The organism is Mesorhizobium sp. CNPSo 4684 (genome assembly GCF_057784315.1).
Map to the genome: position 1 here is coordinate 168,319 of NZ_JBWLUX010000001.1, position 53,327 is coordinate 221,645.

Annotated in this window: 61 protein-coding genes (2 of these 61 only partly in view); 28 read left to right on the plus strand and 33 right to left on the minus strand. The window is 63.0% G+C overall.

Features of this window, described 5'->3' with window-relative positions:
- Nucleotides 1–581: the start of a hydantoinase/oxoprolinase N-terminal domain-containing protein gene (locus AC04SG_RS00840; protein WP_488549528.1), read on the minus strand. Its footprint begins 1,441 nt before the window's first position; only the first 581 of its 2,022 coding nucleotides appear in the window; its start codon is at nt 579–581; its stop codon lies off the left edge, out of view.
- Between the two features lie 199 nt (nt 582–780).
- Between AC04SG_RS00840 and AC04SG_RS00845 the strand changes: the two genes are divergently transcribed.
- The 4 genes from AC04SG_RS00845 (at nt 781) to AC04SG_RS00860 (ending at nt 3,321) form a co-directional block, all read left to right on the plus strand.
- Nucleotides 781–1,758, plus strand: coding sequence for a threonine/serine dehydratase family protein (locus AC04SG_RS00845; protein ID WP_488549529.1), 978 nt, complete (start codon nt 781–783; stop codon nt 1,756–1,758).
- Between the two features lie 8 nt (nt 1,759–1,766).
- A complete protein-coding gene (locus tag AC04SG_RS00850; protein WP_488549530.1) occupies nt 1,767–2,147 on the plus strand; it encodes a nuclear transport factor 2 family protein in 381 nt (126 codons plus the stop codon).
- A 128-nt stretch (nt 2,148–2,275) separates the two neighbouring features.
- Entirely contained in the window at nt 2,276–2,701 is a 426-nt protein-coding gene (locus AC04SG_RS00855) for a hypothetical protein (protein WP_488549531.1), read from the plus strand.
- A 5-nt stretch (nt 2,702–2,706) separates the two neighbouring features.
- Complete coding sequence (locus AC04SG_RS00860; RefSeq protein WP_488549532.1) at nt 2,707–3,321, plus strand: DNA-3-methyladenine glycosylase; 615 nt, start codon at nt 2,707–2,709, stop codon at nt 3,319–3,321.
- A gap of 4 nt (nt 3,322–3,325) precedes the next feature.
- On the opposite strand, the gene AC04SG_RS00865 is transcribed toward AC04SG_RS00860, so the two are convergent.
- The 4 genes from AC04SG_RS00865 to AC04SG_RS00880 are packed head-to-tail and all read right to left on the minus strand — an operon-like array spanning nt 3,326 to nt 7,024.
- Nucleotides 3,326–4,462 (minus strand): ABC transporter permease, encoded by a 1,137-nt coding sequence (locus tag AC04SG_RS00865; protein WP_488549533.1) that lies wholly within the window; start codon nt 4,460–4,462, stop codon nt 3,326–3,328.
- Nucleotides 4,459–5,379 carry an ABC transporter ATP-binding protein gene (locus tag AC04SG_RS00870; RefSeq protein WP_488549534.1) on the minus strand — a complete coding sequence of 307 codons (921 nt, stop codon included), beginning with the start codon at nt 5,377–5,379 and terminating at the stop codon, nt 4,459–4,461. Before AC04SG_RS00870 ends, AC04SG_RS00865 begins: the two co-directional genes overlap by 4 nt.
- A complete protein-coding gene (locus AC04SG_RS00875; RefSeq protein ID WP_488549535.1) occupies nt 5,376–6,329 on the minus strand; it encodes an HlyD family secretion protein in 954 nt (317 codons plus the stop codon). Before AC04SG_RS00875 ends, AC04SG_RS00870 begins: the two co-directional genes overlap by 4 nt.
- Complete coding sequence (locus tag AC04SG_RS00880) at nt 6,326–7,024, minus strand: CerR family C-terminal domain-containing protein (protein ID WP_488549536.1); 699 nt, start codon at nt 7,022–7,024, stop codon at nt 6,326–6,328. The genes AC04SG_RS00875 and AC04SG_RS00880 overlap by 4 nt, the downstream gene beginning before the upstream one ends.
- Before the next feature lie 92 nt (nt 7,025–7,116).
- Here AC04SG_RS00880 and AC04SG_RS00885 point away from each other — a divergent pair, with 92 nt between their 5' ends.
- Genes AC04SG_RS00885 through AC04SG_RS00895 form a run of 3 tightly spaced genes read left to right on the plus strand, consistent with a single transcriptional unit; the run spans nt 7,117 to nt 9,397 of the window.
- The gene (locus tag AC04SG_RS00885; RefSeq protein ID WP_488549537.1) at nt 7,117–7,590 is read left to right on the plus strand and encodes a CYTH domain-containing protein; all 474 of its coding nucleotides are present in this window, start codon (nt 7,117–7,119) and stop codon (nt 7,588–7,590) included.
- The gene (locus AC04SG_RS00890; RefSeq protein WP_488549538.1) at nt 7,587–8,522 is read left to right on the plus strand and encodes a CHAD domain-containing protein; all 936 of its coding nucleotides are present in this window, start codon (nt 7,587–7,589) and stop codon (nt 8,520–8,522) included. Before AC04SG_RS00885 ends, AC04SG_RS00890 begins: the two co-directional genes overlap by 4 nt.
- A 47-nt stretch (nt 8,523–8,569) precedes the next feature.
- Nucleotides 8,570–9,397, plus strand: coding sequence for a C40 family peptidase (locus AC04SG_RS00895; RefSeq protein ID WP_352557822.1), 828 nt, complete (start codon nt 8,570–8,572; stop codon nt 9,395–9,397).
- 72 nt (nt 9,398–9,469) lie between these two features.
- Here the strand turns inward: AC04SG_RS00895 and AC04SG_RS00900 are convergent, their stop codons facing one another.
- Together AC04SG_RS00900 and AC04SG_RS00905 are read right to left on the minus strand one after the other, a co-directional pair.
- On the minus strand, nt 9,470–10,846 hold the full coding sequence (locus tag AC04SG_RS00900) for an adenylate/guanylate cyclase domain-containing protein (protein WP_488549539.1): 1,377 nt from the start codon (nt 10,844–10,846) through the stop codon (nt 9,470–9,472).
- A gap of 189 nt (nt 10,847–11,035) precedes the next feature.
- Entirely contained in the window at nt 11,036–11,836 is an 801-nt protein-coding gene (locus AC04SG_RS00905; RefSeq protein WP_488549540.1) for a helix-turn-helix domain-containing protein, read from the minus strand.
- A 113-nt stretch (nt 11,837–11,949) separates the two neighbouring features.
- Between AC04SG_RS00905 and AC04SG_RS00910 the strand changes: the two genes are divergently transcribed.
- Nucleotides 11,950–12,819, plus strand: coding sequence for an SMP-30/gluconolactonase/LRE family protein (locus tag AC04SG_RS00910; protein WP_488549541.1), 870 nt, complete (start codon nt 11,950–11,952; stop codon nt 12,817–12,819).
- Between the two features lie 29 nt (nt 12,820–12,848).
- Here the strand turns inward: AC04SG_RS00910 and AC04SG_RS00915 are convergent, their stop codons facing one another.
- From AC04SG_RS00915 to AC04SG_RS00930, 4 genes are all read right to left on the minus strand, one after another.
- Nucleotides 12,849–14,579 (minus strand): SulP family inorganic anion transporter, encoded by a 1,731-nt coding sequence (locus AC04SG_RS00915; RefSeq protein ID WP_488549542.1) that lies wholly within the window; start codon nt 14,577–14,579, stop codon nt 12,849–12,851.
- Between the two features lie 78 nt (nt 14,580–14,657).
- The gene (locus AC04SG_RS00920) at nt 14,658–14,924 is read right to left on the minus strand and encodes a helix-turn-helix domain-containing protein (protein ID WP_477268473.1); all 267 of its coding nucleotides are present in this window, start codon (nt 14,922–14,924) and stop codon (nt 14,658–14,660) included.
- Nucleotides 14,925–15,213: 289 nt separating this feature from the next.
- On the minus strand, nt 15,214–15,933 hold the full coding sequence (locus AC04SG_RS00925; protein ID WP_488549543.1) for a phosphatase PAP2 family protein: 720 nt from the start codon (nt 15,931–15,933) through the stop codon (nt 15,214–15,216).
- Between the two features lie 4 nt (nt 15,934–15,937).
- A complete protein-coding gene (locus AC04SG_RS00930; RefSeq protein ID WP_112559074.1) occupies nt 15,938–16,279 on the minus strand; it encodes a hypothetical protein in 342 nt (113 codons plus the stop codon).
- Nucleotides 16,280–16,514: 235 nt separating this feature from the next.
- Here AC04SG_RS00930 and AC04SG_RS00935 point away from each other — a divergent pair, with 235 nt between their 5' ends.
- Nucleotides 16,515–16,739 carry a hypothetical protein gene (locus tag AC04SG_RS00935; protein WP_488549544.1) on the plus strand — a complete coding sequence of 75 codons (225 nt, stop codon included), beginning with the start codon at nt 16,515–16,517 and terminating at the stop codon, nt 16,737–16,739.
- A gap of 22 nt (nt 16,740–16,761) precedes the next feature.
- Here the strand turns inward: AC04SG_RS00935 and AC04SG_RS00940 are convergent, their stop codons facing one another.
- From AC04SG_RS00940 to AC04SG_RS00950, 3 genes are all read right to left on the minus strand, one after another.
- Nucleotides 16,762–17,442 carry a GNAT family N-acetyltransferase gene (locus AC04SG_RS00940; protein ID WP_488549545.1) on the minus strand — a complete coding sequence of 227 codons (681 nt, stop codon included), beginning with the start codon at nt 17,440–17,442 and terminating at the stop codon, nt 16,762–16,764.
- Nucleotides 17,439–17,924 (minus strand): MarR family winged helix-turn-helix transcriptional regulator, encoded by a 486-nt coding sequence (locus tag AC04SG_RS00945; protein WP_488549546.1) that lies wholly within the window; start codon nt 17,922–17,924, stop codon nt 17,439–17,441. Before AC04SG_RS00945 ends, AC04SG_RS00940 begins: the two co-directional genes overlap by 4 nt.
- A gap of 313 nt (nt 17,925–18,237) precedes the next feature.
- Nucleotides 18,238–19,440 carry a flavin-containing monooxygenase gene (locus AC04SG_RS00950; RefSeq protein ID WP_488549547.1) on the minus strand — a complete coding sequence of 401 codons (1,203 nt, stop codon included), beginning with the start codon at nt 19,438–19,440 and terminating at the stop codon, nt 18,238–18,240.
- Nucleotides 19,441–19,573: 133 nt separating this feature from the next.
- On the opposite strand from AC04SG_RS00950, the gene AC04SG_RS00955 reads away from it, so the two are divergent.
- Complete coding sequence (locus AC04SG_RS00955) at nt 19,574–20,605, plus strand: phosphatidylglycerol lysyltransferase domain-containing protein (protein WP_488549548.1); 1,032 nt, start codon at nt 19,574–19,576, stop codon at nt 20,603–20,605.
- 23 nt (nt 20,606–20,628) lie between these two features.
- Here the strand turns inward: AC04SG_RS00955 and AC04SG_RS00960 are convergent, their stop codons facing one another.
- Together AC04SG_RS00960 and AC04SG_RS00965 are read right to left on the minus strand one after the other, a co-directional pair.
- Nucleotides 20,629–21,390 carry an ABC transporter permease gene (locus AC04SG_RS00960; RefSeq protein WP_112559080.1) on the minus strand — a complete coding sequence of 254 codons (762 nt, stop codon included), beginning with the start codon at nt 21,388–21,390 and terminating at the stop codon, nt 20,629–20,631.
- Nucleotides 21,387–22,328, minus strand: coding sequence for an ABC transporter ATP-binding protein (locus AC04SG_RS00965; protein WP_488549549.1), 942 nt, complete (start codon nt 22,326–22,328; stop codon nt 21,387–21,389). Before AC04SG_RS00965 ends, AC04SG_RS00960 begins: the two co-directional genes overlap by 4 nt.
- A 250-nt stretch (nt 22,329–22,578) precedes the next feature.
- Here AC04SG_RS00965 and AC04SG_RS00970 point away from each other — a divergent pair, with 250 nt between their 5' ends.
- Nucleotides 22,579–23,940: a cytochrome ubiquinol oxidase subunit I gene (locus AC04SG_RS00970; protein WP_488549550.1), complete on the plus strand. Its 1,362-nt coding sequence runs from the start codon at nt 22,579–22,581 to the stop codon at nt 23,938–23,940.
- Nucleotides 23,941–24,217: 277 nt separating this feature from the next.
- Nucleotides 24,218–25,222 carry a cytochrome d ubiquinol oxidase subunit II gene (locus AC04SG_RS00975; protein ID WP_488549551.1) on the plus strand — a complete coding sequence of 335 codons (1,005 nt, stop codon included), beginning with the start codon at nt 24,218–24,220 and terminating at the stop codon, nt 25,220–25,222.
- Nucleotides 25,223–25,403: 181 nt separating this feature from the next.
- Here the strand turns inward: AC04SG_RS00975 and msrA are convergent, their stop codons facing one another.
- The 3 genes from msrA to AC04SG_RS00990 all read right to left on the minus strand — a co-directional run bounded on the left by msrA (nt 25,404) and on the right by AC04SG_RS00990 (nt 27,294).
- Entirely contained in the window at nt 25,404–26,129 is a 726-nt protein-coding gene (gene msrA / locus AC04SG_RS00980) for a peptide-methionine (S)-S-oxide reductase MsrA (protein WP_488549552.1), read from the minus strand.
- 110 nt (nt 26,130–26,239) lie between these two features.
- The gene (locus tag AC04SG_RS00985) at nt 26,240–26,521 is read right to left on the minus strand and encodes a hypothetical protein (protein ID WP_112559086.1); all 282 of its coding nucleotides are present in this window, start codon (nt 26,519–26,521) and stop codon (nt 26,240–26,242) included.
- 80 nt (nt 26,522–26,601) lie between these two features.
- Nucleotides 26,602–27,294 carry a DUF1223 domain-containing protein gene (locus AC04SG_RS00990; protein WP_488549553.1) on the minus strand — a complete coding sequence of 231 codons (693 nt, stop codon included), beginning with the start codon at nt 27,292–27,294 and terminating at the stop codon, nt 26,602–26,604.
- A 204-nt stretch (nt 27,295–27,498) separates the two neighbouring features.
- Here AC04SG_RS00990 and AC04SG_RS00995 point away from each other — a divergent pair, with 204 nt between their 5' ends.
- Nucleotides 27,499–27,870, plus strand: coding sequence for an endonuclease domain-containing protein (locus AC04SG_RS00995; protein ID WP_488549554.1), 372 nt, complete (start codon nt 27,499–27,501; stop codon nt 27,868–27,870).
- A gap of 147 nt (nt 27,871–28,017) precedes the next feature.
- Nucleotides 28,018–29,823, plus strand: a complete 1,806-nt coding sequence (gene lepA / locus AC04SG_RS01000; RefSeq protein WP_488549555.1) for a translation elongation factor 4 — start codon at nt 28,018–28,020, stop codon at nt 29,821–29,823.
- A gap of 7 nt (nt 29,824–29,830) precedes the next feature.
- Here lepA and AC04SG_RS01005 read toward each other — a convergent pair whose 3' ends face one another.
- The 3 genes from AC04SG_RS01005 to AC04SG_RS01015 all read right to left on the minus strand — a co-directional run bounded on the left by AC04SG_RS01005 (nt 29,831) and on the right by AC04SG_RS01015 (nt 32,491).
- The gene (locus tag AC04SG_RS01005; RefSeq protein WP_488549556.1) at nt 29,831–30,526 is read right to left on the minus strand and encodes a hypothetical protein; all 696 of its coding nucleotides are present in this window, start codon (nt 30,524–30,526) and stop codon (nt 29,831–29,833) included.
- 155 nt (nt 30,527–30,681) lie between these two features.
- Nucleotides 30,682–31,527, minus strand: a complete 846-nt coding sequence (locus AC04SG_RS01010; RefSeq protein WP_488549557.1) for a hypothetical protein — start codon at nt 31,525–31,527, stop codon at nt 30,682–30,684.
- A complete protein-coding gene (locus AC04SG_RS01015; protein ID WP_488549558.1) occupies nt 31,484–32,491 on the minus strand; it encodes a DNA-methyltransferase in 1,008 nt (335 codons plus the stop codon). The genes AC04SG_RS01010 and AC04SG_RS01015 overlap by 44 nt, the downstream gene beginning before the upstream one ends.
- A 247-nt stretch (nt 32,492–32,738) precedes the next feature.
- Between AC04SG_RS01015 and AC04SG_RS01020 the strand changes: the two genes are divergently transcribed.
- The 6 genes from AC04SG_RS01020 to AC04SG_RS01045 all read left to right on the plus strand — a co-directional run bounded on the left by AC04SG_RS01020 (nt 32,739) and on the right by AC04SG_RS01045 (nt 36,423).
- Nucleotides 32,739–33,245 carry a hypothetical protein gene (locus AC04SG_RS01020; protein ID WP_488549559.1) on the plus strand — a complete coding sequence of 169 codons (507 nt, stop codon included), beginning with the start codon at nt 32,739–32,741 and terminating at the stop codon, nt 33,243–33,245.
- A 10-nt stretch (nt 33,246–33,255) separates the two neighbouring features.
- Nucleotides 33,256–33,759 carry a hypothetical protein gene (locus tag AC04SG_RS01025; RefSeq protein WP_488549560.1) on the plus strand — a complete coding sequence of 168 codons (504 nt, stop codon included), beginning with the start codon at nt 33,256–33,258 and terminating at the stop codon, nt 33,757–33,759.
- 240 nt (nt 33,760–33,999) lie between these two features.
- Nucleotides 34,000–34,347: a hypothetical protein gene (locus AC04SG_RS01030; RefSeq protein WP_488549561.1), complete on the plus strand. Its 348-nt coding sequence runs from the start codon at nt 34,000–34,002 to the stop codon at nt 34,345–34,347.
- A 252-nt stretch (nt 34,348–34,599) separates the two neighbouring features.
- The gene (locus tag AC04SG_RS01035; RefSeq protein WP_488549562.1) at nt 34,600–35,229 is read left to right on the plus strand and encodes a CDGSH iron-sulfur domain-containing protein; all 630 of its coding nucleotides are present in this window, start codon (nt 34,600–34,602) and stop codon (nt 35,227–35,229) included.
- Nucleotides 35,230–35,530: 301 nt separating this feature from the next.
- Nucleotides 35,531–35,902 (plus strand): hypothetical protein, encoded by a 372-nt coding sequence (locus AC04SG_RS01040; RefSeq protein WP_488549563.1) that lies wholly within the window; start codon nt 35,531–35,533, stop codon nt 35,900–35,902.
- A 152-nt stretch (nt 35,903–36,054) separates the two neighbouring features.
- Nucleotides 36,055–36,423: an endonuclease domain-containing protein gene (locus tag AC04SG_RS01045; protein ID WP_488549564.1), complete on the plus strand. Its 369-nt coding sequence runs from the start codon at nt 36,055–36,057 to the stop codon at nt 36,421–36,423.
- A 112-nt stretch (nt 36,424–36,535) separates the two neighbouring features.
- On the opposite strand, the gene AC04SG_RS01050 is transcribed toward AC04SG_RS01045, so the two are convergent.
- Entirely contained in the window at nt 36,536–36,856 is a 321-nt protein-coding gene (locus tag AC04SG_RS01050; RefSeq protein WP_112559095.1) for a hypothetical protein, read from the minus strand.
- A 165-nt stretch (nt 36,857–37,021) separates the two neighbouring features.
- Between AC04SG_RS01050 and mbfA the strand changes: the two genes are divergently transcribed.
- Nucleotides 37,022–38,005 (plus strand): iron exporter MbfA, encoded by a 984-nt coding sequence (mbfA, locus tag AC04SG_RS01055; RefSeq protein ID WP_488549565.1) that lies wholly within the window; start codon nt 37,022–37,024, stop codon nt 38,003–38,005.
- Between the two features lie 231 nt (nt 38,006–38,236).
- Here mbfA and AC04SG_RS01060 read toward each other — a convergent pair whose 3' ends face one another.
- The 3 genes from AC04SG_RS01060 to AC04SG_RS01070 all read right to left on the minus strand — a co-directional run bounded on the left by AC04SG_RS01060 (nt 38,237) and on the right by AC04SG_RS01070 (nt 39,224).
- Nucleotides 38,237–38,581: an antibiotic biosynthesis monooxygenase family protein gene (locus tag AC04SG_RS01060; RefSeq protein WP_488549566.1), complete on the minus strand. Its 345-nt coding sequence runs from the start codon at nt 38,579–38,581 to the stop codon at nt 38,237–38,239.
- On the minus strand, nt 38,578–38,934 hold the full coding sequence (locus AC04SG_RS01065; RefSeq protein WP_455860291.1) for an NIPSNAP family protein: 357 nt from the start codon (nt 38,932–38,934) through the stop codon (nt 38,578–38,580). Before AC04SG_RS01065 ends, AC04SG_RS01060 begins: the two co-directional genes overlap by 4 nt.
- 86 nt (nt 38,935–39,020) lie before the next feature.
- Nucleotides 39,021–39,224, minus strand: a complete 204-nt coding sequence (locus tag AC04SG_RS01070) for a DUF1127 domain-containing protein (protein ID WP_488549567.1) — start codon at nt 39,222–39,224, stop codon at nt 39,021–39,023.
- 69 nt (nt 39,225–39,293) lie between these two features.
- On the opposite strand from AC04SG_RS01070, the gene AC04SG_RS01075 reads away from it, so the two are divergent.
- Nucleotides 39,294–39,968 (plus strand): ArsR/SmtB family transcription factor, encoded by a 675-nt coding sequence (locus tag AC04SG_RS01075; protein ID WP_112559099.1) that lies wholly within the window; start codon nt 39,294–39,296, stop codon nt 39,966–39,968.
- Nucleotides 39,969–40,168: 200 nt separating this feature from the next.
- On the opposite strand, the gene ligD is transcribed toward AC04SG_RS01075, so the two are convergent.
- The gene (gene ligD / locus AC04SG_RS01080; RefSeq protein ID WP_488549568.1) at nt 40,169–42,676 is read right to left on the minus strand and encodes a DNA ligase D; all 2,508 of its coding nucleotides are present in this window, start codon (nt 42,674–42,676) and stop codon (nt 40,169–40,171) included.
- A 5-nt stretch (nt 42,677–42,681) separates the two neighbouring features.
- The gene (gene ku, locus AC04SG_RS01085; protein WP_488549569.1) at nt 42,682–43,548 is read right to left on the minus strand and encodes a non-homologous end joining protein Ku; all 867 of its coding nucleotides are present in this window, start codon (nt 43,546–43,548) and stop codon (nt 42,682–42,684) included.
- A gap of 355 nt (nt 43,549–43,903) precedes the next feature.
- Here ku and AC04SG_RS01090 point away from each other — a divergent pair, with 355 nt between their 5' ends.
- The 3 genes from AC04SG_RS01090 to AC04SG_RS01100 all read left to right on the plus strand — a co-directional run bounded on the left by AC04SG_RS01090 (nt 43,904) and on the right by AC04SG_RS01100 (nt 46,382).
- Nucleotides 43,904–44,044 carry a hypothetical protein gene (locus AC04SG_RS01090; protein WP_023672040.1) on the plus strand — a complete coding sequence of 47 codons (141 nt, stop codon included), beginning with the start codon at nt 43,904–43,906 and terminating at the stop codon, nt 44,042–44,044.
- A 179-nt stretch (nt 44,045–44,223) separates the two neighbouring features.
- The gene (locus AC04SG_RS01095; RefSeq protein WP_488549570.1) at nt 44,224–44,649 is read left to right on the plus strand and encodes a thiol-disulfide oxidoreductase DCC family protein; all 426 of its coding nucleotides are present in this window, start codon (nt 44,224–44,226) and stop codon (nt 44,647–44,649) included.
- Between the two features lie 62 nt (nt 44,650–44,711).
- Nucleotides 44,712–46,382: a saccharopine dehydrogenase family protein gene (locus AC04SG_RS01100; RefSeq protein WP_488549571.1), complete on the plus strand. Its 1,671-nt coding sequence runs from the start codon at nt 44,712–44,714 to the stop codon at nt 46,380–46,382.
- 15 nt (nt 46,383–46,397) lie between these two features.
- Here AC04SG_RS01100 and AC04SG_RS01105 read toward each other — a convergent pair whose 3' ends face one another.
- A complete protein-coding gene (locus AC04SG_RS01105) occupies nt 46,398–46,859 on the minus strand; it encodes a RidA family protein (protein WP_488549572.1) in 462 nt (153 codons plus the stop codon).
- 225 nt (nt 46,860–47,084) lie between these two features.
- Here AC04SG_RS01105 and AC04SG_RS01110 point away from each other — a divergent pair, with 225 nt between their 5' ends.
- Both AC04SG_RS01110 and AC04SG_RS01115 read left to right on the plus strand, forming a co-directional pair.
- Nucleotides 47,085–47,453, plus strand: coding sequence for a YciI family protein (locus tag AC04SG_RS01110; RefSeq protein WP_488549573.1), 369 nt, complete (start codon nt 47,085–47,087; stop codon nt 47,451–47,453).
- Nucleotides 47,454–47,460: 7 nt separating this feature from the next.
- Complete coding sequence (locus AC04SG_RS01115; protein ID WP_488549574.1) at nt 47,461–48,705, plus strand: RNA polymerase sigma factor; 1,245 nt, start codon at nt 47,461–47,463, stop codon at nt 48,703–48,705.
- A 7-nt stretch (nt 48,706–48,712) separates the two neighbouring features.
- On the opposite strand, the gene AC04SG_RS01120 is transcribed toward AC04SG_RS01115, so the two are convergent.
- From AC04SG_RS01120 to AC04SG_RS01130, 3 genes are all read right to left on the minus strand, one after another.
- Entirely contained in the window at nt 48,713–49,339 is a 627-nt protein-coding gene (locus AC04SG_RS01120; protein ID WP_488549575.1) for a glutathione S-transferase family protein, read from the minus strand.
- 120 nt (nt 49,340–49,459) lie between these two features.
- Nucleotides 49,460–50,440 carry a cysteine synthase A gene (gene cysK / locus AC04SG_RS01125; protein WP_488549576.1) on the minus strand — a complete coding sequence of 327 codons (981 nt, stop codon included), beginning with the start codon at nt 50,438–50,440 and terminating at the stop codon, nt 49,460–49,462.
- A 191-nt stretch (nt 50,441–50,631) separates the two neighbouring features.
- Nucleotides 50,632–51,249 carry a LysE family translocator gene (locus AC04SG_RS01130; RefSeq protein ID WP_192258682.1) on the minus strand — a complete coding sequence of 206 codons (618 nt, stop codon included), beginning with the start codon at nt 51,247–51,249 and terminating at the stop codon, nt 50,632–50,634.
- Nucleotides 51,250–51,471: 222 nt separating this feature from the next.
- Between AC04SG_RS01130 and AC04SG_RS01135 the strand changes: the two genes are divergently transcribed.
- Nucleotides 51,472–52,404, plus strand: a complete 933-nt coding sequence (locus AC04SG_RS01135; RefSeq protein ID WP_488549577.1) for a hypothetical protein — start codon at nt 51,472–51,474, stop codon at nt 52,402–52,404.
- On the opposite strand, the gene AC04SG_RS01140 is transcribed toward AC04SG_RS01135, so the two are convergent.
- Nucleotides 52,383–53,327, minus strand: the 3' portion of a protein-coding gene (locus AC04SG_RS01140; RefSeq protein ID WP_488549578.1) for a PQQ-dependent sugar dehydrogenase. Its footprint extends 405 nt past the window's final position; 945 of the gene's 1,350 nt are visible here — the last part of the coding sequence; its start codon lies beyond the right edge, outside the window; its stop codon occupies nt 52,383–52,385. The two genes, AC04SG_RS01135 and AC04SG_RS01140, sit on opposite strands and share 22 nt — an antisense overlap.

Genomic DNA, 53,327 nt, shown 5'->3' on the forward strand with positions numbered 1-53,327 from the left:
GGGCCGCCGAGCTTGGCTGACAATTCGTGGCTGGCGGTGACCGGCAGGCCGGTCTTTTCGCGGATCAGGTCGCGCGCGGCAAGCTCATGCGCCGGATTGCGGGTGGCAAAATAAGCGCAGACGGCAAAGCCCGACACCGAGGCGCCGAGTTCGGGCAGCGCCGCCTCGAGGCCTGCGAGGTCGAGCTTGGCCGCATTGCCGTGGACATCATGGCCGCCCGGACAAAATACCACCGGGTCGGTGCCGAGCGCGGTCTTCAACCCGTCGCGGGCAAGGTCGGCTTCGGTAAAGCCGATCATGATCAGCGCCACGCGACCGCCCTGGCCCTCGACCAACGCGTTGGTGGCAAGCGTCGTCGACATCGACACCAGTTTGATCGCGGCCGGGTCGGTGGCGGATTTCTCCAGCACCGCGTCGACGGCGCCGGAAATGCCGACGGCAAGATCGTGCCGCGTGGTCAGCGCCTTGGCCTTGGCCAGCACCTTGCCTTTTGGCCCGCCTTGTTCAGACCACAGCACGGCATCGGTATAGGTGCCGCCGGTGTCGATGCCGAGGAACAGGGGGGTGGGCTTGGTGGTCATTTCTGGCGGTCCGGAATTCTGTTCCCCCGCCCTTAGCCGATACGGCCTCGCGGATAAAGGCGGGAGAGGTGGGCCAGATTGACCCTCCTCCTCGCGAGTTCATGCCCGCCAAACTTTGTAACGGTCACATTTTTTCATTGGTGCGCGGCCTGCCTTTGCGTGCACCATGCGCCGATCTCATCCCTCTCAGGACTTCGTCATGACCACGCTTCCCGGCATTGCCGACATCCACGCCGCCGCCGCGCGACTCTCCGGCCTGATCGTTGAAACCCCGCTGATCGAATCGTCGGAACTCAACAAGCGCTTCGGCGGCCGCATCCTGTTCAAGCCGGAGACGCTGCAGCGCACCGGCTCGTTCAAGTTTCGCGGCGCCTACAACAAATTGTCGACGCTGAGCGAGGAAGAGCGCGGCCGCGGCGTGGTCGCCTTTTCTTCCGGAAACCATGCTCAAGGCGTCGCCGCGTCCGCCGCAATGTTCGGCGTCAAGGCAGTCATTGCCATGCCGGCCGATGCACCGGCAATGAAGATCGCCAACGTTCGCAAGATGGGCGCCGAGGTGGTGCCGTTTGATCGTTTTCGCGACGACCGCATGACCGTGGTGCGCCCCTATATGGACAAGGGCATGGTGCTGGTGCCGCCCTTCGACGATCCGGCCATCATCTCAGGCCAGGGCACGATCGGCCTCGAACTGATGCGCCAGGCCAAGGCGCTCGGCGTCAGCCTCGACGCGGTTCTCATCCCTTGCGGTGGTGGCGGCCTGTCGAGCGGCATTTCGATTGCGGTAAAAGACGCCTCGCCAGATACGGCCGTCTGGGCGGTGGAACCCGAGCATTTCGACGACACCCGCCGCTCGCTGATCGAGGGAAAAAGGGTTTCGAACGAACCCGGCCACAGCTCGATCTGCGACGCCATCCTCACCGCTGAACCTGGCGCCATCACTTTCGAGATCAACCGCAAGAACCTGGCCGGCGCTATCGCCGTCTCCGACAAGGCGGCGGCGCAAGCAATGCGCGACGCCATGGCCCATCTCAAACTGGTGGTCGAGCCTGGCGGCTGCGTCGCGCTGGCAGCGCTCTCGTCAGGCGAGATCGAGCTGTCGGGCAAATGCGTGGCCGTGGTGCTGTCGGGCGGCAATGTCGATTTCAGCACCTATGCCGAGATCATGGCTGCCGCCTGAGAACCGAGATGGCAGACTCTGACATAAGAGCGGCTCTGGATCGCCATTGGGTGGCCTCCGATGCCAATGATTTCGAGGCGGAACATCAGATCTATCGCGACGACGCGGTGCTCGACTATCCGCAGTCGGGCGAGCGCATTCGTGGGCGGCGCAACATCCAGTCGTCGCGTGCCGCGCAGCCCAATCAGAAGCGCTTCGCGGTGCGGCGGATCACCGGTGCCGGCGATCTCTGGATCACCGAATATGTCCTGACCTATGACGGCGTTCCGTCCTATACGGTGAGCATCATGGAGTTCGTCGATGGCAAGGTGGCCCGCGAGACCCAGTATTTCGGCGACCCGTTCCAGCCAGGCCCTTCGCGCGCACAATGGGTGGAGCGGATGCCTTGAAGCCAGGCGGCGATAGGCGTGGCCCGCCGCTCACTCGCTGCCTAGGCAGCTACGCTCGAACACTTAGCTCTGCGTCTTGCAAAGGTGGTCAGTGCGCGTAATTTCGTTGGGGCGAACGTGAGTGCACGATGGCTTTTTCAATCTACCATTATACGAAGCGAAAACTGCTCGGTCATGGCGTGAGGAATACGGACGATGGCAGTCTCACTCTGGCCGACAAAAGGTTATTCCTGCTTTTCGTCAAACTCGAAAGAGCGCAACGGGGCAAATCCTTCGAAGCCGTTCAGGCAGCAGTTCATGCGATTGAGATTTATACAGGCTCTATTGGAAAGCGGCATGTGGCCATTTTCGCCTACATGTATCTAAGGTTTTCTGGTGGAACACCCAAAATGACCCATCTCGACGAGACCCTGGAGGGCGGCGGTGTCAGGAAAACAAAGGACTACAGACGGCCGGTTATCGACGAAGAGATCGTCATCGCCGAATGGGCGAAAGTCAGATTCAACCGATACGAAAATAGCTTCTTTCGCGCATTGCATATCAATCGGCAGTAAGGCTTATGCGCAGCAACAGGGCCGACATCTACCGCCCGCTCGACCGCGCCGAACTCCCGGGTGATACAGCCGCTCTCGCCCGCCACCTCATCGGCAGACTGGTGGTGCGGGAGCTGCCGGAAGGCATTGTCAGCGGCCGCATCGTCGAGACCGAAGCCTATGTCGTCGGCGATGCTGCCGGCCATGGTTATCGCGGCAGGACGCCGCGCAATCGCTCGCTATTTCTCGGACCCGGACACGCCTACGTCTATCTCGCCTATGGCGTCTCCTGGATGCTTAACGTCTCGAGCGAGAAGGCGGGGACCGGCACCGGCGTCCTGATCCGGGCGCTCGAACCGCTCGAAGGCATTCCGCTTATGCAGCAGAACCGAGGTGTCGAGCGCTTGCATGACCTGGCGCGCGGGCCGGGACGGCTTGCCCAGGCCTTACGGATCGACCGTTCGCTCGACGGCCTCGATCTGTGCCGGCAGGGCCCGCTATGGCTGGCCGAAGATGAGCATCAAGCCGGCGACATCGGCCAAGGCATCCGCATCGGAATTACCAAGGATGCAGACCGCCCGCTGCGATTTTACGTCAGGGGGAGCCCTTTCGTCAGCGGTCCAAAATCGCTCAACCCTTGAGAGCCTAGTCGAGTGTCCGCCTGAACCGCACCAATGCGACGCCGGCAAACAAAGCCACGAACGCAACCAGCCAGGTGATCTCGCTCGCCACCGCCGGCAGCTCGGCGCCTTTCAGCATCACCGCGCGGGTGATGCGCAAAAAATGCGTCAGCGGGAAAATCTCGCCAAAGATCTGCGCCCAGCCCGGCATGCCGCGATAGGGGAACATGAAGCCCGACAGCAGGATCGACGGCAGGAAGAAGAAGAAGGTCAGCTGCAGTGCCTGCATCTGCGTGCGGGCAATGGTGGAGATGGTGTAGCCGAGAAGCACCAGCGCCAGCACGAACACCAGCACGGCAGTGAGCAGCAGCGACATCGAACCGGTGAACGGGATGGCGAACAAAAGCTTCGACGCTGCCAGCACCACCACCACCTGCACCGCGCCGACCGCCAGATAGGGCAGCACCTTGCCCAGCATGATCTCGAGCGGGCTGGACGGCATCGCCAGCAGGTTCTCCATCGTGCCGCGCTCGGTCTCACGTGTCAGCGCGATCGAGGTCATCATCACCATGGTCATCTGCAGGATGACGCCAAGCAGCCCGGGAACAATGTTGTATTGCGAGATGCCTTCCGGGTTGTAGCGCCGGTGCACCACCACGTCGAGCTGGCCCCTGGCGTTCTCGGCCGCCGCCTCCTGCATGCCTTGCGCCCGAAGCAGCGCCTGGCTGGCGACGGTGCTTAGAGTCGAGATGGCGCCGCTGGCGGCGGCCGGATCGGTGGCGTCGGCCTCGATCAGGATCTGCGGATTGTCGCCGCGTTCGACCCGACGGCCGAAATCGGCGGGGATGGTGACGACGAAGGAAACGTCGCCGCGCGCCATCAGGAATTCGGCTTGCTCGGCGCTTTGCGCGACATGGTCGAAGCGGTAGTAGCCGGTCGTCTGCAGAGCCGCAACAATGGCGCGAGTGTAGGGGTCGTTGCTGGTCGCCACGAGTGCGGCAGGCAGGCTTTTGGGATCGTTGTTGATGGCATAGCCGAACAGCACCAGCTGTAAAAGCGGCACGCCCAGCATCATGGCGAAGGTGATGCGGTCGCGCCGCATCTGGATGAATTCCTTGATCAGCAGCGCACCGAGCCTGGCGAAGGAGAAGACGCTGTTCATGCCATATTGTCCTTCGAGCCGGACATGAACTGGATGAACACATCCTCGAGGCTGGTCTCGCCGGGTTTTACGGTAACGCCCTTATGCTCCTTCTCGACATCGGCAAGCGCCTTCTCGAGTGCTGCCTTGTCGGAGCCAACGACATGCAGCGTGGCGCCGAACGGCGCGACCTGGTCGACGCCCGGCCGTTCCTTCAGGGCATCGGCGACCTGGTCGAGGTGCGGCCCCTGCAGCACGAAGGTGGTCAGCCCGGCATTCTTCACCACCTCGTCCACCGTGCCGGTGGCCAGCATCTTGCCATAGGAGATGTAGCTGATGCGGTGGCAGCGCTCGGCCTCGTCCATGTAATGGGTGGAGACCAGCACCGTCAGCCCGCCGCTGGCGAGGCGATGGATCTCGTCCCAGAACTCGCGCCGCGCCTTCGGGTCGACGCCGGCAGTAGGCTCATCGAGCAGCAGCAGCTTCGGCTTGTGCATGATGCAGGCGGCCAGCGCCAGGCGCTGCTTCCAGCCGCCCGACAGCGTACCGGCGAGCTGGTTGCGGCGCGTCGTCAGGCCAAGTTCTTCCAGCGTGCGCGCCACATGCTCCTCGACCGGCTTCAGCCGGTAGAGCCGCGCCACGAATTCGAGGTTTTCGCCGATCGTCAGATCCTCGTAGAACGAGAATTTCTGCGTCATGTAGCCGACTTCGCGCTTAATGCGGAGCGACTCGGTGCGGATGTTCAATCCCAGCACCGTGCCTTCGCCCTCGTCGGGCGTCAGCAGGCCGCACATGATGCGAATGGTCGTCGTCTTGCCCGAGCCGTTCGGGCCGAGAAAGCCGACGATCTCGCCTTCGGCCACCGTCATCGTCACATGGTCGACGACGGTCTTGTCGCCGAAGCGCTTGACCAGGCCATGAACGTCGATGGCGTTCATTTTGCTGAGGCCGCCAGTTCGACATCCACGATCTGCCCCGGCTGCAGCGCTTGTGCATCACCCTCCGGCCGCGCCTCGACGAGGTAGACCAGCTTCTGCCGGTTCTCGAGCGAATAGATGACCGGCGGGGTGAATTCCGGATCGGGCGAGACATAGCTGACGCGCGCCTTCACGCCCTCGCCGCAGCCGTCGCAATGGACGGAAAGCAGCGTGCCGACCTTGATCGATGAAAAGGCTCTTTCCGGGATATAGACGCTGAGTTTCACGGCGCCGTCGGGCAGCATCGAGATGACGGGCGCGGTCGGGCCGGCGGTGTCGCCGGGGTTGCGGATGACGTCGTTGACGCGGCCGGGCGAGGGCGCCGCCAGCACCCGCTTCGACAGCCGCCACTCAGCCTGTTCCAGCGCCGACTGCGCCTGCTTGACCTGGTTGTCGGCCGCCTTGATCGTTTCGGGCCGCGCCGGCAGGCCGCCGACGGCGAGATTGGCTTCCGCCTGGCCGACCTGCGCATTGGCCGTCTCCAGCGTTGCGGACGCGGTGTCGTAGTCGGCCTGCGTGCCGGTGCCGCGCTTGAACAGATCGCTGGCGCGGTCATAGCGGCGCCTGGCGTCGGTGGCTTGCGCGCGGGCCATGTCGACCTCGGCCTTCAGCACGGCAATCTCTTCCGGTCTTTTGCCGACCTGCAGATCGGCAAGCTGCGCCTGCGCCTGGGCGAGCGCCGCTTCGGCTTGCGCCACGGCAATCTTGGCGTCGGCGCTTTCCAGCGTCACCACCGGCGCGTTGGGCTCGACACGGTCGCCGCGCTTGACCTTGACGGTCTCGACCTGCGCCACCTCGATCGGCGCCAGCAAGACATACTCGCCCTCGACATAGCCGACGGCCAGGGGTGCCGCCGGCGCGCAGGCGCTGAACAGCTGGGCCGCGAGCGGCAGGGAACAGAGAAAACTCATCGCTTGCCCTCCTTGCGGGCGGCCGGCTTTCGCGCGCCCAGCATGGCCTCGAGGTTGTTGGTGGCGACCGCCACCAGCTTGGCGGCTTCCGCGGCGCCGATCTCGCGCCAGCCCATTCGGCGCAGCACCGCCTCGCGGCCGATGCGGAAATAGATGACCTGGCCGATCAGCGTGAAAACCGTGAGCTTGGTGGCCTCGCTCTCGGCCGGCTCGCCGGTCGCCTGTTCCCAGACCTGGCAGAGCCGCCGATGCGTCGGCTCGAACACGCCGGCATAGATGCGGTCGAGCGCCGCTGTGGGATGCGAGAGTTCTCGAAGTACGAATTGTACGATCTCGCCGGCCTCGGGACTCGCGACGATGAACCCCACCATGCGCTCCAGCGCCGCGAACAGCTGCGCCCTGGCGGCCTCGGGGGTGGAGGGAGCCGACGCCGGCCCGATCGCCTGTCCGGCAATTGCCTGGATGGTCTCGACGATGTGGTCGGCGGCGGCCGCGCGTAACCCTTCCTTGCTGCCGAAATGATAAGCGATGGAGCCGATATTGGCCTTGGCCTCCGCCGCGATCTCGCGCGTCGAGGTGCCGTCGAAGCCCTGCCGTCCGAACAGTTTGAGCGCAGCCAGCACAAGTGCGGCGCGCGTCTGCTCGGCAGGCGATGTCTCCTGGCGGGGCGTTCTACCGGGTGTTGGTTTGATCATGCCAGCCAATTTAATCAATCGATTGATTAAAGTCAAATTGATTCTCTGTGCCGGCTTGCCATGTCGAGCCGCAGACGCTTAAGTGCGCGGCCATGGGCAAGGAAGTCGAACGCAAGTTCCTGGTCTCCAGCGCCGACTGGCGTGATCTGGCCGAGGCGGATATCCGCATTCGCCAGTTCTACCTTGCCGCAGCCCCTGGCCGCACCGTGCGCGTGCGCATCAGCGACGGTAGCTCGGCGAAACTGACGCTCAAATTCGGCAGCCGCGCCCGCGAGCGCGACGAGTTTGAGTATGCGATCCCGCTGGCCGATGCCGAGGAGATGCTGGCCTTCGCCATCGGACATGTCATCGAGAAGACACGCCACCATGTTAGGCATCGCGGCTATCTCTACGAAGTCGATGTTTTCGGCGGAATTCTTGCCGGCCTTGTGGTGGCCGAGCTTGAGACGCCGGAGGATGTACCTGACGAAATGCTGCCTGATTGGCTCGGCCGCGAAGTGACCGGCGAGCAAAGGTTTTACAACGCGTCGCTCGCCTTTGGGGGGATTCCGGAGATCGCCGCATGAGTTTTCGCATCGATCCGCGCCTGCCGCTGACCGGCGAGGTCAGACGCATCCTTGGCGAGGAAATCGGCAAGGCGCTTGCGCATCTGGCCGCGGCGCACGACCGGCCGGAGCCGGCGCTGCACAAATGCCGCAAGCGGCTGAAGAGCGCGCGCGCCTTGCTGCGCCTGGTCCATTCCGGTAACGAAACGTTTTGCCAAACTGAAAACCAGTGCTACCGCCAGGTGGCGGCCCTGCTGGCGGGTCCGCGTGAAGCAACCGCCCTGGTCGACCGGCTGGCGGCCGCCTTTCCGGAGCATGTTGCCGGCGGCGGCCTCGACAGCGTGCGCGATCGGCTTATTGCCCGCCAGCATGAAATGCATGCCGGCGCCGGCCTCGACGCCGCCATAGGCGCTGCGACCGCCGCCTGCGAGGAAGGCCTGGTCCGGATAGAGCGGCTACTGCTCCCGGATTTGCCCGAACACGCCGCCGACGTGCTCGCCGACGGCGCCCGCAAGACCTTGCGCCGCGCCAGGAAGGCGCTGGACAGGGCGGGATCGCGCGGTGAGGCGGAGGATTTCCACGACCTGCGCAAGGCGGCAAAGACCCACTCGATGCATTTGTCGCTGCTCGGCCGGCTGTGGCCAACGCCGATCAAGGTGCGGCGCAAGGCGGTCGACGAACTGGGCGAAAAGCTCGGCGAACTGCACGATGTCTTCGTCATGCGCGCCCTGCTCGAAGCCGACGACGAACCGCTCGGCGATGCCCAGGACACCAAGCTTCTGGGCAAGCTTTTGAAGCGCTCGGAAAAGAGCCTGAAGAAGGCCTGTCTCGCCGGGGCAGCCGACCTGTTCGGCGACAACCCCAAGCGCTCGACAAAGAAACTCGCCCGCAATGCGCGCGACGACCTCGCCGGCCCGGCGCCCCAGGAAGAGGCGGGCGTTCCGGTCGGTTGACGGCGCGCTGGCCCTTGCCGGTCGGCCCGTGCTAGTCACGCTCTACGATGACCGCGCCCGGCGACACGCTTCTCGACCGACTTGGCCGCTGGCTTGCCGGCCGGCTGCAGGAAGAATCCTCGGGCTATGAGCCCTACACGCCGTCCGACGCCGAGACGTTGCGGCGCACGCTCGAGCCCGGCGACATCCTGCTCATCGAGGGCAACCAGAAGATCTCGGCGGCGATCAAATACCTGACACAGTCGACCTGGTCGCACGCCGCCTTCTATGTCGGCGATGCCTTGTCCGAACCGGAGGACGGATCGGAACGGCGTCGGCTGATCGAAGTCACGCTCGGCGAAGGCTGTGTCGCCGTGCCGCTGTCGCGCTACCGCACCTACAACACCCGCATCTGCCGCGCGAGCGGCCTGACCCCGGAAGACCGCGACAAGGTCGTCGCCTTCATGATCGGCAAGCTCGGCTTGAAATACGACCTCAAGAACATCTTCGACATGCTGCGCTATTTCCTGCCGACGCCGCCGGTTCCGGTGCGCTGGCGCCGCCGCATGCTGGCTTTCGGCTCCGGCGATCCGACGCGCGCCATCTGCTCGACGCTGATCGCCGAGGCGTATGGCGAAATCCGCTACCCGATCCTGCCCGAGATCACCCGCGCGCCCGGCCGCGCCTCGGCGCAGTCGACCTATATGCGCAAGGAAATCCTGCACATCCGCCACCACTCGCTCTACACGCCGCGCGACTTCGACCTCTCGCCCTTTTTCCGCATCGTCAAGCCGACGCTCGAATACGGTTTCGACTATCGGGAGATGGTCTGGGAGGACAACGCAGGCACAGACGTCGCAGCCGCGAAGGCTGCCGCAATCGCCTCAGACACGTGATGGCTTTCGGCCCAGGTCAGGACATGTTCCTCTGTCCGGCCGAGGTGCAGGCGTTTCCCAGGGCGGCCTGTATCACGCCGAAACCGCAATAGCGCCCTGGTTTTCGGCTCTGTGTTCGACCCAGACATGGACCGGTTCGTCCCGGCCGCGGATGCTCACCGGACCATGATCGCGCGCATTCAACTGTGTCGTGGGCGATTCCGCCTTCGCGGCCTCAATCAGTCGTGACCCAAAGCAAATATTCGCCTGAAGCTCACGACAGAGCGACTGCAAACGGCTGGCGACGTTGACGGTGTCGCCCACCACCGCGAAGGACAGATTGCGCTCGCTGCCGACCGCGCCGATGACGACAGCGCCATATTGTGCACCGATCCGAACGTCCAGCGGCGGGTATCCCCTGGACACCCGCTGCACATTCCAGTCTTCGAGAGCGGCGATCATCGCTTCAGCGCACTGGATGGCCCGAGTCGCATCGTCATGGCTGGCTTGCGGAACCCCGAATGTCGCCATGATGCAATCGCCGATATAGTTATCGACGGTGCCATGGTGGTCGAAAACGACCTGCTCCATGCGACGGTGGAACTGACGCAGAAGTTCGAACACTGCTTCGGCCGGATGATCCTCGGAATAGTGTGTGAAGCCGACGATGTCGGCGAACAGCACCGCGATGTCCTGCCGGCGGACCGGGCCGAAGGGCTCGTCATCCGTGGCGAGTTGGTCCACGACATTGGGCGAAAAATGCCGGGCGAGATTGGCGCGCGCGCGCTCTGCCTTGACATAGTCTTCCGACAGATGTCGGGAGCGAGAGACGACCAGCGCCATGATTGCGCCGATAATCAGCACGACCAACACGTTGGTCGCCTGCGCGAATGTATCGACGAAATTGGGGTTGAGATAGAGGTTCAGTCGCTCTGTGACCGGCATCGAATAGAGGTTCGTCGCCGGAATGACGGTTCCCGGACGAAGAATCACCCATCCGACGCCGATCGCCCACGTCAAGGCCGCGAGCGCGCCGAGATAGAGCGCCAATCGTGTCGAAAGGGTCAGCGCGCCAAGGCATACGAAAATCAGCAGGAATTTGAAACTGCCCTCGCGCAGTTGCATCGCGGCCGGCGCGACCTCCTGGGAAAACGGGTTGGGTGCCACCAGCAGAACGGTCAACAGAATGATGTCTAGCGTACCGACGAGGTAACCGATCCACCATCGCGCCGTGCGACGGCGCGCAAAGCGAAACTGGATCAGGCCGACGAGTTGGAACAGCAACAGGCCCGCCAGCACGAAGAGAAGCGAGGCATCCCAGCGGCTGATCAATGAAAAGAAGCAGAAGATCACGGCGAGCGATGCCGTACGCGCCCAGAACTGCAATGCAGCACCCTGGCGTTCTGCGCGCGCCCGCAAATTTTTCAGGCGCGAATAGCGGCGAAGTTCAAGTGTTGGCGCGGTCGGCATAGGATCACTTCGATTTCACGGGGACGTGTCACGCATTCGGCAAACCCGACCTCTACAGTCTGGCAAATCAGTGCGCGAACTCTATCATGAATGTGGTTTCATTTTTGAAATGCGGCTGCAAAGAGCAAAAACGTCCAGACAAAAGATCATGTTGAAAACCGACGCAGTACAGGCGGTGGCTTGGCCGTGTCAGGCCGGCAAAGGACGGCGTCCCTTTGCAGGAGCCGCGGGCCGGTCGAACGCTCCGGCATCCCTGGGGTGCGGGCCGATCGGCATGATCGCCGGAAACGGCGTCGCACCGAAAGCAAACGTCCATTTGTAACCAGTGAGCTCGTTTTCGGGCGTCGTGTGCTGGTCGTGATGGGCGAGCAGCTTGGCGCGCTCGGCCAGTTCCTCAGCCTCGCGCCTCACCATCTCGGCCGTCTCAGGCCGCATCCGCCGCGAGAACGAGACAAAGGTCGCTTCCCGCTCCAGATGGGTGATCGCCCAGCCGATGAAATTCTTGTTGGTCATCTCGAACAGCGGCCTGAGCGGCCCTTCGAAATTCCACTGGATCGGCGTGTCGACCAGCAGCCGTGCCGACAGCCCGCTGCCCAGCGCAATCAGCCCGAGCGCTTCGAGATCGCGCAGATAGAGAAACATCGAGGCTTCGCTCAGGCCCTGCGAACGCATGATACCTTCGGGCGTGAATTTCTCCGACAGCATGACGAAGATGAACAGCAGCGCCGGCCGTCCCGCGAGTTTGCGCTCAATCTCCGGTGCGATGCGGTTGACCGGTCCAGGTCCCCTGTTCATCGAGCCGAGCACGTTTTCCAGCTCCACGCCGGCAGCCGCGCAAATCTCCACCAACCGGTCGAGCTTGCAATTGCGCTCGTGAAAAATGCGCTTCACCGTCGGCTCGGAAACGCCCATCCGCTCGGCAAGGTCGCGATAGGTGACGCCCTTGGCCTTCAGCGTCCGCTTCAGCGCCTCGAAGATCAGGCCATTCATGGGATGCACCTCTTTTGTGCGATTTCGTATCGGGTTTCGATACTAGCGCGGATTGGTCTTCCGGAAAAGTATCGAAAACTCTAGCTCTCCGCCTGTCATCAGGAGACCTGGCCATGAAAACCTTCATCACCTCGATTTGTTTCGCCGCCTTCGGCATCGCGCTTGCACCGGTCGCCCAGGCCGGCGAAGTCTGGCGCGCCTCCGGCTTCCAACAGCCGGAATCGGCGCTGTTCGACGCCGCCAACAATCGCATCATCGTCTCCAACATCGTCGGTAATCCCGGCGAGGCCGACGGCAACGGCTATCTCTCGGTGCTGTCTGCGGACGGCAAGGTCGTCGCCCAGCACTGGACCGACGGCATGGATGCGCCGAAGGGCTCGGCGATCTCCGGCGGCAAGCTCTACGTCGCCGATATCACCAAAATGCGCGTCGTCGATCTCGCCAGCGGCAAGCTCGTGTCGACCATCGATGTGCCTGGCGCCGTCTTCCTCAACGACGTGACATCGGACAGGTCGGGCAAAGTCTATGTCACCGATATGCTGGCCGACGCCATCTACCGCCTCGACGGCGATAAGCCCGAACTGTTCGTCAAGGATGCCAGGCTCGCCGCGCCCAATGGTGTCTTCGCCGATGGCGATCGGCTTATCGTGGCGTCTTGGGGTAAGGGCATCAAGCCCGACTTCAGCACCGCCGAGCCCGGCGGCCTGTTGTCGGTGGATATCGCCAGCAAAGCCGTCACGCCATTGCCCGGCGCGCAAAATTTCGCCGACCTCGACGGCGTCGTCGCCATCGGCGACAGCATCTACGCCACCGCCTACATGACCGGCACGCTCTATCGCTACAAGGATGGCGGCGCTCCGCAGGTTGTGGCGCAGTTCAAGCCGGGCAGCGCCGATATCGGCACCGATGGCACGCGAATCTTCGTGCCGCTGATGAACGAAGGCGACATCGCCGCAGTGAGCTTCGATGGAACATCGCAGTGATCGACCGCCGGCCGGTCCCCGGCTGGCGGCTACGCCTTCTCCGCGGCCAGTTGCGCCCGCGCATCGTTGATCGAGGCGGCAAAGGTCACCAGCGGCCGCTTGACGCCGTGGTTGATCAGCATGCGCCGTGTCTGCGGCGAGGCGCCGGCGATGATGAATCGCACCCCGGCGCGCTTCGCCTTGTGCGCCGCGCCCTCGATGACATTGGCTGCGGTGGAATCGAAGAACGGCACCGCCGAGCAATCGAGGATGAAGTTCTTGCGCTGGTCGGCGATGCGGTCCAGCACCGTGCCGACGGTCGAGGCGGCGCCGAAGAAGAAGGCGCCGGAGATGCGATAGACGACGGTGTCGGCGTCGCTCGCCTCGCTGGCATCGTAGGCGCGGCCGCTAATGTCGGCGACGTCGTCCTGCACCAGCGGCAAGTCCGCCTCCACGGCGATCGACTTGGCCATGCGGTCGATGAACAGGATCGAGCCCAGCGCGAAGCCGACGACGATCCCTTCGGTGAGGTCGCGGAAGACGACGATCAGGAAAGTCGCCATCAGCACCAGCGCATCGCCGCGCGAAGCGCGCAGCAGCGTGACGAAGGCCTGCTTCTCGAACATGTTCCAGCACACCACCGCCAGCACGCCGGCAAGGGCCGCAAGCGGGATGTAGCTGGCCAGTGGTGCGGCCACCAGCATGAAGACCAACAGGAACAGCGAATGCAGCATGCCCGAAACCGGGCCATGCGCGCCGGCCCGCACATTGGTGGCGGTGCGGGCGATGGTGCCGGTGGCGCAGATGCCACCGAACAGGGCAGACGCGATGTTGGCAAAGCCTTGCGCGACGAGCTCGCAATTGGAGCGATGCCGCCGCCCGGTCATGCCGTCGGCGACCACGGCCGAGAGCAGCGATTCAATGGCGCCGAGCAGCGCAAAGGCCACGGCGTCCGGCAGCACCGCAATCGCCTTGTCGAAGCTGAGCGCCGGCAGCGCCGGAAACGGCAGGCTGCGCGGAATGCCACCATAGCGGGTGCCGATCGTTTCCGCCGGCAAGGAAAGCAGCGCCACGACAACCGAGGCCAGCCCGACGGCGATCAGCATGCCCGGCCAGCCGGGCCGCCAGCGCTTCACCGCGACGATGGTGGCGATGGTCAGCACCGCCACCAGCGTCGCCGAGATGTTGATCGTGCCGGCCGCCTTGCCGATCGCCATCAGCTTCGGCAGCAGCGGCCCGGGCTCCGGCCCGGCAAGCCTCAGCCCGAACAGTTCGACGATCTGGCCGGAAAAGATGATGATGGCGATACCGGCGGTGAAGCCGACCGTCACCGGATAGGGGATGAATTTGATGTAGGTGCCGAGCCTGAGATAGCCGATGGCGAGCAGGAAGACACCGGCCATCATCGTTGCCAAGAGCAGCCCGTCAATGCCTTCGCGCTGCACCGTCGCCGCCACCAGCACGATGAAGGCGCCGGCCGGGCCGCCGATCTGGAAGCGGCTGCCGCCGAGTGCCGAGATGATGAAGCCGCCGACAATGGCCGTGAACAGGCCGCGCTCAGGCGTCACCCCCGACGCGATCGCAATCGCCATCGACAGCGGCAGTGCCACGATGGCGACGGTCAGCCCGGCCATGAAGTCGGCCTTGAACTGCGGCAGGCGGTAACCCTCGCGCCAGACCGTCACCAGCTTGGGTGTGAACAGCTCGGAAAATGTCGGCTTTGTCGATTTCTGGGCCGACTTCTGGGCCGGTTGATGTACTGCCCGCCGGATCTGATCCATGGACTGCCTTCCGCTTGCGTGAAGGCGGCGGGATCGTCGGCAGGACTGTCGGCGGTCGCCGTCGCGACTAATGCCGGCTCAGCTTTGCGGGTTCGGCGCGACCGGCTTGAGGCGCACGCCTCGGCCGCCGCGCTCGCTGGTCTGATTCTCGCCGATCAGTTCCACTCCGGCCTCGTCGAGTGCCTGGATGACCTTCATCAGCGTGTCGACCACGCCCCTGACCACGCCGTCGCTCGCTTCCATGCGTTGGATGGTCGGAAGCGAAACCCCGGCACGCTCGGCGAGCGTCTTCTGATCGATGCCGGCAAGCGCCCTTGCGGCGCGCATCTGCGCGGCAGTGATCATCGGCTGGAATCCCCGTCTGAGTCTGCGGGGTGGAGGTATAGTATAATCATTGTGATGTTTCAACCATCATGATGCATACATGAAACATGATTCGCCCGTGGAACCGGACGGTGGGAAAACAGGATAAGCATGCTACGCTATCCGCCTTGGTTCTCATTGGCGGGGAGATATCAGTTGAAGATTTTCAAGATCTTGATGACATCGGCAGCCTTGCTGTCGGCGGTTTTTCTGCTGGCAGGCTGCGGGCACGGGCTGATCAACCGGCTGATCTGATTGCCGCTCCGGACCGTTAGTTTTTTTCAAACTCGCTGTCACTATCCGCCACCGCATGCCGCCGCTGCAGCAGCCGCGCTGCCAGCCAGCACAGCATTGCCCAGGCGAAGCCGGCGCACCAGCCGGCGAGCACGTCGGAAGGCCAGTGGACGCCGAGATAGACGCGGCTGACGCCGACCAGCAGCGTCGTCAAAACCGCCAGGCAGAGCACGAAGATCTTGGTCGTACGTCCCGGCAAGAACCGCGCCGCCAGCGAGCCGAGTGTCAGATAGGTCACCGCCGAGACCATCGCGTGGCCACTTGGGAATGACAGCGACGTCTCTGTGGCGAGGTGCGAAACAAGGTCCGGGCGCGGCCGGTCGACGCCGGCTTTCAACAGGCTGGACAGCGCCTGGCCGCCGGCCACCGCCACCAGGATGAACAGCGCCGTTCCTGCCTTGCGGATCAGCAGCAGATAGACAATCACCGCCGCCACGATCAGCACCAGCACCGTGGAGCTGCCGAGGCTGGTGATGTCGCGCATCGCTCCCTGCAGCCAGACCGGGCCGAGCGGAACGTCGGGATGGCCGGCCTGGCGGAAGGCAAGCAGGATCTCGGTATCGAAAGCATGCGGGGTGGTGTCGCGCGCCACTTCCATCAGCTCCTCGAATCCCCAAAGCCCGCCGGCGACGATCAGTCCGGCGAGCAGCACCGGAAATTCGATCCAGTTGGCGAGGGTGCGGAGGGCGGTCTTCATCGGACTATAGCCGCCCCTGCAGATAGGGCCCGAGCGTGATCAGCGCCACCGCGCCGATCGCCAGCACAATGCCGGTTGCCTGCAAGGCGTTGACGCGTTCGCCGAAGAACACCAGCGCCACCGCATTGACCGCCACCAGCTGGATCACCGCCGACAGGCTGAACGACACCGACATGCCAAACTCGCGGACCAGCCGCAGCATCATCAGATTGCCCGCCGTATAGAGCGCCAGCGTCAGCAGGATCTTGCCGAGGCTCGGCGCCAGCCCCCATTGCTTGGCCGCGATTGCCGCCAAAAGGAAAATGACCGTCGAAATGACGAGCTGCGCCAGTCCCCAGAAACTCACTTTGTGCCTCGCTGTCGTTTGTGGCAGTCCTTGTTTCGCAAGCGTGCCGGCACGTCAAGCAGACTGCGGTGGAACAGGCCCGACCCAGAGGACCCGGGTAGGTGGCAGCAAGATCGCAGTCTGATTGCCAACGCTCGGGCCGGAGTCACCCAAATCCAGGCGACTGCTCTACTCAAGCCTCGGGAAAGATTGGACATTTATTCTTGGCACCCTAGGTCTTGCGGAGGAGGCTGCCATGCCGAAGTCTGTTTATGACCGTGGCCTGCTCAGGCCCGACGATATCGCCAAGCTGCAACGTGTGTTCGACGAGGCCTGCCGCAGGCGCGACGTCCATCCCGATTCGGCCGATGCGCGCGAACTCGCGTTAACTGTGCTGGCCCTGCACAATGCCGGCATGGTCGAGGAGGACATGCTGATTGAAGCCGTCGGTTTCCGCCGGCTGGAGCCGAAATCAGCCTGAGGCCGCAAAGACGGCCCTTGGCCTAGCCGGCGCGCTGCACGACGGCCACGTTCATCTTTGACCTCAGCCGGAAGCCGATGGATTCGTACAATCCGATCGCGTTGGCATTGTTGGCATAGGCGTGCAGGTAGGGCACCTCGCCACGCGCCATGATGCGGTTGGACACGAACACCGACAGCAGCCGGCCAAGGCCACCGCCGCGAAAGTCCGGATGCGAGCACACGCCGCTGAGTTCGCTGTAGCCGGGCTGCTTCATGCGCTCGCCGGCCATTGCCGCAAGCCTGCCATTGATCTTTACGCCCCAGAAATCGCCCAGACTCAACGCCTTGAGCGTGAACGGGCCTGGCCTGGTCAGCGACGCCAGAGCGAGCATCTCGGCCGCATCGTCCAGCGTCAGCTGCTGCACACGCTCGTCCGACACGGTCGGCAAGGGCGCCTCGGCAACCATCTGAACGCCGAAGGCCGTCGTGGTTGCGGTCAGTTCCGGCGGCAGGGCAATGGGGTCCGACTGAAGCATGAATACGCTTTCACCTGCGGGAACGAGTCTTCCGAGCGCGTGCAGGCTCTCAGCGTCATCTGCGCCTGAAGCCGCGAACGGGACGATCGACGCGGGATAGCGCCTGGCGAGCTTGTCGCCATAGGCAAAGATTCGATGCCGCGTGTCGAGCGCGCTCCAGACGGGACGGTCGAGGATATGGCTCATGGCGCGACACCCTGCTTTACACGACGATCGAGCGGAGCCACCGCCAAGCCGTCCTCGATGGCCGAGAGTTGTTCGAGAAGCGGCCCTGCAACGCCTCTGCACAGGTCGGCGACGGCATTCTCGATGCGGGGCCACACATCCCGCTTTGCTCTGTCGACCAGACGTTGACCATTCTTGGTCAGCGAGACCATTCGCCGCCGCTGGTCGCCGTCCGACTGGATGACCTCGACCAGCCCCAGCTCGGCCAGCAGCGCCACGCTGCGCGTCACGCCCGGCTGGGTGATGCCGAGCGACTGCGCCAGCTCGCCGACCGGCAGCGGCCCCAGCCGATCGAGCGCGGCCAGCAGCGGGTACTGGCTCGACTGGACCGGCACCTCAAGACCATCGAGCATGCGCTGCGTATCGGCCTGCAGCTGCTCGCCGATGCGCTTCAGCCTGCTGCCGAGGGTGAGGTAGCCAAGAGATCGAATGATATCTTCCATTGTGGTCCGCTCGCTTGTTCATTACATGTTATATAACAAAGCAAGAAACGGAATCAAGACTGCCCTAGTCAGGAGGCCGGAGCCTCTCAGCTTCGTCGTCCCTGGGGGGAGCGGCCGCGCAGCGGCGTCGCGAAGACCCTGGGATCCATGCCGCCGCGACCCTTGGCCGTGGAGTGCACCGGAGCAGAACCTGCACCGCCTTGTAGCTCACAAGTCGCGGAATGGATCCTCGGGTCTGCGCTGCGTCGCTTCGCTCCTTGCTTCGCCCGTGGATGACGAAGGGACGGGGTGCCTCAGCCAATCGCCAGGGCCGCTACGACCCTCTGACGATCTGCCTGGCGATCGCTTTGGCCTGCAGGCCGGCGCTGTGGAAATAGCTGGTCAGGCTGGGCCGCATGCCGATGAACCACAGGCCGGGCTGGCCGCTCGGCGTGCCACCATTGGCTTTCGGCACGCCCTTGGCGTCGAGCACGCCGAGATCGCCCAACATGGCCTCCAAGCCGGTGCGATAGCCGGTCGCTGCGATCACCACATCCGGTTCAATCGCCGTACCGTCGTTCAACCGCACGCCCGGGCCTTCGAAGGCCGTCACCGGCGCCACCACCGAAATCCGTCCGGCCTTCAGCGCGGCGACGGCGCCGTCGTCGACGGCAATCGCAATCTGCTCGACGCCGAGCCGGCTGGCGCCGCCTTTCGGCGCCGGCGGCAGGCCGAAACGGGTGAGGTCGCCAAACACCAGGCGTTGCGTCGCGGCGATCACGGCGTCGGCAATCCACGTCGGCAGCATCGCCATGAAGCCGCCGAAGCGCGCGACGGCAACCTTGCCGATCCGCTTCGGCATCAGCGAAGGACCTTGCCTGGCCGACAGCCACACAGCTTCCGTATCGGCGCGGGCAAGATGATTGAGCACGTCGAAGCCGGAATTTCCGGCCCCGACCACCAGCACTTTTTTGCCGGCATAGTCCTCCGCTGTGCCGAACTCAGCAGCGTGGATCAGTTTGCCCGAAAAGGACGCCTTGCCCGGCCAGTCCGGCGTCCACGGCAAGCGGTCACGGCCGGTGGCAACGAGGACGTGTCGTGCGCTCAGCACTCCTTGGCTGGTATGGACGAGCCAGTGGCCGCCGTTGCGCTCGATCCGTTCGACGGCGGTGCCGAATTCGACCCTAATGCCGCGGATGCGGGCAAAATCATTGAGATAGCCGACGATGACATCCTTGTTCGGAAAGGCGGCGGTGCGCGACGGATAGGCGAGACCGGGCAGGGCCGACAGCGCGCGATGCGTATTGAGTGTCAGCTTCTCGTGTCGTCGCCGCCACGGTTCAGCGATCCGCTGTTCCTTGTCCAGCACAACCGCCGCCATGCCGCGCCGGCCAAGCGCGTCGGCAGCCGCCAAGCCGGCCGCCCCGGCGCCGATGACGATCACCGTCTCGTCAGAGCCTTGCGGCCCCCGGACGATAGGGATCGTTTTACTTGTCGTTGCCGCCATTCGGTCGAGATTCCCTTTTAGCTGCGCCATGGGGACCCGTCCTGTATGGCACGTCCTGTATGGCACATGGGCGATATGATCGATAATGAGGTCGCGTCAATGCGACTGATTCGAGGCCTTGGGGGCAGGCCTCCGTTTATCATCGGCACGCGGAAGCTCGACCATGCCCTCCTTGCGTATCTTTCTCGACAGACTGCTGGAGGGCGCTGCAGCCAAGGTGCCGCGCCAGGATTTGACCCATGTCGAGCGGCTGGCGCTGGTCCGCCGGCACGGCGACTTCTCGCTGGCCTATTCGACCGCCGTGCAGCAAAAACTGTCCTATTTCGGCGACACTGAGGGCTATATCGCCTTCGGCACCAAGATGAAGCACCATTTCGCGCTCGGTGACCCGGTGGCCTATCCGCCCGATCGGCCCGACTACATAAGACGCTTCGTCGAAGCCGCCGACAGCCCGTGGTTCGTACAGATCGGCGAACCGACGGCGCGCGTGCTGTCCGGACTCGGCTACCAGGTCAACCGTCTCGGAATCGACACGCGGCTGGAGCTTCCCGCGCACGACTTTTCCGGCAAGCGCAACGAAACCGTGCGCTATTCAGAACGTTGGCTGTTGAAGAAGGGGTTTTCCTTTGGCGAGGGTGCGGTCTATCTCGATGAGGTCCAGCGCCTGTCGCAGAACTGGCGGGCCGACCGCATCGTCAAGCGCTGGGAGATGGCGTTCCTCAACCGCCCCTTTGCGGATCATCTCGGCATCGATATGCGCCGTTTCGTGCTCTACAGCCCGGAAGGCGAACTCGTCGCCTTGCTCGATTTCGATCCGCTGTTCAGAGACGGCAAGGTGATCGGCTATACCACCTCGTTCAAGCGCAAGCATATCGATGCTTCGCCGCATGCCGAAATCGGCCTGACCAAATTCGCCGTCGACCGCTTTCGCGGCGAGGGCATTTCCGTCGTCACGCTCGGCCTGTCGCCGATGCTCGATGTCGGCGCCAATGAATTTGCCGAATCGAGCTTCTGGCGCAACGCTTTCGAGCGCGCCTATGAATCGCCCTGGGTCAACCGCAGCAAGTTCAACCTGAAGGGTCAGGCGGCGTTCAAGCGCCGCTTCCACGGCGTCGAGGAGCCGACCTACATCGCCTTCCGCAAAGGCACGCTGGTCGAGATGCTGGGCCTGCTGCGCCTGATCAAGGCGGTCTAGCCCTTGGCCGAAGCCACGGTTCGTCAGTTGCGCAGCCGGTAGCCGGTCCGGAATATCCAGGCGACGATGGCGATGCAGATGGCGAGGAACACCACGGTCATGCCGAGGCTGACGCCGACCGAGACGTCGGACTTGCCATAAAAGCTCCAGCGGAAACCGCTGATCAGATAGACGACCGGGTTGAACAGCGTCACCGTGCGCCAGACCTCGGGCAGCATATTGATCGAATAGAAGCTGCCGCCGAGGAAGGTCAGCGGCGTGATGATCAAAAGCGGCACCAGCTGCAGCTGCTCAAAACTTTTCGCCCAGATGCCGATAATGAAGCCGAACAGGCTGAAGGTCACCGCCGTCAGCACCAGGAAGGCCAGCATCCAGAACGGATGCTGGATGTGCAGCGGCACGAACAGCGAGGCCGTCGCCAGGATGATCAGGCCGAGGATGATCGACTTGGTCGCCGCGCCACCGACATAGGCAATGACGATCTCAAGATAGGACACCGGCGCCGACAGCAGTTCGTAGATCGAGCCGACGAATTTCGGGAAGTAGATGGCGAATGAGGCATTGGAGATCGACTGCGTCAACAGCGACAGCATGATCAGGCCGGGCACGATGAAGGCGCCGTAGCTGATGCCGTCGATCTCGGTGATGCGCGAGCCGATGGCCGAGCCGAAGACGACGAAATAGAGCGATGTCGAGATCACCGGCGAGACGATGCTCTGCAGCACGGTGCGGAACGCTCGCGCCATCTCGACCCGGTAGATCGCCCAGACTGCGCGCCAATTCATGGTTCTTGCCTCAGCAGATTGACGAAAATCTCTTCGAGCGAGCTGTTTTGCGTGTCCATGTCGCGGAACTGGATGCCGGCCGCCTCGAGATCGCGCAGCAGCGAGGCGACGCCGGGGCGTTCGCTCTGATTGTCATAGGTGTAGGTCAGCTGTGTGCCATCGGGCGACAGCTCCAGTCTATAGCGCGAGAAAGCATCGGGAACGACGGTCAGCGGCGTGCGCAGCTCCAGCAGCAGCCGCTTGCGTCCAAGCTTGTGCATCAGCTCGGCCTTGCCTTCGACCAGGATGATCTCGCCCTTGTTAATGACGCCGACGCGGTCGGCCATCGCCTCGGCCTCTTCGATGTAATGCGTGGTGAGGATGATGGTGACGCCGTCGTCGCGCAGCCGGCGCACCATCGCCCACATGTCCTGGCGCAGCTCGACGTCGACGCCGGCCGTCGGCTCATCCAGGAACAGCACGCGCGGCTCATGCGACAGCGCCTTTGCGATCATCAGCCTGCGCTTCATGCCGCCAGACAGCGTGATCGCCTTGGCGTCCTTCTTGTCCCACAGCGAGAGGTCGCGCAGCACCTTCTCGACGAAGCCCGCGTTGGGCGCCTTGCCGAACAGGCCGCGGCTGTAATTGACCGTCGTCCACACAGTCTCGAAGGCGTCGATGGTCAGCTCCTGCGGCACAAGCCCGATCAGGCTGCGCGCGGCGCGGTAATCGCGGTTGATGTCATTTCCATCGACCGTCACCGTGCCCGACGAGCGGTTGACGATGCCGCAGACGATCGAGATCAGCGTCGTCTTGCCGGCGCCGTTCGGCCCCAGCAGCGCGAAGATCTCGCCGCGTTCGATGTCGAGGTTGATTTCCTTCAGCGCCTTGAAGCCGGTGGCATAGGTCTTGGTGACCCCGGAAATCGCAATGATGGAGGGCGAGATAGTGGAAGACATGAGGCGGGAAACGACTGCTTGAAAGGGATTATTATTGCGCTGAATGTCGGTGCGCACGGCCGGAAGTCAATGCCGCTGCTGACAATTGTGGACAAATGTTCCCTTATTGCCGTTTCGCCAGGAGGTAGCCAGGGCACTGACGGTTTGGCCTGATCTGCTGCGACAACGCGCCCCGCGTGGCGCCACGCCGCTTTGACCGGGCTGGGCTTCCGCCCTATTCTTCAATCACAAACAGCAGCCGGAGCCCGCCATGGACCCGCTCATCCTGTCGCGTATGCAGTTCGGGGCGAACATTTCGTTCCACATCCTGTTTCCGACGATCACCATCGCGCTTGGCTGGGTGCTGCTGTTCTTCAAACTCCGCTACAACGCCACCAACGATTCCGCCTGGATGCGCGCCTATTTCACCTGGGTGAAGGTGTTTGCGTTGTCCTTCGCCATGGGTGTGGTCTCGGGCGTCACCATGAGCTTCCAGTTCGGCACCAACTGGCCGGGCTATATGGAAACGGTTGGCAACATTGCCGGGCCGCTACTCGCCTACGAGATCCTCACCGCCTTCTTCCTCGAAGCGGCCTTCCTCGGCATCATGCTGTTCGGCTTCCGCCGCGTGTCGAACCGCGTCCACACGCTGGCCACCGTGCTGGTCGCCGGCGGCACCACGCTGTCCGCCTTCTGGATCATCGCGCTCAATTCCTGGATGCAGACGCCGACCGGCTTCGAAATGATCGGCGGCAAGGCGCATCCCGTCGACTGGTGGGCGATCGTCTTCAACCCGTCCATGCCTTACCGCCTCGTGCACATGCTGCTCGCCTCGGGGCTCACCGTCTCGTTCCTGATCGCCGGCCTGTCGGCGCTGCGCTATCTCAGCGGCGACCGTTCGGAATCGATGTGGAAGGCGCTGCGCACCGGCGTCTTCACCGCCGCCATCCTGATCCCGATCCAGATCTTTGCCGGCGACCAGCACGGGCTGAACACGCTGGAGCACCAGCCGCAGAAGATCGCCGCCATGGAGGCCAACTGGAACACCGGCCCCAACGTGCCGCTGGTGCTGTTCGCCTGGCCGGATGAGGCGGCGAAGGAAAACAGGTTCGAGGTCGCCATTCCCGATGGCACCAGTGTTGTGCTGCGGCATTCGACCAACGGCGTTGTGCCGGGGCTCAACGACTATCCCGGCCTCCATCCGCCGGTCCTTCCGTTGTTCTGGGGCTTTCGCATCATGGTCGGCACCGGCATTTTGATGCTCATCGTGTCCTGGTCGGCGACCTTCTTCCTCAAGCGTCGCCACAGCCTGCCGAGGCCGCTGGCCATGCTGATGGTGCCGATGGCGCTGTCCGGCTGGCTGGCGACGCTCGCCGGCTGGTACACGACCGAGATCGGCCGCCAGCCCTGGCTGGTGACGGGCGTGTTGAAGACGGCGGATGCGGTCGGCCCGGTCGCCGGCAGCCATGTCGCGCTGACGCTGGCGATCTATCTCATCCTCTATGTGCTTTTGCTGATCGCCTATCTCGGTGTGCTGGTGCACCTGGCGCTGAAGGCGGCCAAGGACGGTGACACCTCGCCGCTGCCGGGCGTGATGAAAACGGCGATGTCGCAACCGGCCGCGGGGGAGTGAGGATGCACATATTCAAGATCAGCGCCGCCCCTCACCTGCCTGCCGGCATCCTCTCCCCGTATAGGGACGGGGAGAGGGCCGTTGTCGTCGCCGCTTTCGCCAATCGCCGGCATTGCAGGAAGAGACCCGGCATTGCGGCCAGCCCCCTTCTCCCCGCCACTGTACGGGGAGAAGTGCCCGGCAGGGCGATGAGGGGCGGCGCCAACCTCGGTAATCGATCTGAGGATATCGAGTCAGGCGCCGTGCATTCTGTCCCTCGTTGTCGCGGAGGAAGCAAATGACCTTCGACTGGCCAACCGCGCTCCCCCTGATCTTCGCCGGGCTGATGGGCCTCGCCATCCTGATCTACGTCATCCTCGACGGTTTCGATCTCGGCATCGGCATCCTGTTCTCGGTCGCCGAAGATGCCGAGCAGGACACGATGATTGCGGCAATAGGCCCGTTCTGGGATGCCAACGAGACCTGGCTGGTGCTGGCCGTCGGGCTGCTGCTGGTCGCCTTCCCGATGGCGCATGGCGTCATCCTGACCGCCCTCTACATTCCGGTCTTCGTGCTTTTGGTCGGCCTCATCCTGCGCGGCGTCGCCTTCGACTTCCGCGCCAAGGTGCCGTCTGGCAAGAAGCATCGCTGGAATCGCATCTTCTTCCTCGGCTCCATCATCGCCTCGCTGGCGCAGGGCTATATGCTGGGCGTCTATGTGCTGGGCCTCGATGTCGGCCTTGGCGGCATCGCCTTCGGCGCGCTGGTGGCGCTTTGCCTGTCGGCCGCCTATGCCGCGATGGGCGCCGCCTGGGTGATCTACAAGACCGAGGGCGAATTGCAGAGGAAGGCGGTGCGCTGGCTGCGCACAACCCTCGTGCTGACCGCGCTCGGCATGGCGGCGGTGTCGCTGGCCACACCCTTCGCCAGCCCGCGCATTTTCGCAAAATGGTTCGTCTGGCCCGAAATGCTCTATCTGTCGCCGCTGCCGATCCTGTCGGCGCTGCTGTTCCTGTGGCTGTGGCGGCAGACCTTCCATCTGCCCAAACCCGACGACCGCCATGCGCTCCGGCCGTTCCTGACGCTGGCCACCATCTTTGCGCTAGGCTTTGCCGGGCTGGCCTGGTCGTTCTACCCCTTCGTGGTGCCCGATAAGCTGACCATCTGGCAGGCGGCGTCAGCGACGGAAAGCCTCGCCATCATCCTCGCCGGCACGGTCGTCGTGCTGCCGGTGATTATTTTCTATTCGTTCTATGCGTATCGCGTGTTTGGGGGGAAGGCGACGGATCTGACGTATGATTGAGGGGGTGGTGACAGCCTCTTTCTCCCCGTCACTGTACGGGGAGAAATGCCCGGCAGGGCAATGAGGGGCAGCACAAACCTGTCACGTTGGGTGCGCCGATAACCTTTCGATGCCGGCGCCGCCCCTCATCCGCCTGCCGGCACCTTCTCCCCGTATAGTGACGGGGAGAAGGCCGAAACCCTCAGCTCTTCTCCGCCAGCACCAGCACCGGCTTTTCGCTATAAAGCGCCGGGAACAGCGACTTCAAATTCGCCACCTTGGGCAGGTCGTTGTAGACGATGTAGGGATAGGTCGGATTCAGCGTCAGGAAGTCCTGGTGGTACTCCTCGGCCGGATAGAAGGTCTTGCCCGTCTCCAGCGTGGTGACGATGGGCTTGGGAAACACCTTGGCCTTGTCGAGCTGGGCGATGTAGCTCTGGGCGATCTTCTGCTGCTCGCTGTTCTCGGCAAAGATCGTCGAGCGGTACTGGGTGCCCGAGTCCGGGCCCTGGTAGTTCAGCTGGGTCGGGTTGTGGGCGACCGAGAAGTAGACCTGCAGCAGCTGGCCGTAGGTCACCTTGGACGGATCATAGGTGATCTCGACCGACTCGGCATGGCCGGTGCGGCCGCTGCCCACCGTTTCGTAGACGGCGTCATCCTTGGCGCCGCCGGTGTAGCCGGAGACGGCCTTGGTCACGCCCTTGACGTGCTGGAACACGCCCTGCACGCCCCAGAAGCAGCCGCCGGCGAAGATCGCCTTCTCGCTGCCGCTGGCGGCTTTCTCATCCATTGCCGGCGGCGGGATCACCACCGCGTCCTCGGCCGAACGCGCCGGGCTCTGCCAGAAGGCGGCTGCCGCCGCGGCGACGATGAGTGCGGCAAGCGCGCTCTTGAAGATCGGCGTTCTCGTCTTTGCAATGCCGGTCATGTCTGATCTCCTTGATGGTGGCGACGACTATACGACAGATCGTCCCGTCTGGTTTCTCAAATTGCCGTGCGCCGCCCGGCCGCCATACGGCCGGGCCACGGGTTCAAGCCTTATTGCGCGGGCGCCATCGCGTCCGCCGGCTTCATCGCATCCGTTGCGGGTTTCATGGCATCGGCCGGCTTCATGGCGTCGGTGGCGGGTTTCATCGCATTCGTCGCCATCGGGTCGGCGGGCTTCATGGCATCGGTCGCCGGCTTCATGGCGTCCGTTGCCGGCTTCATCGCCTCGGTGGCCATCGGATCGGCCGGCTTCATGGCGTCTTCGGCGCGGGCGCCGGCGGCGAAGGCCGTCATCGAAAGCGCAAAGGCGAGCGCCGTCAGGGTCTTGGTCATGGGTATTTCCTCTCTGATGAGGGCGCGCGGATGCGAGCCCGGTTGTGCCGCGCTTGCGGCGTTGGGTGGACAAAGAAAAATCAGTCGGCGACTGCTGCCAGGATCGGCCCGCCGCCCGGGGTCTGCACCAGCACCGCGGTGCTCAAGCCGCCGGAGGCCGCCGGCAGCGGCAGCGAAGTAGCGCCCCCGCTCCAGCTGCCGAGTTTCTCCAGCGAGTGCACGACATTGGCATGCGGCAGCGTGCGGCCGGTGTTCTCGCCGCGCGCCACCGGCACCTCGATGACGCCCTTGTTGTAACGAACCAGCCAAACATCGGCCTTGCCGCCGGGTGCGGAACCCGCTCCAATGCTGATCTTGCCGCCATCGAGCGACAGCGACGGTCCCTTGGCGTGGCCGCTCGCGGAAATCAGCTGCTCGATCTCGCCGGGCGCCGCCCCCACCACATCGGCGCCGCCATTGACCACGACCTGCGGCGTGAACGGGCCGGAGCGGCCAAGCGACGGCTCATAGCGCACCTGGCGCTGCGTGAATTCCTCACGGCCGAACGTGTCCTTCCAGCCGAGATAATCCCAGTAGGTGACGTTGAACGACAGCGCCAGCACGCCCGGCTGGTCCTTGACCTTGATCAGATTGGCATTGGCCGGCGGGCAGGACGAACAGCCCTGGCTGGTGAACAATTCGACCACGGTGAGCGGCTGGGCGAAGGCGGTGCCGATCGACGACAACAGCGATGCTGCGAGGAGGCCGGACAAGGCGATAAGTTTTGTGGACATTGGGCTTGCTCCGTGCGGCGCTGGGATGCGCCGGTCATCACTCACTTCGCCGCCGCCCGAGGCTTCGTTACAGCGCTCACCGGTTTGTGATGTGTGCCGGCGCGCCCTCCCCTTCTCCCCTTGTGGGAGAAGGTGGATCGGCGCGCAGCGCCGAGACGGATGAGGGGTGTTCCCGCGGAGTGAGAGGTTGGTTAATCTGACGTCATGCCACATCAACCCATCGCTCCCGCCAAACGCAGCTTTGCCCGTTCGCTCCGACGTGAAATGACGGAAGCGGAAGACAGGCTGTGGCACGAACTGCGTGATCGCAGACTCGATCGGATCAAATTCCGGCGTCAGGTTCCTGTCGGAAAATACGTCGCCGATTTCGCTTGTCTTGAAGCACGCCTCATTGTCGAGATCGATGGGAGCCAGCACGCGGATTCAGATGCCGATAGTATCCGCGGAAAGGAACTGGAGGCGAGGGGCTTTCGTGTGTTGCGCTTCTGGAACGACGATGTCCTGAAAGATCTGGACAGCGTCTGCAACACCATCATCGCCTATGTAAGGGATGTCAGTTTGCAGCCATGGCGGTGAAAAACGCCAGGCCGGCGTCAAGCTGGAACACCCCTCATCCGGCTCGGCACTGCGTGCCGATCCACCTTCTCCCACAAGGGGAGAAGGGAAGGCGCTCCCCACCACCCCCGCTTGCCCCTGCTTACAGCCCCTGCTAAAGCGCGCGCCATGAGCACGCCTCTCGACCACATCCGCAATTTCTCCATCGTCGCCCATATCGACCATGGCAAATCCACGCTTGCCGACCGGCTGATCCAGTCCACCGGCGGGCTGGAGCTGCGCGACATGAAGGAGCAGGTGCTGGACTCGATGGACATCGAGCGCGAGCGCGGCATCACCATCAAGGCGCAGACGGTGCGGCTGAAATACCGCGCCAACAATGGCGAGGACTATATCCTCAACCTCATCGACACGCCCGGCCATGTCGACTTCGCCTATGAAGTGTCGCGCTCGCTCGCCGCCTGCGAGGGTTCGCTGCTGGTGGTCGACGCCTCACAAGGCGTCGAGGCGCAGACGCTGGCCAATGTCTACCAGGCCATCGACAACAACCACGAGATCGTCGTGGTGCTGAACAAGGTTGACCTGCCGGCGGCCGAGCCCGAGCGCATCCGCGAGCAGGTCGAGGAAGTGATCGGCATCGACGCCTCCAACGCCGTGCTGATCTCGGCCAAGACCGGCCTCGGCATTCCCGATGTGCTGGAGGCCATCGTCCACCAGCTGCCGCCGCCGCGCGAGGGCAACGCCACCGCTCCGCTGAAGGCCATGCTGGTCGACAGCTGGTACGATGCCTATCTCGGCGTCATCGTTCTGGTGCGCATCATCGACGGTGTGCTGAAAAAGGGCCAGACCATCCGCATGATGGGCACCGGCGCCAAATATCTGGTCGAGCGCACCGGCGTGTTCACGCCGGCCCGTATCAATGTCGACGAGCTCGGCCCCGGCGAGTTCGGCTTCTTCACCGGCTCAATCAAGGAAGTGGCCGACACACGCGTCGGCGACACCATCACCGAGGACAAGCGCGCCACCGCGCACGCTTTGCCCGGCTTCAAGCCGGCGCAGCCGGTGGTGTTTTGCGGCCTGTTTCCGGTCGACGCCGCCGATTTCGAGGATCTGCGCGCCGCCGTCGGCAAATTGCGCCTCAACGACGCCAGCTTCTCCTATGAAATGGAAACCAGTGCGGCGCTCGGCTTCGGCTATCGCTGCGGCTTCCTCGGCTTGCTGCATCTCGAAATCATCCAGGAGCGGCTGGAGCGCGAGTTCAATCTCGACCTGATCGCCACCGCGCCCAGCGTCGTCTACCGGCTGCTGCTGACCGACGGCTCGATGAAGGAGTTGCACAACCCGGCCGACATGCCCGATGTGGTGAAAATCTCGGCCATCGAGGAGCCGTGGATCCGCGCCACCATCCTCACCCCCGACGACTATCTCGGCGGTATTCTAAAACTCTGCCAGGACAGGCGCGGCATCCAGGCCGACCTCTCCTATGTCGGCAAGCGCGCCATGCTGACCTACGATTTGCCGCTCAACGAAGTCGTCTTCGACTTCTACGACCGGCTGAAGTCGATCTCCAAGGGCTACGCCTCGTTCGACTATCACCTGACCGACTACAAGGAAGGCGACCTAGTGAAGATGTCGATCCTGGTCAATGAGGAGCCGGTCGACGCGCTGTCCATGCTGGTCCACCGCACGGCGGCGGAAAAGCGCGGCCGGCAGATGTGCGAGAAGCTGAAAGAGCTGATCCCGCACCACCTCTTCAAGATCCCGATCCAGGCCGCCATCGGCGGCAAGGTCATCGCCCGCGAAACCATCTCGGCCCTGCGCAAGGACGTGACCGCCAAATGCTACGGCGGCGACGTGAGCCGCAAACGCAAGCTGCTGGACAAGCAGAAAGAGGGCAAGAAGCGGATGCGGCAGTTCGGCAAGGTGGATATCCCGCAGGAGGCGTTTATCCAGGCCTTGAAGATGGGTGATTGAGAGGCATCTATTTGAAGTGCTTCTCATACAGCTTAACAGCCAGTTGCTTGTATTGGCTCGAATGGTACTGCTTAAAGGGGAATTTGTTAAGATCCGACAGGCGTGATTTATAATACTCGAAATCACCTGCCTTGTTGTTCTCAATAAGAAGCCGTAGGCAAATTAGAAGACTGTTTATCGTGGTCGTATTCAGCATACGACCGTCGACCGATTTGTCCGTTGTCCATTTATCTTTTGGAACAGACAGCTTCGCAGCCGCAAGAAACATATCGATCTGAGATGTGCAAAAAGTAACATAAGCGTTCAGCATGCTATAATCGCCATCGGCGACCATACTATCCTTACCTGGCTGTGCCCATAGAAAGAAAATAGAGTCTGTCCCAGACGTCTTAACCAGCGGCTTCAGTGCGTAACTCACGATAGAAGTTGTCTTCAGCTTATCCTTATCGAAGAAGTATCGCTCGATCTGGGAAGAAAGTGGCCCTCCGCTTTGATCCAGAGACTCCAAAACCCTTGTAGCGATGGATTCAGCCGAGAATGGCTCAAGGATAGCCGCAATAGCTTGTCTAAGACTGGATTTTGCGTTTGTCTGAGTCGAATTAATCTCAAGAAACAGCTTGGCTTCAAACTTCTCTTTCTCATCGGCACTGGCCGTCTCAGGGTATATAATTCCGGTTACAAGCAGATTCTGCTTGTTCCGCAATTTTGCAATTTCCGGGTCATCCGCAATCGATTCATGGTAGGCGTACGTCCTATGCTGACCATCGATAATGCCAATGGAATTAATTCTGTCTGGAATTTGCACTATTACAGGCACTGTCTTGTTTATAATTGTGTGATCGGCTGTTTTCCCGCCCTTCAGTCGTGCGGAAGGGTGACAATTATATTGTTAACGAAAACGCGCTTGTGGGTCTTTAGATACCTTCTAGTAGAATCGATCTTCGCCTTTGAAATCATCCTTTGGTAGAGGTTGTACGAACCACGCCACCCACCATTGCGAAGCACATACGCGCAGCGTAGCAACACACGTGGGGCTGCGTAAAACGAGACTACTTTGTAGCCCTTGCTGAAATTCGAACTAGATTCCGGCAAGAGCGAGCCGGGATAACTTTCCGTCTTCGTTCCTCCACCAATCTTCCCGCCCTGACCAATGTCCTGCTCGTTCAAACCAAGAAAATCAAGAAGTTCTGGCGCCGCTGACTTTCGAATGCAATCAGAGAGGTTTTTGAAATATCTCAGGTCGGGGTAGTCCAGGTATACCGGGTTTGGTACGTTTTGCTTCAATTGGAGATCTGGCTCGTTAAGCGAGCTGTACACAATTATAACTTTGACTTCGGACGCGTCGTAAGAGGAAAGGAGCTTCCCAGCTAAGTCAGCACTTAAGTCCGAGTAGAACGTCACAAACTTCTCGTGAGAGGCATCAATCTTGTCGTAAACAATTTTCTTAGGCTTAAGGTGAGCGGCGATGTTCGTCGCGATCGTGTACTCAAGACAGACAAGTACGTTTTCTAAGACGTATACATCGTCAAAGTCAGTTTTTTGGCCGTCGTAGATAAATTCTTTATCGGAAAGGTCGGGTATTCGCGCAAAGCCGCTTTTTGCAAAGACGCCACGGACCATCTTACGGTGGTCGGATTTGACCTTGTTTGCTTTGACCTCTTCAGGTGTCAGTTTCGGTTTTTTCTTTGATTTTGCCTTCTTCACCCACCCCTCCCGGAGAAGCTGCGCCATCCATCCATTCTTTGGGACGTGTCGCTACCTTTTCACCACTTTTCGGTTGCCTTACAGACTTGCCCGCTGGTCGCAATTCGAGATCACCAGCCTCGTATCTCACAATACGGTCTTGAGCGATCTGGACGTATTGATCGCTTTGCTCGATCCCTATCCCCACGCGGCCATGTTTGATTGCCGCAATCACACTCGTTCCAGCACCAACGAAAGGATCCAAGACCTTGTCCCCATGATCCGTTAACGCCAGCACGCAACGCTCGGCGAGTTCGCTCGGGAACTGGCAGGGATGGAGGGTCTTCTCTGGGTGTTTGGCCTTTACGTTTGGTATTTTCCAAACCGGGTTCTTGAGAAACGCATCCTCTGGTGAAAACTCCCAAAAATCTGAAGGATTTTTACCGAGCGGATTGCCACTCGGTTGATCGGCCTTTTCTGGTCGCTTGCTTCCGTGCCTTTTCCCTGGATACAGCTGCGGAACTCTGACAGGGTCGAGGTGAAATTTGTATCGATCTGATTTAGAAAACCAAAGGAGCGTCTCATACCGGCCAGAAAAACGCTGGTTCGCATGGAGGCCGAAATTAAAATGCCAGATAATGCGATTGCGAAGCTGAAACCCCTCGTCTATGAACATCTTGTAGAAGAAGAGATCTAACGGGAAGACCTGCCCGTTGTTAACATAATTGCCAACTTGCCAACATATACTTCCATCATCTCTAATTTTTTGGCACAGTTTCTTCACGAGCGGCCTGAGCCACTCTATATACTGTTCTAGCGTGCGCCGCTTACCTTTCTCATATGCTTTTCCGATATTGTACGGTGGAGAAGTAATCGCCAATTGGAACGAATTATCTTCCAAATTGTCTAATTCGGTTAGCGCGTCACCGTGAACTATCGAGGATAGCCGTTGAGCGTCGCTAAAGGCAAAAGTTTCCTGGTTCATTTGTCTTTCCAACGACGAATCGGTGCGGGAAAAATGACATAAAGCATATCACGTGGCTACTTAGGCTGTTGCACGTAATCTTCTTATGAACAGTCACGACGAAGGTAGGCCTAACTGCCATTCTCCTATTTGACCGCGCCCTCTGGTTCTGCCCAACGCGGATCCGCCGACGCGTGGCGGGTTCGTTCAGCCCTTTGAAAACGCCTCACCCTGCGGTACCTGTTTGCGGGCTTATGAGAGACATCAAATGCGGACCACCCTAGACACAGTCGCCGCAATCGGTCTCGCCATCGGAGGCGCCTTCGGCTTGGCCGGCACCTTCGTCGCCAGCGCTCCGCTGCGCGAAACACTCTGGGCGATCGACGGCGTGGCGCTCGTGGTGGCGACCGCGCTGCTCACCATGAAATACCAGCGGCTGGGCAATGACTGCATAGCTGCCGGGTTTCTCACCTTCCTCGCCGGCGAGAGCCTGCTTTTGGCCGGCAACGCGGCGGGGCTTGAGGCCAGCGTGCCCTCCTATGTCGGCGGTATCTCGCTGTGGGCGGCAGCGCTCGTCCTGATCGGCGCGGCGAACACGTTTGCACTCTGGATGCGGCTCACCGGCCTCGTCGCCGCCATCCTGTTTGTCGTGACGGTGGGCATGGTGCTGTGGGGCGCGCCCTTGCTGCCGACCTCGGCGCCGCTGCCCGCCGCCGGCTATCCGTTCCTGGTGCTGACTTTTGCCGGCTGGATCTGGACCTTGCTGAAGCGCTAGGCTGGCAACAATGTCCGCGCCGCTCGAACTCCGCAACAGCGTCACGGGAAAGATCTTCCCGGCAATCGGGCCGTTGCTGATCGGCGCGATCTTCGGTTTCGGCGCGCTGCGCGGACTGGCGGTGGGCGCCGATGGTGTGCTTGTCATCGCGCTGGTGGCGCTCGGCTGCCTTGGGCTCGCCTATGTCATCGCGCGCGGCGCCTTCGACAGTTCGGTCCAGGTCACCTTGGACAGCCATGGTTTCCGCGATGCTCGTGCCGGCGATGTCCTGGTGCCATGGGCGATGGTGAAGAGCGTGCATCTGACCTCCGGCAAGGGCGCGGCAATGCTCAATTTCGAGCTCATTCGCGAGCCACCCGACGAAATCAAATACGCGCCCGCCAATGCGCTCGACCGGATGCTGCCCTTCGGCAAGAACATCGTGCACATGGAGGTGTCGTCGCTGGATGTGCGCGGCCAGGACATGGTCGAAGCCATAAAGACATTCGCGCCGCATGTGGTGGTGAGGCGGTAGGGGCATCGCGAGGCCGCCCCCTCATCCGGCCGCTACGCGGCCACCTTCTCCCCGCTGGGGAGAAGAGGCGAGCACCGGCGCCGGCGACCTCCTCTCCCCTCGGGGAGAGGTCGGATTGCCCCGAATTGCCCTTTGCAATTCGGTTGGTAATCCGGGTGAGGGGGACTTGCCGAGCCCTTGGCTCTAGGCCCAGCCCTCGCATCGTGCGAGCGTGGCGTCTCCGATTCGGGTCCCACCGCCATGCTTCGCCTCACCCTAGCCGTCCTTCTCCTCGCCATCCCGGCGCATGCCGCCGATATGGCGTTTTTCGTCAAGAACCTGCGCAGCCAGGCGGTGGCGGTGGAGCTGTTCAGCCGTGACCGCAAGAGGTCGTGGCCGGGCGGCGACCAGGTGTTTCTGATCGAGCCCAACTCGCAGAAATCGGTGCCGATCTCATGCTCTCAGGGCGAGAACATCTGCTACGGCGCCTGGGTGAACGGCAATGATGCGATCTCGGCCGGGGTCGGGCCGGATAATGACCAGCCGTGCGACACCTGTTGCTTCATCTGCGTGGAGAAGACGACCGAGACGATCGATCTGGTGGAGTAGCGGGGCGCCGAAGCTGCTGATCTCCCCCCTCGTGGGGGAGATGCCTGGCAAGGCAGAGGGGGGCGCTGTCCCGCCGGCAATGACAAGTCGCTTCCGGTGATTTTTTTCCTGTCAGTTGGCACGCTGGAGATCCTTCGCGCCCCCCTCTGGCCTGCCGGCCATCTCCCCCACGAGGGGGGAGATCACGCGGCGAGCTTGACGCCCTTGCCGCCACGGCCCTAGCCTCTTGTCACCCACCACGAGGAGAGCTCCATGGCAGGCACGGTCGAAGGCGAGAAGATCGACGTGTCCTTCAACGGCAAACGCTGCATCCATTCGCGCAATTGCGTGCTCGGCAACCCGCATGTCTTCGTGCCCAATGCGCCCGGCGAGTGGATCCACCCAGAGGCGGCTGATGTCGAACAGGTCGTTACGCTGGCTCAGAACTGTCCGTCCGGCGCCATCGGCTATGTGAGGAAGGATGGCGGGCCCCAGGAGAAGCCGCCGGTGGTCAATACCGTGCGGCTGCGCGAGAACGGGCCGCTGGCTGTCCATGCCGAGATCGTGCTGGGCGACGAGACCTTCTTTCGCGCCACGCTCTGCCGCTGCGGCGCCTCGCAGAACAAGCCGTTCTGCGACAACAGCCACATCAAGGCCGGCTTCACAGCCACGGGCGAGCCGCCGCTGAAGGAGGCGCCGGCGACGCTGGAGGCGCGCAACGGCCCGCTGACCATAACGCCCACCACCAACGGGCCGTTGAAGGTCGAAGGCAATGCCGAGATCGTCACCGGCACCGGCCACACGATCGACCGCACCACCCGCACTTTTCTGTGCCGCTGCGGCCACTCGGCCAACAAGCCGTTTTGCGACGGATCGCATAAACGGGTTGGGTTTGTGGGGTAGGTGCGTGAGGCGCAGCTGATCTCCCCCCTCGAGGGGGAGATGTCGCCGCAGGCGACAGAGGGGGTCGCCTAGCGTGAAGCGCCAACCTCCTTTTCTTTTGTAGCAAGCAGGAAGGTCGAGTCCGGTCGTTCCGCCCCCCTCTGGCCTGCCGGCCATCTCCCCCACAAGGGGGGAGATCAGCAGCTCAGCCACCTCCACCAATCCCCCCAAAATCAGTCAGCGACCGCCCTTCAATGTCGGCCGCCATCATGCGATGCTGGTTCTCTCGGCCGAGGGGGCCGATTCTCATTCGGGGAATGCCATGTCTCTCACCATCACGCGCCGCATCGTCGCAGCGCTTTCGCTGTCCGTTCTGCTGGCGCCATCGGCCTATGCCGCCGACATCACCTTTGCCGTCAAGAACAGCCATCCCAACGCCATGCGCCTCGAGCTCTACAGCCAGGACCGCGACTATGTCTGGCCGGGCAATGACAAGGACTTTTATCTCGACGATGGCGAGACCAAGCAGATCCCGGTCTCGTGCAACGAAGGCGAATCCATCTGCTACGGCGCCTGGGTCGATGGCGACGAGGAAACCTATTGGGGCGTCGGCCCCAACAACAAGGAAAAATGCGAAGACTGCTGCTACACCTGCGAAGGCGGCGAGACGGAAGAGATTGATCTGGTGCCGTAGGTGATACAGCTAATCTCCCCCCTCGTGGGGGTTGAGGAGCGGTCCGCGCAGCGGACGGAAAGCCAACTGCTTGGCCTTCCGAGCGACGAACGTCCGGCAGGACAGAGGGGGGCGCCGTAGAGCGCAAGCCTCCGCAACCACCGAGCATCGCAATGCCGCACACACCCTTGCCGCCTCGACATCGCGCAAGCGCCAGATCGATGCGCAAAGTCCTGACGCCAGCCGAGCTCAAGCTCTGGAACGAACTTCGCGCGCACCGGCTGATGGGGCTTGGCTTCCGACGACAATTTCCCATCGCCGGCTACATTGTCGACTTCGCTTGCCCGGAGAAGAAGCTGGTTATCGAGGTCGATGGCTCCCAGCATGCGGCTGGCGGTGCGGCTGCTGGTGATGAAACGCGGACAGCGCGACTCGAACAAGATGGCTGGACCGTGCTGCGGTTCTGGAACGACGACGTCATCCGCGACATCGACAATGTCTGCCAGCATATTGTGATTGCGGCTGGGCTTGGAGGTGCCTGAACGAATGACGGGTGCTGGGCTGTAGGCAGGGGAGCCGTCGGCGGGACAGCGCCCCCCTCTGTCCTGCCGGACATCTCCCCCACGAGGGGGGAGATCAGCAGCTTCCGGCCGCTCACCCCAGCAGCGCCCTTTGCCGCTTCGCGCCGCCCGCCTTGCGCCAGGCATTGAACCTGTGCGTGGCGGCGGCAAACGAGATCTTCATCTGCTGGGCGACGGAATAGCGCGACTTGCCTTCGTCGAACATGCGGTAGCAGCATTCGACGCCCTCCTCGGTCAGCTTGCCGTCGGGGGCCTTGTTGTGCGGATTGGCGGGATCGAACTTTTCGACCTGCTGCTCAACCAGGCCTTTCAGCCGCTGCAGGTCGGCCTCGATGCTGGCGATGAGATCGAGGACGGGTTTCGGATCGAAGTGGTCGTGCGGCTTTGCCGTCATCTCCAGGGATTCCTTTCGCTTCGCGTGTCGCCGTCAATATAGGTGAACATTCGCTGATAATGAAGGTACGCCGCAGCCCGGCGCTTCAACACTTGTTGACCGGCGATTGACCGGAGAAGCGCCAGCGCCTAGTTTAGAACAATTCTAAACTAGGGTGAATTTATCATGCTTTCCCGTGTCTTCGGTTTCGGCCGCCGCCCCTTCGAATCGCTGTCGGAACAGGAGATCCTGGCGCTGGCAATTTCGTCGGAAGAGGATGACGGGCGCATCTACCGCGCCTATGCCGAGGGACTGGCCGAAAGCTTTCCGCAATCGGCAAAAGTGTTCGAGGCGATGGCGCTCGAGGAAGACGGCCATCGCGATTCCCTCATCGAGCTTTACCGCAAGCGTTTCGGCGAGCGCATTCCGCTGCTGCGCCGCGAGCATGTAAAGGGCTATTACGAGCGCAAGCCCGACTGGCTGGTGCGGCCGCTCGGCGTCGAAAATGTTCGGCGGCAGGCCGAAGAGATGGAGCGCCAGGCCTATCGCTTCTATGTCGAAGCGGCCAAGCGCACCAGCGACGCTTCGACCCGAAAACTGCTCGACGAGCTGGCCGTTGCCGAACAGAGCCATGAGAATTCAGCGCATCGGCTGGAGCAGAAGCATGTTCCGGGCGCCGTCAAGGACGAGGAGGCCAGCGCCGAGCAGCGCCAGTTCATCCTGACCTATGTGCAGCCGGGGCTGGCCGGGCTGATGGACGGCTCGGTGTCGACGCTGGCGCCGATCTTTGCCGCCGCCTTCGCCACGCATGACACCTGGCAAACGCTGCTGGTCGGCCTTGCCGCCTCCATCGGCGCCGGCATTTCGATGGGCTTCACCGAAGTCGCCTCCGACGACGGCAAACTGTCGGGCCGCGGCTCGCCGATCAAGCGGGGGCTGACCGTCGGCATCATGACGACGCTGGGTGGCCTCGGCCACGCGCTGCCCTATCTCATCCCGTATTTCTGGACAGCAACGGCGGTGGCCGCGGTGGTGGTGTTCTTCGAACTGTGGACGATCGCCTTCGTCCAGAACCGGTACATGCAAACCCCTTTCCTGCGCGCGGCGTTTCAGGTGGTGCTGGGCGGGGCGCTGGTGTTTGCGGCCGGGGTGCTGATCGGGAATGCTTAGGTAAGGCAAAGGTCGGCGCTGCCCCTCATCTGCCTGCCGGCATCTTCTCCCCGTAAACGGGCAGAAGGGGCTATCGCGAATTTCGCAGCTTGTTCTGCAACGCTGGCGATTGGCGAAACCATCGGCAACAGCGCCTTTCTCCCCGTCACTATACGGGGAGAAATGTCCGGCAGGACAATGAGGGGCGGCGCGATGGTCGACGGTTATGAATGCCGCTGCACATCGTCAGCTTCACCCATTCACCGCCCGACTATCCGCCGGCGCTTCGTCTCTTTCCGTCAGCCCATAGTCCCGCACCACATGCGCGATGCGCAGCCTGTAGCCGGCAAAGATTCCGCCGCGGCCGGCTTTTTGCGCCTGCCGGTGCTCCTCGGTGTTGCGCCAGGCCTTGACCGCTTCCTCGTCGCGCCAGAAGGACAGCGACAGGATGCGGTTCGGGTCGACCAGGCTCTGAAACCGCTCGATGGAGATGAAGCCATCGATACCGTCGAGCAGCGGCCTGAGCTCCGCGGCGATGCCGAGATAGGCATCGCGCTTTCCCTCAGCCGGCTCGACCTCGAAGATGACAGCGATCATGCTTCCTCCTTGACCGCGGTCTGGAACAGCTGCCGCGGTCCATGCGGTCCGGACACCAGCTTCAAGAAGATGCGGTCTTCTTTCAAGATGAACTTTTCGCGGCGGGCGAATTCGTAATTGGCCTTGCCGGCAGGATCGGCGGCGAGCCGGGCGCGGTAGGCTTCATAGGCCGCCAGGCTGTCGATGTTGTAGGCGGCGTAAGCGGTGGTGGCCGAGCCCTCGTGCGGGGCGTAGTAGCCGATCAAATCGGCGCCGCAGCGCGGGATCGCCTGGCCCCAGGCCTTGGCATATTGCTCGAACGCCGCCTTGCCGAACGGGTCGATCTCGTAGCGGATGAAGCAGGTGATGGTCATCGTGATCTCCTTGGGTTTTCTGCGTCGATAGTTCGAGCGGCGTCGAAACGTTGTGCCGCCGGACCTGCTAAGCAAAATGCCGGCGGTCAGGCCTGCCAGAAGGATTTCGCGCATTCGCGGCGCACATCCTCCCGGGTCAGACCAAGATCGCGCAGCATATGGTCGTCGATTTCGGCGAGATCGAGCCGCTGCAGGTGGCGGTCATACCAGCGGGCGAGCAGCCGCCGGTGCAGCCAGGTGACGAACGGGAATGTCCGGCGGCTGGCGAATGGGGCGGAAGCGATTGGCATCGGCGTTCTCCTTGATCTCAGCCGACATTAGTGATTATCTCGCAAGAATGCTTCGATGGAGACCTAACTATGCGTGAAGGACCCGACATTGCCCGCATCGCCAGCCTGGTCGGCGATCCGGCGCGGGCAAACATGCTGAATGCGCTGATGGGCGGCACGGCTTTGACGGCAAGCGAACTGGCGCTGGAAGCCGGCGTGTCTCTGCCGACGGCGTCCTCGCATCTGTCCAAACTGATGGAGGGCGGGCTGCTGACTTTGGCCAGCCAGGGCCGGCACCGCTATTACGGCCTCGCCGGGCCGCAGGTGGCGGGCATGATCGAAGCGATCACCGGCGTGGCGGAAGCCGTTGGCCCCAAGCGTGTGCGGCCGGGTCCGCGCGACGGCGCGATGCGGGTCGCCCGCGTCTGCTACGACCATCTCGCCGGCGAACAAGCGGTGGCGATGCTGGACCGGCTCGTGGCGCGCGACATCCTTTTGCGCGACGAGCAGGAGATCAGGCTCGGGCCGTCGGCGGCCTCGCATTTTTCGGCCATCGGCATCGATGTCGACGCCAAGCCGCGCCGGCCGGTCTGCCGCGCCTGCCTCGACTGGAGCGTGCGCCGCTCCCACCTCGCCGGCACGCTGGGCGCGGCGATCCTCGACAAGATCCTGGCGGAGAAGTGGGCAAGGCGGGAGAAGGATAGTCGCGCCGTGGTGTTTTCACCGCCGGGGAAACAGGCGTTTGAGCGGGTGTTTTTGGGTTGAGGTAGACGTCGGCGGGACAGCACCCCCCTCTGGCCTGCCGGCCATCTCCCCCGCAAGGAGGGAGATCAAGCGCACCTTGGATTTCGCCAATCTCCAACCTCGCAAGAAGAGCGACGCTTTGAAGCTGCGAATCTCCCCCCTTGCGGGGGAGATGTCCGGCAGGACAGAGGGGGGTGTGACGGATCGCTACGGCGGCCTTTTCACCCCCGCTTCAGCACCTTCGCCTGCTTGAAGAACTCCTTCCACGGATCAGCTTTCTCCAACTCCTTCAATGTCGTCTTGTCGCCGATCGGGAAAGAATTCGGCGCCAACCCTGCTTCCACCTCTGCCCAGGTCACCGGGATCGACACCGTCGCTCCCTTCTTGGCGCGTGAGGAGTAGGGCGCGACCGTCGTCGAACCCCTGCCGTTGCGTAGATAGTCGACGAAGATTTTTCCGGTGCGCGCCTTTTTCGATAGCGTTGCCGTGTAGCGATCAGGCGCGGCCTGCTCCAGCGCCTTAGCGAAATCATGGGAGAAGGTTTTAACCGCCTCCCAGTCCGCCGATGGTTTCAACGGCACCAGCACGTGGTAGCCCTTGCCGCCCGATGGCTTGACGAAATTGGGCAGCGACAGATCGTCGAGCTTGCCTCGGATGTCGAGCGCGGCCTCGCGCACCGCCTTGACGTCGACGCCCTCGTCGGGATCGAGATCGAAGATGATCTGGTCCGGCTTTTCCAGTTCGTCGGTCGTACAGCCCCAGATGTGGACCTCGACCACGCCGTACTGGACCAGAGCGGCAAGGCCGTCGAAATCCCGGATGAACAGGATCTCCTCGCCGTCGGTCGGGTCTTTCATGCGGGCGATCTTGTCGCTCATGCCGGCCGAGGCGTGTTTCTGGAAAAAGCGCGGGCCGCCAATGCCGTCCGGCGCCCGCACCAGGCTGAGCGGCCGGTTGACGACGAATTGCTGCATGCGCGGCCAGACCAGCGCGTAGTGCTCAAGCAAGGCTTGCTTGGATATTTTTTCGTCGGGCCATAACAGTTTTTCGGGATGGGATAGTTTTACGCTGGTGGTCATTGCCCCAGCTTTGGTCCCGGCAACCTTGCCGGCGCTGCTTGCCGCGGGCTTTGCCTTGCTCGCCGGTTTCGATGGCTTTTCCTGCACGACTTCCTCCGCCGGCTTGTCCTCGCGCAGTCCCTGGAACGACGCGTGGCGTATTATACGGTCCGAGGTCCAGCTGCGGAACTCCACTTCGCCGACAAGTTCTGGCTTGACCCAGACCAGGCCTTTGCCGTTCGGCACGGTCGAGGCGAAGGGCGACGATTTTGCCTTCAACGCATCGAGCTTTTTCTTCAGATCGGTGGCGCCCTTGACCGAAAAGCCGGTGCCGACGCGGCCGGCATAATTGAGCTTGCCGCCTTCGTGATAGCCGACCAGCAGCGAGCGCAGCCCGCGGCCGGTCTTTTCCGAGGGCAGATAACCGCCGATGACGAACTCCTGGCGCTCCGTGCATTTCGACTTCACCCAGCTCGGGCCGCGGCCACTGCGGTAGGGTGCGTCGGCGCGTTTGGAGACGATGCCTTCGAGGCCCATGCGACAGGCGTGCTGGAGCATGATCTTGCCGGGTTCGGCAAAATGGTCGCTGAAGCGGACGGCGGCATTTTCGGCCGGCTCACCGAGCAGCTCCTGCAAGGCCTGCTTGCGCTCGACCAGCGGCTCGCGGCGTAAATCCTTGCCGTCGATCCGCATCAGGTCGAAGACGTAGTAGGTAAAGCGGCTGGTGCGATTGGCGGAGAGATCCTGCTGGAGCAGCGAGAAAGACGAAACGCCGCTGTCGGCCAGCACGACGATCTCGCCATCGATGATGGCGTCGCTGCATTTCAGTTGGGCCAGTTCGGCAACGATCTCGGGGCCGAATTTCTCCGTCCAGTCGAGGCCGGTGCGGGTCAGCAGCCGCACCTCGGTGCCGGCGATCTGCGCCTGCATGCGGTAGCCGTCGAATTTGACTTCGTGCAGCCAATCCTTCCCCGGCGGCGCATCGCGTTCCAGCGTCGCCAGTTGCGGCTCGATGAAATCGAGGCGCTTGCCGGCTTTCGCCTTGCTGGAGGCGGCGGGCTTGTTGGAATGCCAGACTTTCGGCTTCTTGCCGTCGGCGGTCTTGCCTTCCGCGACCTGCTCGATGGTCAGGCCCGACTTCACCGATTTCGGCGCGTCCTTCAGAATGTCCTCGCCGGGGCGGGCGGCGGCATCGTTGGATTTGATCAGCAGCCAGTTGTCACGCTTTTCACCCGCGCGGGGTTTCAGCCTGACGAGATGCCACAGGCCGTTCAGCTTCTTTCCTTTGAGCTCGAATGAGATGTGGCCCTTCTTCATCGCCTTGGCGGGGTCGATCTCGGGTGTCCATGTGCCTTCGTCCCAGACGATGACCGTGCCGCCGCCATATTCGCCCCTGGGAATGGTGCCCTCGAAGGATGCATAGTCGATCGGGTGGTCCTCGACATGCACGGCCAGCCGCTTTTCGTGCGGGTCGAGGCTCGGGCCGCGCGTCACCGCCCAGCTCCACAAGACGCCGTCATGCTCGAGGCGGAAATCGTAATGCAGCCTGGTTGCGTCGTGCTTCTGGACGACGAAGATGCCTCCGGCCTGCTTGCCGCGCGCGACCTTGCCGGCAGGCTCGGCGGTTTTCTTGAAATCGCGCTTGGACTGATATTGTTCGAGGCTGGCCATGGTGCTCACGCCGATTTGCGTTTGGGCGCGGCGGCTTTCGCCTTGCCGCTTTTGGCCGCCGGCTTTGCCTTCTTGGCCGAGGCTTTCGCCGCGCCGCCATCCGACAGGCTCTTCTTCAGCGCGTCGAACAGATTGACGACATTGGACGGCTTGGGCGCGGCCTGCGGCTTCGGCGCCTTCTTGCCGGCCTTCTTGGCGCGGATCAGTTCGAGCAGCGCGTCCTCATACTTGTCCTCGAATTTCGACGGATCGAACTTCGCCTTCTTCTTGTCGATGATGAGTTCGGCGAGATCCGTCATCTCCTGGTCGGTCTTCACCGCCTCGATGTCGCCGAAGACGGTTTCGGGCTGCCGCACCGTGTTGTCGTAGCGCAAGGTGGTCAGCACCATCCCGTTGCCGAGCGGCTCGATGACGACGGGACGTTCTCTGGCGTAGAGCACGATGCGCGCCAGCCCGGCCATCTTCTTGCCGGCCATCGCGTCGCGGATGACGGCAAAGGCTTCCTCCGACACCTTATCGGCCGGCGCGACATAATAGGGCGTGTCGAGATAAATCTGCTGGATCGAAGCTTTGTCGACGAAACCGTCCAGCGCCATGGTGTGCGAGGACTCGATCTGCACCGCGGCGATCTCGTCTTCCTCGATATGGACGAAGTCGCCGTCGTCGAGTTCATAGCCCTTGATCTCGTTGCCTTCCTCCAGCGGCTTGCCGGTTTCGGCATCGACATAGATGCGCTTGACCGTATTGCCGGTCTTGCGGTTCAGCACCCGAAACGAGACTTTTTCGGTGTGGGTGACGACGTTGGTCAGTTCGACGGCGCAGGTGACCAGCGACAGTTTCAGATAGCCCTTCCAGGCGGGGCGGGGTGCCATGGCGAAACTCCTGCGCGATGCGGTTCAACCGAGAACGGGTAAAGCCGATTCCGGTTCCGAACGCAGCCTGGGCGGCTTTGCAGCCGTGCGCACGGAAATTTCGCGGGGCTCCCCGAAATTGAAACAGAACCGCGCCCAAGCGACATCCAGACGAAACATATGTGATGCAAAAGTCACATTGGCCGGAAAGGGCTCAAAAGGCTCTGAAAGACCCCGAAACAGCCGCATTCCGGCCACGAAGCGACGGGTTTTCGACCGAAGATTAACATCGTGTTCACCGACTATTCACGCCTCGACGCTATGATCCCCGCAATCGGACGGGACATCCGAAAATCGGGACAGGGAACTAAGTAAAATGAAATTCTGGGGCCACATCGCCGGCTATGCCGCCGCCATCCGCGAATTCATCGCGCCGACCTATCGGCCGGAGCGCTATTACATGCGCGGACCGGGCCCGGCCTGCGCCCGTCGCGGCAGCTCGCTCGGCGCGCACTGATCATGACGTTCGAAAGCCGTCACGACAGCCGGATCTGCAGACCGGGCGCCGACCACCGCGCAACCACCTATCGCGCTGAGCGCCCCGCTCTGGCCGCGAGAAGCCGTGCGACAACGCCGCGGCTTTGATCCCCTAGCCGGCATGCTTAGTGTCGCCTGACACAAGCTGCTGGATGTCCCGTGACTTCTTCTCCTGAACCCTTCGATGCCAGCCAGCCGTTGATCGTTTTCGATGGCGTCTGCGTGCTGTGCTCGGGTTTCGTGCGCACGGTGGTCAGGCTCGACCGCAAAAACCGCTTCCGCTTCGCCACGGCGCAGTCGCCCTTCGGCGAGGCGCTGTTCCACGAGCATGGACTGCGCACCGACAGCTATGAGACCAATCTGGTCCTCATCAATGGCGCTCCTTTCACACGGCTGGACAGTTTTGTTGCCGTGATGGCCGAACTCGGCTGGCCGTGGCGGGCGGCGAAAGCCCTGCTGCTGTTGCCACGCCCCTTGCGAGACTGGCTCTACGAACGCATCGCCAAAAACCGCTACGCCATCTTCGGCCGCAAGGACAGTTGCGAGACCCCGTCCGCCACGATGCGTGCGCGGATGATTGGTTGATGCATGTCGCCCAAAAGTGACCTCGATTTTGGGGACACGACATGCATGGAGGCAACAGCGCGATGAGGCTTCTGGTCGTCGGCGGCTATGGCATTTTCGCCGGCCGCATCGTGCAGTTGCTGGAGAGCGAACCGCGCCTGACGCTGATCGTCGCCGGGCGCGGGCTGGCCAAGGCCGAAGCCTGGTGCAAAACCCGCATCGGCGCGGCGGCGGAGCTGGTGCCCCTTGCGTTCGATCGCGGCGGTGACCTGCCGGCTCAGCTTTCGGCGCTCAAACCCGATTGTGTCGTCGACGCCAGCGGTCCGTTCCAGGCCTATGGCGCGGGCCGCTACCGGCTGATCGAGGCCTGCATCGCGCAAGGCATCCATTATCTCGACCTCGCCGACGGATCGGACTTCGTCGCCGGCGTCTCCGCGTATGACGATGCGGCGCGCAAGGCAGGCCTGTTCGTGCTGTCCGGCGTGTCGAGTTTCCCGGTGCTGACCGCAGCGGTGGTGCGTCGTCTTTCCGCCGGCATGGCGCGGGTCGACACAATCCAGGGCGGTATCGCGCCGTCGCCCTTTGCCGGCGTCGGCGAAAATGTCATCCGCGCCATTGCCGGTTACGCCGGCCAGCCGGTCGACCTGAAACGCGATGGCGGTAAGGCGCAGGGCCATCCGCTGACCGAGCAGATGCGCTACACGATTGCCGCGCCGGGCAAGGTGCCGCTGAACAGCACGCTGTTTTCGCTGGTCGACGTGCCGGATTTGGGCGCGCTGGCGGACCTGTTGCCGCAGGCCAAAACCATCTGGATGGGCGCCGGGCCGGTTCCCGAAATCCTGCACCGCGCCTTGATCGGCCTTGCCTGGCTGGTGCGGATCGGACTGGTGCGGTCGCTGTCGCCGCTGGCGCCGCTGATGCACTGGGCGTCCAACCGGCTGCGCTGGGGCGAACACCGCGGCGGCATGTTCGTCGCGGTGGAGGGGGTCGACAAGGCGGGTGAAGCGATCAAACGCTCCTGGCATCTGCTGGCCGAAGGCGATGACGGGCCGCTGATCCCGGCCATGGCGGTGGAGGCGCTGGTGCGCAAGACGCTGGACGGACAGGCGCCGGCCCCAGGGGCGCGAGCGGCGGTACGCGACCTGGAACTTGACGACTATCAGGCGCTGTTTGCCGGCAAGGCGATCTATACCGGCTTCAGGGGTGACACTGCCGACGTCGAAAAGCCCCTCTATCCGCAAGTGGTCGGCGGCACCTGGCAGGATCTGCCCGAAGAAATCCGCGCCATGCATGAGCGCGTTGGAACGGCCGAGGGACGCGGCAGCGTTGAACGTGGCGCCGGTATTCTTAGCCGGCTATCTTGCTGGTTGGTTGGATTTCCTCCCGCCAGTGCCGACATGCCGGTCCAGGTCCGCTTCGATGCCGGCAAGGATGGCGAGACCTGGACGCGAACGTTTGGCGCTCACACTTTCTCCAGCCGCCAGTTCGTCGGTGAAGGCCGCTCGCGGCGGCGGCTGTGCGAGCGCTTCGGCCCGCTGACCTTCGCCATGGCGCTGGTGGCAGAGCAGGGAAGACTGTCGCTGGTGCTGCGCCGCTGGAGCTTTCTCGGCCTGAAGCTGCCGATGTGGCTCTGCCCGCGCTCGGCATCCTATGAGAGCGTCGAGGACGGCCGCTTCCGCTTCCATGTCGAGATCTCGCACCCGCTCACCGGGCTGATCGTGCGCTATCGCGGCTGGCTCGAGCCGAACGCCTGATCCATCCCCGCGACCTCAGTCCGGCAGCGCTGCGACGGCGACGATCTCGATGACGATGTCGGCCTGGACAAGGGCTGCGACGCCGATTACTTCCGAAGGCGGCGGATTGTTGTAGCTGCAGTGCTTCGGACAATGCTCTGCGAAGAACGCGTCCAGCACGTCGAGGCGAAAATTGGGAGAGCTGAGAACGCCGCCGTCGGGAAAGGGACCTCTGACGAAGAAGGTCAGCCTGATGAGATGGTCGAGGCTGCTGCCCAGTTCCTCCAGATCCGATTTGATGTTGCCGAGAACTTCACGCCACTGCGCCGCCGCATCGCCGGCGAAGCCGCCGCCTTTCTTGCCGGCTGGATCATAGTCGGCCGATGTCGCGGTGTTGCCGCAGAGATAGACGGTTCCTCTCGCTCCACTGACGACTGTGCCCTTTGCCCATGGCATCAACCGGCCGTTCTTGAATTTCTTGTGGGTCACGAGTTCCATTCTCTCCTCCCATGCCTCGCGTGACGTGCCCGCCACGACAGAGGATAGTGCTGCGCGCGCCCGCTGCCAGTCCGGTGCCGCCATCGTCCAGCCAGGAAAGATCTGGTCCTTGCGAAATCTCCTTGTGAAGATGAAAGTTTTTCTGAAGCCTGTCGAAATCGGGCATGGCCACACGACATACGTCCGGCACGCAACGACGCGGCCTTCGAAAAACAGGAGAAGACCATGCGATACATGCTTTTGATATACGCGAACGAAGCCGCGATGGCGGCCGCGCCGAGCGACAAGACCTACGAGATCAGCGCCGCCTACGGTGCCTACACCGAAGCGTTGAAGAAATCCGGAGCGTGGCTCGCCGGCGACAGACTGAAGCCGACCCAGCTTGCCACCGCGGTGCGGACGGCCAACGGCAAGACCAATGTGCTCGACGGCCCCTACGCCGACACCAAGGAGCAGCTTGCCGGTTTCTACATGATCGATGCCGAGGACGCCGACGCGGCGATCGCATGGGCAGCCCGCTGTCCAGGCGCCAGCGCCGGCACTATCGAGGTGCGGCCGATCTGGGAAATGACCGAGTACGCCTCTCAGAAATGACCCAGTGATGGATAGTCGACCGGAGATCGCGCGCGTGGCGGCCGAGGCGGCCGCCCGGCAAAGCTACGGCAAGCTCGTCGCCTGGCTCGCGGCGCGCACGCGCGATGTCGCCGGCGCCGAGGACGCGCTGGCGGATGCCTTTGCCGCAGCACTTGAGCGCTGGCCGAAAGCCGGCGTGCCCGAGAAGCCCGAGGCCTGGCTGCTGGCGGTGGCGCGCCGCCGTGGTGTCGATGCGGTGCGCCGTCGGCTGACCAGCGAGGCGAGCCGCGACCATCTCAAGCTGATGGCCGAGGAGATGGAGGCAAGCATGCATGACGAAGACCTGCCCGACGAGCGTCTCAGGCTGATGTTTGCCTGTGCCCATCCTGCGATCGAGGCCAGCGTGCGGGCGCCGCTGATCCTGCAGACCATTCTGGGTTTCGACGCGGCGGCCATCGCCTCGGCCTTCCTGGTCTCGCCGGCGACGATGGGCCAGCGCCTGGTGCGCGCCAAGAGCCGCATCCGCGAGATCGGCATTCCGTTCCGCGTGCCGGAGCGGGCCGAACTCGGCGAGCGGCTGGATACGGTGCTGGAAGCGATCTACGCCGCTTTCGCCGAAGGCTGGACCGACCCCGCCGGCACTGAAACGCAACGCCGCAATCTGGCGACCGAAGGCATCTGGCTCGGGCGTCTGGTGGCGTCGCTGATGCCCGACGAGCCGGAAGCGCTCGGTCTGCTGGCGCTGATGCTGTTCGCCGAGGCGCGCCGCCCGGCGCGGCGCGATGAAGCCGGCGACTATGTTCCGCTTGCCGATCAGGATTGCCTTCTGTGGGATCACGCGCTGATCGACGAGGCCGAAGCGCTGCTCGGTCACGCTGCGACCATGGGCGTCATCGGCCGCTACCAGCTCGAAGCGGCGGTGCAGTCGGTGCACGCGACACGGCGGCGGACCCGCCAGACCGACTGGGCGGCGATCCGGAATTTCTATGATGCGCTGTCGGCGATTGCCGGCTCGCCGGTGGTGGCTATCAACCGCGCCGTGGCGATCGCCGAGGCCGATGGGGCAGCGGCAGGTCTGGCGGCGCTTTACGTGCTTGACGACGACAAGCGGCTTAACGACTATCAGCCCTACTGGGCTGCCCGCGCCGGCCTGCTGGCCAGGCTCGGCAATGCAGCGCAAGCGGTCGAAGCCTATGACCGGGCGATCGGCCTCGAGCGCGACCCGGCCGTGCGCCGCTTCTTGCAGGCGAAACGGGCGATCCTGCGAAATTGAGCGCCGCTCAACCCGGCCACATCTCATGCGATGCGTTGAGCCGTTTCATCAGCGGATGCGCGCGCAATGCCGACCACAGGCGTTCGATGTTCGGCCAGTCCGCCCGCGCCTTGTCGACATCAGGGTGCCAGGCCACCAGCATGACGAGATAGATGTCGGCCAGCGACATCGCGTCGCCGACCAGCCAATCTCGCTCCTCGAGTGCTGCATCGACAATGGCGAAGCCGCGGTCCATCTCGGCAATGGCTGCCTGCTTGACGGCTTTCTTGCCCTCGGCATCGGTAGTGTAGCGATGGGCATAGTATAGACGCAGGATGGCCGGGTAGAGCACCGACGACATGAACGCCATCCAGCGCAGGAAATCGGCGCGATCCGGCGATCCGGCGGCCGGCGCCAGACCCGCCTGCGGGTGGCGCTCGGCAAGCAGGATGCAGATCGCCGCCGATTCGGTTATCGACTGACCGTCGGGCAAGGTCAGGACCGGAACCTGGTTCAACGGGCTGATGTCGAGGAAAGCCGGGTCGGGCGGGTCTTTCTTCGGCACATCGATCTGGTCGAATCGCACGTTTGCCAGCGCCAACGCCGCCTCGACGACGAAGCCGCCACTGCCTGGGCGTGTGTAGAGTCTGTACATTCAAATCCTCCCCAACCTGCACGAAGCAGGCCGGGCGATTTGACCCGGAAGCCACCTTCCGCTCAAGCCGGCGGCTGAAGCCACCAGCGGTTTTCAAGCGGTCCAGCGAAGACGTAAGGACTAAGCCCCCAGCCCGTCGAACAGGATGGTCGACAGATAGCGCTCGGCGAAGGACGGGATGATCACCACCAGGTTCTTGCCCTTGTTCTCCGGCCGTGAGCCGACGACGATTGCCGCCTGGAGTGCGGCGCCCGACGAGATGCCGACCGGCACGCCTTCGAGGCGGGCGACGAGGCGGGCGTTGGCGACCGAATCCTCGTTTGAAACCTTGACGATCTCGTCATAGATCGTGGTGTCGAGGATCTTTGGCGCGAAGCCGGCGCCGATGCCCTGGATCTTGTGCGGGCCGGGCTGGCCGCCCGACAGCACGGGCGAGGCCTCCGGCTCGACGGCGACGACATGCACCGAGGGCTTGCGCTGCTTCAGCACCTGGCCGACGCCGGTGATGGTGCCGCCGGTGCCTATGCCGGCGACGAAGATGTCGACACCGCCATCGGTGTCGTTCCAGATCTCCTCGGCCGTGGTGCGACGGTGGATCTCCGGATTGGCCGGGTTTTCGAACTGCTGCGGAATGACCGCATCGGGCAGGGTCGCCGCCAGCTCGTCGGCCTTGGCGATAGCACCCTTCATGCCCTTGGGACCTTCTGTCAGCACCAGCTCGGCGCCGAGCAGCGCCAGCATCTTGCGGCGCTCCACCGACATGGTTTCAGGCATGGTCAGGATCAGCTTGTAGCCCTTGGCGGCGGCGGCGAAGGCGAGCGCAATGCCGGTATTGCCGGAGGTCGGCTCGATCAGCGTCGTCTTGCCGGGCCTGATGCGGCCCGATGCTTCAAGCGCCTCTATCATCGAAACGCCGATGCGATCCTTGACCGAGGCGATCGGGTTGAAGAATTCGAGCTTGGCCAGAAGGTTGGCGACGACGCCTTTCTCCCTGGCGAATTTGTCGAGCCGCACCAACGGCGTGTCGCCGATCGTCTCGGTGATCGAATTGTAGACGCGGCCGCGGCCGGGCACGCGCGGCGAAGAGACGGGCTTGTTCATTGGTTTCGCTCCCAAGTCAAATCAGGCAATTGGTCAGGCAATTGGCATCGGCGGACAGAATAGGGCTTTCGATCGCGCAAGATAGGCTGCCGGCCGAAAATATCGAGTGGGGTGCTTGCTGAAAAGGCTGACCTCCCGGAAACGCATTTCCCGGATGGCCCGATTGGCGGAATGGATTGGCTGAAACCGGTCTACTGACGCGCCGCAATGGCTGCGGCTGCGCCAACCATGAAGCCGGCTGCGGTGCGGTTCAGCGCCTTCAGCGCGCGCGGCGATTTCAGGAACCAGCGCGCCTTGGCGGCCAGCGCCAGATAAGGCACCAGCACCACGAAGAGCACGATGACGGTGAGCGCGACCAGGATGCCGTAGTCGGCGAGCGTGATGGTCTTCAGGTCGACGATGGTCGGCGTGATTGCGAGATAGAAGATCATCGTCTTCGGGTTGCCGAGCGTGACGGTGAGGCCGGCAAGGAAGCTCGATGCCAGACCACCCTTGCCTTTCCTGGCCTCGACCGTTTCGGGCGTGATGCCGGCGGTCCAGAACCGCCAGCCGAGGAAGGCGAGATAGGCGACGCCCAGCCATTTGATGGCGAGGAAGACCATGCCGAAGGTCTGTGCGACAAAGGCAAGGCCGAGCACCACGGCGGTGAGATAAGTGAGGTCACCGAGCATCAGTCCGAAGGACATGGCCAGCGACGAGCGGAAGCCCGAGCCCAGCGCCCGCGCCACAAGCGCGGTGACGCCAGGGCCGGGAATGGCGGCGGCGATGCCGAGTGCGGCGCTATAGGCGAGAAAGCCGGTGAGGGTCATGACGGTTGCACCCCGTGAAGTGCCCCTGATGCCATGAAAGCCGGCAGGGGTAAAACGGATTCGATTGCGCCAGCAAGGTCGGACGGTCGTCAGGGCACGGCCGATAACGAGAGATGGTTCACTTACGCGCCGTGGGAGAGCGGCTATCCCCCATCCGCCCCACCGCACCTTGCAATCCCTAATAGCTGCGCTCTTGCGCGGCTACACCGACAGGAACTGCCCATGCTAGCGAAACGACTTCACATCCAGCTTCTGCAATGGAAGCCCTATTCCGAGGCGCGCGGTTACGAGCTGGAATGGTATCTGTGGTTCGAGGGGCGGCAGGCCTTCAGCCTGTTCGACAAGGGCGCGAGCGATATCGTCCCAGCGCCTGGGTACTTTACCGACAGCCGGAACCCCGGCGCTCACCCCGTTCATCCGATGATCTATCCGCTGGTCGTCAACAACCGTTTCGAGGTGCGGCTTGTCGCGTTAGAGCGCGACTCCCCGGACCCCGACGACACTGCCAAGGCCGGATTCTACATCGACCTCGACACCAAATATCCGCCGGTTTCCGACTGGCGCATCGTTGCTTCCGATCCGCGCAACAGCGACCTCAACGTGGAAGCGTCGTTCCAGCTGCAATGGCTGGACTATGTCGACACCAATGAGATTCCCGACACCGGCGTGCGGCGCATCGTCGACAAGTCCAATTATCCCTACCCCTGGGGCGCCAATGTGATGGTGTTCGAGCACTGGCTCGGGCTTGGCCGCAAGGCAGCGCTCAAGCTTGACGACCAGAACCGCGCATCGCGCCGCGAATACTGGATGATCAACGGCAATGCGGCCCGGCGCATGGTGCAGGACGTCTATCGCTTCAACGTCAACCAGCTGGGCGTCGCCAACGACACGATCAGCAGTGTTTACGTGCCGAAGCTCAATGACGGTCACGTCACGGTGGCGCTCTACGAACACGATTTCAGCGACAGCCGCTTCGCGCAAGGGGCGAAGAAGTCCTTCGGCTCGGTCGGCCTCTTCAATCTCAGGGATACCGGTTTCGACGACCGCGTCTCATCGGCCGAGGTGATCCATACCTATCCCAAGGCGATACATCGGGACGTGCACTGGGGCAGCTCTTTGCCAAACCAAAGGGCTCAGGAAGGCCCGTCGACATGAGTGATGCGCCAGATGGTGCCGTTGGCATCCTCGGTGAGGATGAGCGCGCCGTCTTTGGCCACCGCGACGCCGACAGGCCGGCCCCAGACGGAGTCATTGGAAATGACGAAGCCGGTGATGAAATCCTCATATTCGCCGGTCGGCTTGCCATCCTTGAACTTCAGTCGCACCACCTTGTAGCCCGTGCGTACGCCGCGGTTCCAGGACCCGTGCAGGGCAACGAAAGCATCGCCCCGATACTCGGCCGGGAAATTGCCGCCGTCATAGAAGACGATGTTGAGCGGCGCCGAATGCGCCTGCATCAGCACGTCGGGGATGGTTGCCTTGCCGGCAAGGTCGGGGCGCTCACCCTTGCGGCGCGGATCCTCATTGTTGCCGATATAGTACCAGGGCCAACCGTAGAAGGCGCCGTCCTTTACGGTGGTTGCGAATTCGAACGGAATGTTGTCGCCGAGCGAGTCGCGCTCGTTGACGACGCACCACAGCGCACCGGTCGCCGGCTGAACGGTCAGGCCAGAACAATTGCGCAGGCCAGTGGCAACGATGCGGCCATTCTTGCCATCGGGGTCGAAGGCCAGCACATCGGCGCGGCCGTCCTCCTCGCCCCAGGCAGCACCTGAAGGCATGGATTTGATCCAGGCGTCGAGGCCGCCGCGCGGTTCCTTCCCCATGCCCTCGGCGATATTCGATTCGGAGCCGACCGAGACATAAAGCGTCTTGCTGTCGGGCGAGAAGGCGATGTCGCGAGTCCAGTGGCCGCCCGAGGGAATGCCGGAGACAATCGTCTCCGGTTCACCGGAGGCTTTCAGATCGCCGTCGCGATAGGCGAAGCGCACCACGCTGTCGGAGTTGGCGACATAGACCCACTGCGGCTTGTCGCCCGGTGGATAGAAGGCAATGCCGTAGGGTCGGCTCAGGTTGCT

Coding starts and splice junctions, on each gene's coding strand:
- AC04SG_RS00845 (WP_488549529.1), top strand. CDS start 781: ATGACCACGCTTCCCGGCATTGCCGACATCCACGCCGCCGCCGCGCGA.
- AC04SG_RS00850 (WP_488549530.1), top strand. CDS start 1,767: ATGGCAGACTCTGACATAAGAGCGGCTCTGGATCGCCATTGGGTGGCC.
- AC04SG_RS00855 (WP_488549531.1), top strand. CDS start 2,276: ATGGCTTTTTCAATCTACCATTATACGAAGCGAAAACTGCTCGGTCAT.
- AC04SG_RS00860 (WP_488549532.1), top strand. CDS start 2,707: ATGCGCAGCAACAGGGCCGACATCTACCGCCCGCTCGACCGCGCCGAA.
- AC04SG_RS00865 (WP_488549533.1), bottom strand. CDS start 4,462: ATGAACAGCGTCTTCTCCTTCGCCAGGCTCGGTGCGCTGCTGATCAAG.
- AC04SG_RS00870 (WP_488549534.1), bottom strand. CDS start 5,379: ATGAACGCCATCGACGTTCATGGCCTGGTCAAGCGCTTCGGCGACAAG.
- AC04SG_RS00875 (WP_488549535.1), bottom strand. CDS start 6,329: ATGAGTTTTCTCTGTTCCCTGCCGCTCGCGGCCCAGCTGTTCAGCGCC.
- AC04SG_RS00880 (WP_488549536.1), bottom strand. CDS start 7,024: ATGATCAAACCAACACCCGGTAGAACGCCCCGCCAGGAGACATCGCCT.
- AC04SG_RS00885 (WP_488549537.1), top strand. CDS start 7,117: ATGGGCAAGGAAGTCGAACGCAAGTTCCTGGTCTCCAGCGCCGACTGG.
- AC04SG_RS00890 (WP_488549538.1), top strand. CDS start 7,587: ATGAGTTTTCGCATCGATCCGCGCCTGCCGCTGACCGGCGAGGTCAGA.
- AC04SG_RS00895 (WP_352557822.1), top strand. CDS start 8,570: ATGACCGCGCCCGGCGACACGCTTCTCGACCGACTTGGCCGCTGGCTT.
- AC04SG_RS00900 (WP_488549539.1), bottom strand. CDS start 10,846: ATGCCGACCGCGCCAACACTTGAACTTCGCCGCTATTCGCGCCTGAAA.
- AC04SG_RS00905 (WP_488549540.1), bottom strand. CDS start 11,836: ATGAATGGCCTGATCTTCGAGGCGCTGAAGCGGACGCTGAAGGCCAAG.
- AC04SG_RS00910 (WP_488549541.1), top strand. CDS start 11,950: ATGAAAACCTTCATCACCTCGATTTGTTTCGCCGCCTTCGGCATCGCG.
- AC04SG_RS00915 (WP_488549542.1), bottom strand. CDS start 14,579: ATGGATCAGATCCGGCGGGCAGTACATCAACCGGCCCAGAAGTCGGCC.
- AC04SG_RS00920 (WP_477268473.1), bottom strand. CDS start 14,924: ATGATCACTGCCGCGCAGATGCGCGCCGCAAGGGCGCTTGCCGGCATC.
- AC04SG_RS00925 (WP_488549543.1), bottom strand. CDS start 15,933: ATGAAGACCGCCCTCCGCACCCTCGCCAACTGGATCGAATTTCCGGTG.
- AC04SG_RS00935 (WP_488549544.1), top strand. CDS start 16,515: ATGCCGAAGTCTGTTTATGACCGTGGCCTGCTCAGGCCCGACGATATC.
- AC04SG_RS00940 (WP_488549545.1), bottom strand. CDS start 17,442: ATGAGCCATATCCTCGACCGTCCCGTCTGGAGCGCGCTCGACACGCGG.
- AC04SG_RS00945 (WP_488549546.1), bottom strand. CDS start 17,924: ATGGAAGATATCATTCGATCTCTTGGCTACCTCACCCTCGGCAGCAGG.
- AC04SG_RS00950 (WP_488549547.1), bottom strand. CDS start 19,440: ATGGCGCAGCTAAAAGGGAATCTCGACCGAATGGCGGCAACGACAAGT.
- AC04SG_RS00955 (WP_488549548.1), top strand. CDS start 19,574: ATGCCCTCCTTGCGTATCTTTCTCGACAGACTGCTGGAGGGCGCTGCA.
- AC04SG_RS00960 (WP_112559080.1), bottom strand. CDS start 21,390: ATGAATTGGCGCGCAGTCTGGGCGATCTACCGGGTCGAGATGGCGCGA.
- AC04SG_RS00965 (WP_488549549.1), bottom strand. CDS start 22,328: ATGTCTTCCACTATCTCGCCCTCCATCATTGCGATTTCCGGGGTCACC.
- AC04SG_RS00970 (WP_488549550.1), top strand. CDS start 22,579: ATGGACCCGCTCATCCTGTCGCGTATGCAGTTCGGGGCGAACATTTCG.
- AC04SG_RS00975 (WP_488549551.1), top strand. CDS start 24,218: ATGACCTTCGACTGGCCAACCGCGCTCCCCCTGATCTTCGCCGGGCTG.
- msrA (WP_488549552.1), bottom strand. CDS start 26,129: ATGACCGGCATTGCAAAGACGAGAACGCCGATCTTCAAGAGCGCGCTT.
- AC04SG_RS00985 (WP_112559086.1), bottom strand. CDS start 26,521: ATGACCAAGACCCTGACGGCGCTCGCCTTTGCGCTTTCGATGACGGCC.
- AC04SG_RS00990 (WP_488549553.1), bottom strand. CDS start 27,294: ATGTCCACAAAACTTATCGCCTTGTCCGGCCTCCTCGCAGCATCGCTG.
- AC04SG_RS00995 (WP_488549554.1), top strand. CDS start 27,499: ATGCCACATCAACCCATCGCTCCCGCCAAACGCAGCTTTGCCCGTTCG.
- lepA (WP_488549555.1), top strand. CDS start 28,018: ATGAGCACGCCTCTCGACCACATCCGCAATTTCTCCATCGTCGCCCAT.
- AC04SG_RS01015 (WP_488549558.1), bottom strand. CDS start 32,491: ATGAACCAGGAAACTTTTGCCTTTAGCGACGCTCAACGGCTATCCTCG.
- AC04SG_RS01020 (WP_488549559.1), top strand. CDS start 32,739: ATGCGGACCACCCTAGACACAGTCGCCGCAATCGGTCTCGCCATCGGA.
- AC04SG_RS01025 (WP_488549560.1), top strand. CDS start 33,256: ATGTCCGCGCCGCTCGAACTCCGCAACAGCGTCACGGGAAAGATCTTC.
- AC04SG_RS01030 (WP_488549561.1), top strand. CDS start 34,000: ATGCTTCGCCTCACCCTAGCCGTCCTTCTCCTCGCCATCCCGGCGCAT.
- AC04SG_RS01035 (WP_488549562.1), top strand. CDS start 34,600: ATGGCAGGCACGGTCGAAGGCGAGAAGATCGACGTGTCCTTCAACGGC.
- AC04SG_RS01040 (WP_488549563.1), top strand. CDS start 35,531: ATGTCTCTCACCATCACGCGCCGCATCGTCGCAGCGCTTTCGCTGTCC.
- AC04SG_RS01045 (WP_488549564.1), top strand. CDS start 36,055: ATGCCGCACACACCCTTGCCGCCTCGACATCGCGCAAGCGCCAGATCG.
- AC04SG_RS01050 (WP_112559095.1), bottom strand. CDS start 36,856: ATGACGGCAAAGCCGCACGACCACTTCGATCCGAAACCCGTCCTCGAT.
- mbfA (WP_488549565.1), top strand. CDS start 37,022: ATGCTTTCCCGTGTCTTCGGTTTCGGCCGCCGCCCCTTCGAATCGCTG.
- AC04SG_RS01060 (WP_488549566.1), bottom strand. CDS start 38,581: ATGATCGCTGTCATCTTCGAGGTCGAGCCGGCTGAGGGAAAGCGCGAT.
- AC04SG_RS01065 (WP_455860291.1), bottom strand. CDS start 38,934: ATGACCATCACCTGCTTCATCCGCTACGAGATCGACCCGTTCGGCAAG.
- AC04SG_RS01070 (WP_488549567.1), bottom strand. CDS start 39,224: ATGCCAATCGCTTCCGCCCCATTCGCCAGCCGCCGGACATTCCCGTTC.
- AC04SG_RS01075 (WP_112559099.1), top strand. CDS start 39,294: ATGCGTGAAGGACCCGACATTGCCCGCATCGCCAGCCTGGTCGGCGAT.
- ligD (WP_488549568.1), bottom strand. CDS start 42,676: ATGGCCAGCCTCGAACAATATCAGTCCAAGCGCGATTTCAAGAAAACC.
- ku (WP_488549569.1), bottom strand. CDS start 43,548: ATGGCACCCCGCCCCGCCTGGAAGGGCTATCTGAAACTGTCGCTGGTC.
- AC04SG_RS01090 (WP_023672040.1), top strand. CDS start 43,904: ATGAAATTCTGGGGCCACATCGCCGGCTATGCCGCCGCCATCCGCGAA.
- AC04SG_RS01100 (WP_488549571.1), top strand. CDS start 44,712: ATGAGGCTTCTGGTCGTCGGCGGCTATGGCATTTTCGCCGGCCGCATC.
- AC04SG_RS01105 (WP_488549572.1), bottom strand. CDS start 46,859: ATGGAACTCGTGACCCACAAGAAATTCAAGAACGGCCGGTTGATGCCA.
- AC04SG_RS01110 (WP_488549573.1), top strand. CDS start 47,085: ATGCGATACATGCTTTTGATATACGCGAACGAAGCCGCGATGGCGGCC.
- AC04SG_RS01115 (WP_488549574.1), top strand. CDS start 47,461: ATGGATAGTCGACCGGAGATCGCGCGCGTGGCGGCCGAGGCGGCCGCC.
- AC04SG_RS01120 (WP_488549575.1), bottom strand. CDS start 49,339: ATGTACAGACTCTACACACGCCCAGGCAGTGGCGGCTTCGTCGTCGAG.
- cysK (WP_488549576.1), bottom strand. CDS start 50,440: ATGAACAAGCCCGTCTCTTCGCCGCGCGTGCCCGGCCGCGGCCGCGTC.
- AC04SG_RS01130 (WP_192258682.1), bottom strand. CDS start 51,249: ATGACCCTCACCGGCTTTCTCGCCTATAGCGCCGCACTCGGCATCGCC.
- AC04SG_RS01135 (WP_488549577.1), top strand. CDS start 51,472: ATGCTAGCGAAACGACTTCACATCCAGCTTCTGCAATGGAAGCCCTAT.